Raw genomic sequence first — 43421 nt, forward strand, 5'->3', positions numbered from 1 at the left:
TACCCGGTTTATAGCTTTATAATATTCGGCTTGTGTATCTTCTTTTTGAGCCCAGCGTTTGAGTGTGGGGAACTGTACATGCATATATTTGATATATTGTTCGCTATTACCACCGTTTTTGCTGACATATTTTGCACAAAGGTTTATCATCTCCTCCATTGTTACATCCGAAGTGAACTGTCCATGCTGGAAACAATACTGGCAGTAATCTTCTATACGTGTACCTATACTGTCGGTACCGTACATTTCGGGTTTATATAGAGGCATTCCACAACTTTGGCAAACTTTATTTTTCATATTCCGCATTCTGTTTAATTCGAGGAAGGTGACAAAAAGTATACAAACTTATACAAAAAAGTATACACCGGTGTCACCTTTGTCACCTTTTTTATTTATTGATATTCAGTTATGTATGTCTTCTAAAGTGACAAAAGTGACAACGTTACACCTTTTTTTGTTTTTTGTATTTCCTCATGTGTTTGTTCTTTCTTGTATAGATAAAATACCCCGAAAGAATATGGTAAAAGGTTACAATATTCTTTCGGGGTACGTTTTTTACAAATCTGATTATTGTTGCCAGCGTTGCAATTTAGGAAAATATTGCTTCATCTGGGCAATAGCTTCTTCTTTGGTAAATTTCTGTTCTGAATCTTTATTGAAGTCATCCAGATATTGAACACATTGCTCTATCATCTGATCCATTGTTACGTCTGAAGTAAATTGCCCGTCTTTGTAGCAATAATTACAAAACGTAGTGTTCTGAGTACCATCTGCATTCGTGCTGAAGTGCTCTTCATTTAGCGGCATTCCGCAACTTTGACAAAAATTTTGTTCCATAGTTATTATAGTTTTAGTGATATATGCAAAAGTACATCTTTCCGGTAAAGGGTAGGTTGTCCGATTTTGCGATTTTTAGAAAACGGTACTTCTGCCGGATATTGGTATTTGGTCTCTATAATTAGTTGTTTGGTCTCAAAAGAAAATCAGGCAATGAATATCTCTCTTTATTTGTGGAAGTAAGATAAAAAATAATATTCACATAAAATGATACAGATATGAAAATGACTGGTTTTTTAGTAATCGCAATTGTTTCTTTACTCTTGATGACGTCTTGTTATACCTCCAGGGTAAACGTCGGTAATGCTACAGCCGAAACTTCGCGTATAAAGGTAAGTGAGACGAAAAATAAGTTCTTATTCTGGGGGCTGTTGCCGCTCGATAATGAGCAGAATGCAAAAGCATATGTAGGCGATAAAAAAGATTATATAACGGAAACATCGTGGTCGGTGTCTGATGGGTTGCTTAATTACATAACACTGGGAATATATAGTCCCACGACCACAACGTATTATGTGCCTTACGAAGAGTAAACAGGCAAAAGAGGATATCAAACTATTGATATCCTTTTTTGTCGATATATACTTGTGTCTCTTTTGATAATAAAAATGATTAAAGTTTCAAAATGAAACGAATATATGTATTTGATGTGTCGATTGTTATAAAATATCCGCTTTAGATTGCTTATTGAATTATTCTTTATATATTGCAATACTTAAATTTCAACAACATTTATAAACTAATACCATGTCAGAGAATTCTTCTAAAATTAAATTTCACAGCGGAGAGAATATTCCACTGGAATTGCATAAGGTGCGCGTTGTGCAAAAGCTTCATTTAGTGCCTATTGAACGCCGTCTTGAAGCCTTGTATGAAGCCGGATTTAATACATTCAGATTAGATACCAAAGACGTATTTCTGGATATGCTTACCGATAGTGGTACGAATGCTATGAGTGACAGGCAATTGGGGGCGATGATGATTGCCGACGATGCTTATGCCGGTTCGCAGAGTTTTGTTCGCTACCAGAAAGCTGTAGAAGAAGTTCTTGGTAAAAAATATTTACTACCTGTGCATCAGGGGCGCGCTGCCGAGAATATAATATCTAATGCCTATGTACGTAAAGGTAGTATTGTGCCGATGAATTATCATTTCACTACAGCGATGGCGCATATCACACAATATGGAGGTAAGATAGAAGAATTACTTTATGACGAAGCTTATGTGATTAACAGCAAGCACCCCTTCAAAGGAAATATGAACCTTGAGAAGTTGGAAGAATGTATCAATAAGCATGGTGCTGCCAATATTCCCTATATCCGTATGGAGGCTTCCACCAATCTTATCGGGGGACAGCCTTTCTCGATAGATAACTTAAGGAATGTACGCGCCATAGCTGATAAATATAAAATACGGTTGGTGCTTGATGCCAGTTTACTTGGCGAAAATGCCTGGCTGGTGAAACAGCGTGAAGAGGAATTCAAGAACAGTTCTATGGCGGAGATCATACTCACGATGACGGGGTTGGCCGATCTTGTCTATTTTTCTGCACGAAAGCTGAGTTCGTCCCGCGGCGGTGGTATCTGTACCAATGATTATGCTATAATGAAGGAATTGGAACCGCTTGTTCCGTTATTCGAAGGTTTTCTTACCTACGGTGGTATGTCGGTTCGCGAAATAGAGGCGATAGCTGTAGGGTTATATGAGACATTAGACGAAAGTATGATCTGTCAGAGTCCTCAGTTTATCGCATATCTGGTAAATTCATTAGAGAAAAAAGGTGTTCCGGTGGTAACTCCTCCCGGAGTACTAGGAGCTCATATGAATGCCATGGAGATATGTTCTCATATTTCGCAATTGGAATATCCGGCAGGAGCACTAGCGGCTGCTTTCTTCCTTATTTCAGGTGTGCGTGGAATGGAAAGAGGCTCTATATCTAACCAGCGTGATGAATACGGAAATGAGACGTATGCCGATATGGAACTCCTTCGTTTGGCTGTTCCGCGACGTGTATTCACTTTGTCGCAAATCAAATATGTGGAAGACCGTATGACATGGCTGTACGAGAACCGAAATTTGATAGGAGGGCTTAGGTTTGTATATGAACCTCCGGTGTTACGTTTCTTTATGGGAGGACTTGAGCCCGTTAATGACTGGCCACAGCGTTTGATGGCGAAATTCCGTGAAGATTTTGGCGATAGTCTTTAGTCTTGAAAAAATAAGAAATACGAAAACGGCATAGATTATTTTATCTATGCCGTTTTTATATGTTTCGAAATATTCCTTATAAGGATCTCCCTTTGAAAACAGAAGACTCTTCCGAAGGGTAGAGATAACCCGAGAAAGTTATATTCCGGCTACTGAAGTTTGAATTTACTGTAGCAGAGCATTGATTATTGCCATTATACATAGTAAAAGATACTTCAGCAGAGATACCTGTACCGAAAACGGACATAGAGAATGTTACGTTCCCTTTTTTGTCTATGCTTTTTTTGACATTCGAAATTCTGCCGTCTAATGTAATGCCTCCGATACCGTTCGGTCCCGAGTAAAAAGCACTGTTAAATGCGAGTTGTACGGTTGCCTTGTCGCCTTTTGCTGAAATAAAATTAGTGTTGGCATTCACATAGGTCGATTGTCCGTTTTTGAAAGTAATGCGATCAGCTTCGAGAACGAAGTCGAGGCTGTCGAGGGCTGTGACTGCTTTTTCGTAGGCCAATTGGTTTTCAAGCCTTTGCTGTATTGCTTTTTCCGAATTTTGTTGTGTTTTGCATCCCACACACAAAAATAAGGCTGATAGTAGTATTAGAGCTGTTGTTTTCATAATTATTTGTGTTTTTAATATTTTATAATTAATATATAAACAGTTCGATAAACATAATGTTTAGAGTCTTTTAGAGAAACAAATACTATCGGCATTATCCGCATATTGGCCGTAATTGGGAATGACCGTATATCCCGATTTTTTATAGACACTTATAGCTTCTACCATCTTTAGTCCGGTTTCGAGTATTGCTTGTCTAAATCCTTTTTCTTTAGCCCAAATCTCTATTTCGTGCAACATTTTTCCGGCTAAGCCTTTGCCTCTGTAACCGGGATTCAGAAACATCCGTTTTACTTCGGCTGTTGAGTCGTTGTATTGTTTGAAACAACAGCAACCAACGGCTACCGAACCGGCATAGGCTATAATTACGGTTTCGAGCCAATCTATTTTATTGTATACGTTATAACAAAATTGAGTATCCCCGTTGCGGATACTCAATTCTTTATCTAGTTCGGAAATTAATGACCTGAAATCATTATTTTCGCTATTTGTTCTTACTATTCTATAATCCATATAGGGGACAGATTTTATTTATCCGCTTCTTTTACGTGTAAGTCCAATGCGTTTTTAACCTTGTCTTTGAGCAACGCTATGTCCAGTACTTCTTTGATATCCGAGACATAATGAAATTTGAGCCCTTTAAGATATAATTCTTTAATTTCCTCAATATCTTTCATATTCTCTTTACACAGGATAATTTCTTTGATTCCGGCACGTTTAGCCGCGAGTATTTTTTCGCGGATACCTCCAACCGGAAGGACTTTTCCCCGTAAAGTGATTTCTCCGGTCATGGCTAGGTTCGCTTTAACTTTGCGTTGTGTAAAAGCGGAGGCCAAAGAAGTCACCATTGTTATACCTGCTGACGGACCGTCTTTCGGGATAGCTCCTTCGGGAACGTGTACGTGTACATTCCAGTTATCGATAACATCATCGTCGATTCCTAATATCTGATTATGTGAACGGATATACTCCATTGCAAGCATAGCAGACTCTTTCATTACATCGCCAAGGTTTCCGGTAAGAGTCAGTTTATTGCCTTTGCCCTTGCTTAGTGATGTTTCGATAAACAGGATTTCGCCGCCGACCGAAGTCCATGCCAGTCCTGTAACCACACCGGCATATTCGTTGCCCTGATACTCGTCTTTCGAAAAGCGTTCGGCTCCGAGGTATTCCTGAAGGTCTTTGATTTCGAGAACTTTGTTGTATTCCGATTTGGTTGCAACCTTCAAAGCCACTTTACGCATTATTTGCGCCAAAGTTTTATCTAATCCCCTGACTCCCGATTCGCGTGTGTAACTGTCGATAATCTTTTCGATGGTCTTTTTAGGGATATCTATCGCTTCTTTATCCAGACCATGATTTTCGAGTTGTTTCGGGATAAGGTGGCGGCGTGCTATCTCTACCTTTTCTTCCAGAATATAACCACTGATATCGATCAGCTCCATACGGTCGAGTAGGGGCTGCGATACATTAGATATATTATTGGCGGTAGCGATGAACAACACTTTCGACAGGTCGTAATCGATATTCAGATAGTTGTCGTGAAATGTCGAGTTTTGCTCCGGATCCAGTACTTCAAGTAATGCTGATGCCGGATCGCCACGGAAATCGTTGCCTATCTTATCTATTTCATCCAGAACGAACACAGGGTTAGATGATCCTGCTTTTTGCATGTTCTGGATAATACGTCCGGGCATAGCTCCGATATATGTTCTGCGGTGTCCCCTTATTTCCGATTCATCGTGTAATCCACCGAAAGATACCCTTACATATTTCCGGTTGAGAGCTTCTGCTACAGATTTACCTAAAGATGTTTTACCAACACCCGGAGGGCCATACAAACAAATGATAGGGGATTTGAGGTCACCTTTCAGTTTCAGTACAGCAAGATGCTCGATAATACGCTCTTTGACCTTTTCGAGACCGAAATGATCATGGTCGAGTACTTTTTGAGCATGCTTCAGGTTGAAATTGTCTTTTGTATACACATTCCATGGCAACTCTAAAATCGTTTGCAGATAAGTAATCTGAGTCGAATAGTCGGGTGACTGGGGATGTAGTCTTTCGAGTTTTTTTACCTCTTTATCTACAGCTTCAGCCACTTTGGCATCCCATTTTTTGAGTTTTATTTTTTCTTTAAGCTCATCTATATCGGCTTGTTGGGGATTGCCTCCCAATTCGTCCTGTATAGTACGTATCTGTTGTTGCAGAAAATATTCTTTTTGCTGCTGGTTCAACTCTTCGCGGGTCTTCATCTGGATGTTCATTTTCATCTCCAGCATCTGTGTCTCGCGGTTTAGAAGCATCAACAGGCGGTAAGCACGGTTTTTATCGTCATCGATATTTAATAAGTCCTGCTTTTCATGCCCTTGTACAGGTAGGTTTGTACAGCAATAATTTACCAAAAGAGGCGATTTTGAATTTTCATTCAATTTAGTGATCAACTCTTTGGGCGGATCGCCGTACATCCTTAGCATATGTATTGTAAGGTCTTTGATAGAGTCCAGTAATACTTCATACTCCTTGTCATCCGCTTCGGCAGGTATGTGTTCCTTAACTACATACTTGGCTTTCAGGTACGGATCGGTTTGGGTAATCCGATCCAGCCTGAACCGTTTTTTTCCCTGAAGGATTACTGTTACGTTCGGATCATTCGGTATTTCTATAATACGGATGATTTCGCCCAGAACACCTATATCATACAGGTCGCTCTGGTCGGGATCCTCTGTATTTGCGTCTTTTTGGCATACCAATCCTATGATACCCTTCTTACCCTGAAGGCTTTTCAATGCTTTCAAGGATTTTGTACGGGCTACAGTTATCGGGAGGTTAGTACCGGGAAATATGATTGTATTGCGAAGCGCAAGTACCGGAATTTCTTCTTTCAGATACTTCTCTTCTATATCGAAATCGAGATCCCCCAAGTCGTCTGTTACTATCGAGATTATAGGCTCGGAACTCCCGTCGTTAAATAAGTCTCTTTCTTTTCGGTCAAACATCTTTTTGAATTATATGTAATATATGTAAGGTTGAAATGCCTTCTGATCGTATAAATTGAAACGTCAATCGGCTATTTCCAAACAAGCAAAAATACAATAATATATTGTTACTTTTGCATTCTTTCTAAATACAAATATTATGCCATTCTCTTTCTGTTGATTTTGGCATACAGCAGATTTAAATTGAAAGATTACGATTTATGGCTAATTCATATTTCAGGTTTAAACAGTTTACAGTATATCAGGATAAGTGCGCAATGAAAGTTGGAACCGATGGTGTTCTGCTTGGCGGATGGGCGGATATTAATGATGCGCGTACAATACTCGATGTGGGAACAGGTACGGGGCTGATCGCCATGATGTTGTCCCAGAGAGCCCCTAATCCTGTTTCTGTTGATGCTATAGATATAGACATGGATGCAGTTTGTCAGGCAAAGGAGAATGTGCAACAGTCGGGTTTTTTCAATATAAAGTGTGAACATGCATCTTTGGCAGAATTTGTTGAAGAAACGGGAAAACGATATGATCTGATTGTATCTAATCCACCCTATTTTATATCGTCTCTTCATTCTCCGGATTCGAAAAGGACTGTTGCCCGGCATACAGATTCGTTACCTGTGGCTGATTTTATTCGTTTGTCAGTACAAATATTGTCTGATAATGGGCGTATTTCAATGATATTCCCTTTTTCGGAGAAAGAACTTTTACTGTCTCTGGCTGAAAAAGAGGGATTATCAGTTACCCGTATTACAAATGTAAGGCCTACGCCCGGGGCTTCCTATAAACGAGTGTTGCTGGAGTTGTCGAAATGTCCCGCAGCGAAACAAGAAAACGAATTACTTATTGAGGTTTCCCGGCATCAGTACTCACCGGAGTTTATGAGCCTGCTCAGCGACTTCTATCTGGCATTTTAGTAAATTTTCGTATCTTTATGGCGAATAAACAAACAATTGCATGTACATGAAGAAAGTTAAATTGACCTGTCTCCTGGTTTTAGGTTTATTATCGTTTACAGTTCAGGGACAGCAGAAAAACACTCCGGCAAAGTTAAATGCTTCAAAGATTATCCGGTTGAGCAACAGTGTTATCGATTTGAGCAATGATGCCAATCAGGCTCTTAGTAGTTACACCGACATGGTATCTGCGGCGGATGGCAATGTCAGTACTCTCAAGCGCAATAATGCTCTGAAGCCTACTTATCTGAATTATAAGATATACGAGCCCGATCAAAGAAAAAAAACAGAATATGATCAGGCGTCGAAGGCAGCTCCGGCTTTTGACGAAAAGACCGAACTCCTACAACTTATGTCTTTGGTGGATAGCCACATGGCGGATGTAGTAAGGAACAGCGAAGCTTTGAGTAGCTATTTTTACAAGCAGGAATACCAGTCTGACAACGACTTCTCTAAATACCCTGCTCTAAAAGATAGTACCGAGGCAAGTATAGCCCGTGCTATGGTAATATGGCGAAAAGCTTCGGCTTTGGCTGCTACTACCGGAGATAAAGCAGAATTATTACTATTGAAAGATAGTAAAATAGCGGAGTTTGTTATTCCGATGAAGTCCGATCTGATAACCCTACAGTCTGTATTTACAAAGGTTACAGATCTCGAAACAGATTTCCCGGCGCTTGAAACGGACGTAACGGCACTAAAAGCATCTATTGAAGTAAATAAAGATATTTCGAATAAGGATTTAAAAAAACTGTCGGACTTGTATTACAAAGATGCATATGAGACATTTTACCGTAAATGTGCAGAGGCGGCTGATTATTTGGCAAAACTGACAATATTATTAAAGCAAGGTTCGGATGACGAACAGCGTATGTCCGGTCTTTTCGGTTATGCCCGCGTTTCATACCGTAATGCGATAGAACAATATAATACATTTGTGAGTCAGTAATAATATCGTTCAGCCTAAAGTAATATTTATACATCAGGTTTGTCCGGAAGGGCAAACCTGATTCTTTTGTGAAACTTTTTTAATTCGTTGATGTTTAGTTCTTAAATAGGTGGTATTTTTTTACCTTTATAAGGTTATTGAGAAATTGGATTTTTTAGTATTAATATTATGAATAAGACAATCGTAGGATTAGGTGAAATCTTGTGGGATATATTTCCCGAGAGAAAAGTATTGGGAGGAGCCCCTGCTAATTTTGCATACCATATTTCGCAGTTTGGTTTGGATGGATATGCCGTAAGTGCAATAGGAAAAGACGATCTCGGAGCCGATCTGATCAAAAACCTCGAGTCAAAAGGTCTGGGCTATTTGATCGAAGAAACAGACTTTCCGACGGGAACAGTAGATGTAAAGGTTAACAGATGGGGAATACCCGAATACAAAATTCATCAGAACGTAGCGTGGGATAATATTCCTTTTATCGAGAAGACCAGAGAACTGGCTGCGAAAACGAGCGCGGTTAGTTTTGGTTCTTTAGCTCAGCGCAGTTCCGTATCACGCGATACTATCAGGCAGTTTTTACAGGCAATGCCTCAGGACAGCCTGAAAATATTCGACATAAACCTCCGTCAACAGTTTTATTCAAAAGAGGTGATACATGAGTCACTGGAAATGGCAAATGTGTTGAAAATAAACGATGAGGAAGTTGTCGTTCTTGCCGAAATGTACGGCTGGAAGGGATGGAACGAGCAGGATGTGTGTAAGGATATTCTGGCTCAATATAAATTAGATATAGTGATTCTGACTAAGGGGATTGATGGCAGTTTTGTTTTCACTAGAAAGGAAACATCTTATCAGGCCACGCCTAAGATGCATGTTGCGGATACTGTAGGTGCCGGAGATTCTTTTACGGCAGCTTTTGTTGCATCGTATCTGCATGGAGACCGGATAACCGAAGCGCATCAATTAGCAGTAGAAGTGTCGGCTTATGTTTGTACGCAACATGGGGCTATGCCTGTACTGCCCGATGCTTACCGCGAATTATTTAATCAGTAAATGAAAATCCGGGTTTTGTCAAAAAAACAACAAAGAATAAATCCTTTTTTTCGAATATTTGTTACTTTAGTTGGTTATTAGTGCTGATAAGCATTTAATCGTATGTATCTCGAGGCATAACTAACTAAAATATAGCTAACTGTTATTCTTTTTTACAAAACCAAACGAAAGGTCTGAGGACTAAAACTCTGATTAACGAATAGAATAAAATACATATATGAAAAAGATTGCATTGATAACCGGGGCTACTGCCGGTATAGGAAAGGCCACGGCCGAACGTTTAGCGAAAGAAGGGTTTAACCTGATAATAACCGGTCGCCGCCAGCGCGAACTGGACGAACTGCAAACCTCATTACAGGCGCAATATGGAATAGATATCTGGGCACTGTGTTTTGATGTAAGGAAATACGATGAGGTTGAAAAGAATCTCGGAAGCTTGCCACAACGTTGGAAAGATGTGGATGTGTTGGTCAATAATGCAGGACTGGCAGTCGGGCTTAATCCTATTCATACCGGGGTGGTCGATGATTGGGAAAGAATGATAGATACAAATATCAAAGGGTTGTTGTATGTAACGCGTACTATTGCCCCACGTATGGTTGAACGCAAATCGGGACACATAATCAATCTTGCGTCTATTGCTGGCAAAGAGGTGTATGCCAACGGGAACGTTTACTGTGCGACAAAGCATGCTGTAGATGCATTATCGAAAGGGATGCGTATCGATTTACTGCCTTATGGTATTAAAGTAACCCAGATTTGTCCGGGAGCCGTAGAAACCGAATTCTCGGTAGTTCGTTTCAAAGGTGATAAATCTCGTGCCGATCAGGTATATGCGGGTTTTGCTCCATTGGCTGCGGAGGATATAGCGGAAGCTATTTGCTTTGCAGTGTCAGCTCCGGATCATGTTAATATACAGGATATGCTGATAATGCCTAAAGCACAAGCTTCGGGTACGATTTTTCATAAAGAATAAAACGATATGAAGAAGCCGGTCTTAATCTTTTTGTTTATTATGATTTTATCCAATGCTTTTGGGCAAGATATGCTGCATGGCAGGTGGATAATAAGTGATGTGATCGGAGTCTCGGACAAAATGAAATTTACAGATAAAGAATTGAGTTATAGTATGTATGACGACAGGTTAAATAAAGACCAACAATTTATCGGTAATATTGCTTATTTTAACTCCGGCGACCAGTCTTTCGAAACGTTCCATACATCATTTTGTGGCTTCGGCTATTTTCCATCTTCTTACGGAAAGTATAAAATTATTGATGGTGGGTATGTAGAACTGACATTGGATTCGATCGTAATCCACGGATATAAGAAACCTAAGAAAATAAAGAAATTCAGATCGTTGGGTCTTTATAGAATAACACGTTCGGAAAAAGAAATACACTTATCGAAAGTGCTAAAATAAACAGTAATATCTGGTTTTATGTTGAAAATTCTCAATTCGCAGCAAATAAAGATATTAGATAAATGTACAATAGAACATGATAATATCAAATCGATCGATCTGATGGAAAGAGCCGCTTTGGCTCTTTTCGAGTCTTTATGCGGATATTTATCAGAAGACGACCCTATGATTATCTTTGCAGGAACAGGCAATAATGGAGGGGATGCTTTGGCTCTGGCTCGTATGTTATCCGGCAAGAGTTTTTCGGTAGAAGTGTATTTGATTAATCCCGAAGCAGTTTTATCTCCCGATTGTGCAGCGAATAAAGAATGTTTCGAACGCCTGCTGTATCTTAATGAAATAAAAGAAACAAAAGATATTCCGTTTATCCCTTCCGGAAGTATAGTTGTAGACGGAATATTCGGGTCGGGTCTGAATAGGCCTTTGTCGGGTTTGCACCTTGATGTCGTAAAACGTATTAATGCATCGGCAAGTAAGGTTTATTCGATAGATATGCCGTCCGGTTTGTTTATGGAAGATAATTCGGCGAATAATCCAGATGGAATTATCCAGGCGGATATTGTCTTTACCTTTCAGTTGCCTAAGTTATCGTTGTTATTGCCCGAAAACGGGCGATTCTGCTCAAAGATAAAAATACTGGATATCGGTTTGAACAAGGCCTGTATGGCGGAAGAGAAAACCGATTATTTTTATACGGAATGCTGTGATGCCGCTTCGTTGATAAAAAAGCGGGAAACATTTTCTCACAAGGGTAGTTTTGGGCACGCATTATTGTTTGCCGGATCTTATGGTAAGATGGGAGCTGCTGTATTGGCTGCAAAATCATGCCTTAGAGCTGGAGTCGGGTTATTGACTATGCATATACCCCGTTGTGGGGTTGATATTCTGCAAGTGGCTGTTCCCGAAGCAATGGTCGATGCAGATCAGGAGAAAGAATATATTAGTAGAGCAGGGGAAGTGGCCGATAAAAAGACTATCGGTATAGGTCCCGGAATAGGAATGCATTCCGATACCAGCAAGCTGTTGGCTATTTTATTACAGTATTCGACAAAGCCGGTGGTAATTGATGCTGATGCCCTTAATCTGATAGCTCAGGATGAGCAATTGATGAGTAATATACCTCATGGTAGTATTCTGACTCCCCATCCCGTAGAATTCGAACGGCTTGTTGGTAAGAGGTGTGTAACAGGGTATGAACGTCTTCAGGAGGCTCGCCATTTTGCACAGGAATATTCGGTATACATTGTGTTGAAGGGAGCGTATACAGCTATTGTAACTCCGGAAAGAAAAGTGTATTTTAATTCAACCGGAAATCCGGGTATGTCAACCGGAGGTAGCGGCGATGTATTGACGGGTATACTTACTTCGTTACTGGCTCAGGGATATTCGTCGTTAGATAGTGCTGTTTTGGGCGTATATTTGCATGGTTTAGCCGCCGATTTGGCGGTTCTGCGGTTGTCGCAATATAGTTTGTTGCCTTCCGATATTATCGACTATCTGGGCAAAGCCTACCGCTATCTCGAAAAATGTCGAAAAAGTGAATGAAAATATTCCATTGATAGCTAATTTATTAACTTTGCCGAGCGAAAATATTTCAAAAAAAATGCACGGAATATTTGCGGAAAACAAAATAACACTTACCTTTGCATCCGCAATCAAGAGATACAGCTACTGAAAAAGAGAGCATATCGCAGATGGCCCATTCGTCTATCGGTTAGGACGCAAGATTTTCATTCTTGAAAGAGGGGTTCGACTCCCCTATGGGCTACAAATAATAAAATATAAAAAATATAAAGATTAGTCGTCATTATGGCAAATCATAAATCAGCAATAAAGAGAATCAGACAAGCAGATGCAAAACGCTTGAGAAATAGATATGTAGCTAAAACTACTCGTAATTCGGTTAAAAAGCTTCGTGCTATTACTGATAAAGAGGAAGCTAGAAAGCTATATCCTTCAGTAGCATCTATGTTAGACAGATTAGCTAAAAAGAATGTTATTCATAAGAATAAAGCAGCTAATTTGAAATCTAAGCTTGCTCATCACGTAAATTCTTTGTAAGAATAGACTGTTCAAAATATTATATATAGAGCCGGACTAAAAGTTCGGCTCTTTTCTTTATTTCTATCTGATGGGTAAGACGCTTATAATTTCTTTTCTTTTTGTTGTGGTGTGTCTTATTGGTTTTAATGGGTATGCGGAAGGGGCTTTTCGTCTTTATGCTGAACCGGCAGAGAATAGAATTGTGTTAGGTGATGTTTTATCGGATGTTAAGCAATATGCTGCTGTAGACTCTTCGCGGTTTTATTTGATTCAGGGGGATTCTGAAGGAGCGGTTGATTTAGTTATTGGTCGGTTCTTGAATGATGGAAACGTCTATGCCGTAGATGTCTCTGTACCGGATAGTATAGTTTCTTTTTATCGGTTTGATGCCGGTAATGGCTGGATTCCGGTTGGGAGCGAAAAGATTTTAGCCCCATATTTTATGGAATTAGAAGATATGGATGGTGACGGAGTTCCGGAAGTTTTACTTTCTTCTGCGCCTAATATGAATGGAAACAGATGGATTAATATTTTCCGGTATTCTGTTGAAAGAGAAGTAATGTACTTGGCTGGTCAGATAACTACGGACTATAAGGTGTGCAAAGATAAGAAAACAATAGAAGTGGAGTATGAGGGAAGTAGTTACATGCCTCAGGTAAAATCGTTGTACAGATGGCTTGATGAGAATCTCGTGTTGGAAAATGAAGTTATCGGAAATATATCGGATGAATAACGGATGGTTGTTTTCTAATTCTGTCTATTTGATGTTAATTTAAGTTTTTTGTATAAAAAAGATACTTTTTGGTCTTTCTTTTTAAATGACGGTATAATATATTTTTTTGAAAAACTGATTTTACTAAGTTAAATTTATAGCGTGTTTAATATTTTTGGCTATTTGTAACTTCTTTGATTAATGGGATTTAAACAGGATTAAAGATATTTAATTCAAACGCAGAAATGATTGAAAATTGAAAATCTGCACTACATTTGTCTCGTCATCAAGTGGTGACAAAAAGCTAACTAAATAGATAAATTTAATTTGATTCTCAAATTATGAAAAAAGTAGTTCTTTCTATGTTAATGTGCAGCGCATTATTAGCATCTTCAGCAGCAATGGCTCAAACCAAACCAGCATCTACACCAAAAGCTAAAACAGAAGCTAAAGCTGAGGCAAAACCCGCTAAGTCGGAAAAGAAATCATGTACTACTACTAAATCAGAAGAACCTAAAAAGGCCACTAGTGCATCATCAGCAAAGGCGAAATGATACAATAAGAGACTTTGATTAAAAGTTCGCACTAATTACCATCCGGTAGTTAGTGTTTTTTTTGTTTTATATTCATTGTTACAGTGCGAATTAAAGGCTGATAAAATCGATAAATTCAGGGTAAAGACTATATGCCTTTATGCTTGTATATCTGGGTAATTTTTTGTATATTTGTTGGCTTTTGCGAAGTAATCCGGATGTTTTCGAAGGATGTTTCGCTTGAGTTTATGTTAAATGGTAAAAAATGACTGATAAAGAAAAAAATCTAGCCAGTAATTCGTATTCAGCGGATAATATTCAGGTATTAGAAGGACTCGAAGCTGTAAGAAAAAGACCTGCCATGTATATTGGCGATATAGGCGAAAAAGGTTTACATCATTTGGTTTATGAAGTAGTTGATAACTCTATAGATGAGGCTTTGGCAGGGTTCTGCTCTGATATCAGGGTTTCTATCAATGAAGACAACTCTATTACTGTTTGGGATAATGGGCGGGGGATTCCGGTCGATTTCCACGAAAAAGAACAGAAGTCTGCACTTGAAGTTGTATTGACAGTTTTACATGCCGGAGGTAAATTTGATAAGGGTACTTATAAAGTTTCCGGAGGACTTCACGGGGTAGGGGTGTCTTGTGTGAACGCTTTATCCTCTTATTTGCGTGCCGAGGTTCGCCGTCAGGGTAAGTTGTATATGCAGGAGTTCTCATGCGGTAAACCACTACATGATATCGAAGTGCTTGGCGATGCAACTGATTCGGGTACAACAATCATTTTTAAACCTGATGAAAGTATTTTCATTACAACCGAATATAAATACGATACATTAGCGACCCGTTTGCGTGAGTTGGCGTTTTTGAATGCCGGAGTACGTTTGTCGTTGACAGACCTACGTCATAAGAAAGACGATGGTTCGTTCAGGTCGGAAGTTTTCTATTCGGAAAAAGGGCTTGAAGAGTTTGTTAGATATATCGATTCTTCGAAAGAAGCTTTGATAGATGATGTTATACACATTGTAACCGAAAAACAGGGAATTCCTGTTGAGGTGGCTATGACATATAATACTTCATATAACGAAAATATCTTTTCGTATGTGAATAATATTCATACAATTGAAGGTGGTACACACCTTACAGGTTTCCGTCGTGGATTGTCGCGTACTTTGAAAAAGTATGCTGATGATATGAAGATGCTTGAAAAAGTAAAAATCGAAATTAGCGGCGATGACTTCCGCGAAGGCCTTACTGCTGTAGTTTCGATCAAAGTGGCAGAGCCTCAATTTGAAGGGCAAACTAAGACCAAATTAGGTAATAATGAGGTTATGGGTGCTGTGGATCAGGCTGTAGGGGAGGCTTTGGGATATTATCTTGAAGAACATCCTAAGGAGGCTAAGATTATTGTCGAGAAAGTAATATTAGCAGCAACAGCCCGTTATGCAGCCCGTAAAGCCCGCGAAATGGTGCAACGTAAATCTCCGCTTTCAGGTGGAGGATTACCGGGTAAACTTGCCGACTGTTCGAGCAAAGATGCTGCAATGTGTGAGATATTCCTTGTCGAAGGGGACTCTGCGGGTGGAACTGCTAAACAAGGTCGTGACCGTGGATTTCAGGCTATTCTGCCATTGCGTGGTAAGATATTGAATGTTGAGAAAGCTATGCCTCACAAAGTGTTGGAAAGCGAAGAAATAAAGAATATATATACAGCTTTGGGTGTTTTTATCGGTACTGAAGAAGACAGTAAAGAGTTGAATATAGAAAAGCTTCGTTACCATAAAGTTGTGATCATGACCGATGCCGATGTCGATGGTAGTCACATTGCTACACTTATCCTTACATTCTTCTTCCGCCATATGCGTCCTCTTATCGAACGGGGATATGTATATATAGCCACACCACCTCTTTACTTGTGTAAGAAAGGTAAGTTTGAAGAATATTGCTGGGACGACAGACAACGTCAGGCATTCATTGATAAGTACGGAGAAGGTAACGAAAATGCAATTCATACCCAACGTTACAAAGGTTTGGGAGAGATGAACGCGTCTCAGTTATGGGATACAACAATGAATCCGGAACACCGCACATTACGTCAGGTAACCATAGATAATGCTGCTGAGGCCGATCATATTTTCTCTATGTTGATGGGTGAGGAAGTTGCCCCACGCCGTGAATTTATTGAAGACAATGCAACTTATGCGAAAATTGATGCATAAAAATTTCTAAATTATAGTATATTGCAGGGGATACCAATCGGTATCTCCTGTTTTTTTATGTTGGTTAAGTATATGTGTCCTACATAGCAGAAGCGATACTATTGCTTCTGTGAAAGCGACCTGTTACAATTTACTTAAAGCAAATTATTAAGTTACCGTCTTATCAAATTGCATTGCGATAGTTATGTCGATAGAAATAAAATATTTTGAAAACAGAAAAGATTGGCGAAAATGGCTGATTGATAACTTTGAGACTGCCAATGAAATTTGGTTTGTGTTTCCCATGAAATCTTCGGGCAAAAAAAGCATTACATACAACGATGCTGTTGAAGAAGCCCTTTGTTTCGAGTGGATCGATAGCACGATAAAGTCGCTTGACAAAGAACATGAAATTCAACGTTTCACGCCTAGAAAGACTAAAAGCACATACTCGCAAGCCAACAAAGAAAGGCTTCGGTGGTTGTTGGAGAATAAAATGATACACCCCAAGTGTGAAGATAAAATACAAAATGTTTTATCTGATCCTTTTATTTTTCCAAATGATATAATTGATAGATTGAAAGAAGATAAAATAGTATGGGAAAACTATCAATATTTCTCTGACGCGTATAAACGTATCCGGATTGCATACATTGAAGCAGCAAGGAAACGGCCGGAAGAATTTGAAAAGCGATTAACCAACTTTATCAATAAAACGAAAGAGAATAAAATAATAAGAGGATTTGGTGGAATTGAAAAATACTATTAATTACAATAATGGCCCCGACTTAACTAGTGTTTTGTCTGTAAGTGAGCAGGGAAGAAGGGAAGCCTCTTATAGATAAAACGACAATAGGCGTCACTTGTATCATTTAATACCTGTTACCTCTTATAATTTACAAACCGAATAAAAAAAGCGAATATTTTTATATCGGCTCTTTTTGCTATTTAGTATCTTTGTTTGAACGAATATTTGATTCAAATGAAAGGTTATATTCACCCTCCTTTATTAAAAAAGAACGATAAGGTTATTATAATTTCTCCTTCGGGTAGTGTAGATTCTGCTTTTATAGATGGAGCCCGGATGCTTTTAGAAGATTGGGGTTTAGATGTAATAGTGTCCCGGTGTGCACGTGGTCAATATGGACGTTTTTGTGGCACAATAGAGGAACGTATTTTTGATTTACAGAGTGCAATGGATGATCCCGATATAAAGCTGATATTCTGTTCGCGTGGAGGTTATGGTATCGTTCAATTGCTGGAACATCTTGATTTTGCGGAAATAAAGAAATATCCTAAATGGCTTGTAGGCTACAGTGATATAACAGCCCTTCACCTGGCATTTATGCAAAATGGTATTGCATCGATACATGCGCCGATGGCACGTCATTTAACAGAAGAAGGGAATGATATTGCTACCGGATATTTAAAGGATATCTTGTTTTCGGGGTTTAATGAATATGAAGTTAATGTGCATCCTCTAAATAGATTGGGTGTTACCGAAGGATATTTATGGGGTGGTAACTTGGCTGTGTTTGCAGGATTGACGGGTACTTCTTATACCCGGATCCCGGATAAGGGTATTTTGTTTATCGAAGATATCGGAGAAAGCGCATACAAGATAGACCGGATGATGTGGCAATTGAAATTGTCGGGTATATTATCCGGATTATCCGGATTGATTATCGGTCAATTTGCCGATTGTGATGAAGATCCGTCAATGTACTTACCTATATATGAATCTATCAGAGAAATGGTTGCCGAATATAATTATCCGGTAGTTTTCGATTTTCCTGTAGGGCATGTTAAAGCTAATTATCCTTTGGTATATTCAGAAAAAATAGTGTTGGATGTACAGGATAATAAAGTTGTATTAAAACATAAGAACTGATGACAGAAACATTTTTACTTGTATTATCGATACTATTCTTTATCAGTATATTGGCCGGTAGGATCGGTGGACGTTTGGGGATTCCGGCATTGGTATTGTTTATAGCTGTAGGTATGGCATTCGGCTCGGATGGTATTGGAATTGCATTCAATAACTTATATCTGGCAGAAGCTATTGGTACGGTTTCTTTATGTGTTATCCTGTTCTCAGGGGGATTAAATACAAAGTTTGCAGAGATTAAACCGGTTATAGGCCAGAGTATGTTACTAGCTACTATGGGGGTTATTCTTACAGCTGCTTTTACCGGTTTTTTTGCATGGTGGTTGTGCGGAGAACTTGTACCTGCTTTAGGATTTTCACTTATCAGTGCTTTTTTGCTTGCATCGGTAATGTCTTCGACAGACTCGGCTGCTGTGTTCGCTATATTAGGCTCCAAGAATGTAAAACTGAAGCACAATCTCCGTTCTACACTTGAGTGTGAGAGCGGTAGCAATGATCCTATGGCTTATATGCTTACAATCACGTTGATAAGCCTTATAAAAGCAGGAGGAGAACCTAATGTGCTGATGATTGTATTTTCAATAGTTTCTCAGATAATAATAGGTGCTCTGGCAGGATACTTTATTGCGAAGTTTGCGGTGAAAATGCTGAACAGGATTAAGATTGAGAACGATGTATATTACCCGATTATTGTACTGACGTTTTGTATCTTTATATTTTCTTTTACCCACTTCATAAAAGGAAACGGATTTCTTGCCATATATATAGGTGGATTGGTGATTGGAAACTCGCGCTTCGTAACCAAGCGCACTACATTTAAGCTGTTCGATGCAATATCGTGGTTAAGTCAGATTGCTATGTTCTTGATGTTAGGGCTGTTGGTCGAACCTCACGAGTTGTTTCCGGTTGCTGTTCCGGCTTTAGTTATAGGATTGTTTATGATTTTCGTAGCCCGTCCGTTGAGTGTGTTTATTAGTTTAACACCGTTTAGTAAAGTAACTTTTAAAGATAAGATATTTATTTCGTGGGTTGGGCTACGCGGTGCAGTACCTATTATTTTTGCTATCTATCCTTTGACTGCAGGTATTCCTCATGCCCGTTTTATATTTAATATTGTATTCTTTATAACTTTGATATCCATATTGTTACAAGGTACCTTCTTGACTAAGGTGGCTAAGTGGCTCGATTTGTTAGCCCCATCGAGGGCACGTCGCCGTTTAGATGATTTCGATGTCGATCTGGCCGAAGATATTGGCTCAATTTCGACAGAGATAGTCGTAACAGATTATGCTCTAAGAAATGGTAATGCTTTAATGAATATGCCTTTACCGGATGATGCGTTAGTCGTTTTAGTAAAACGGGATGATAAATATTTTATACCGAAAGGTAAGACTGAATTAAATGTCGGTGACAAGCTTTTGGTAATGATGAACAATGAAGATACTTTGACCGAAACTTACGAAAATATGGGATTGGCAGGAATTAACCCCAATAATAAGCCCTTAAAATAAAGAGAATAGAATTTCATTGCATATATTTGCATTTAGTAATAATAATAGAGTTTTTATAGAAATAAGAAAGGATGACTATTAAAAATATTTCGTTGCTTGCTTGTGTCTTTGGGCTGATTGCTTGCTCATGCGGGCAGAAAACAACAACTAACACAGCCGTTACAGAGCAAAGATATGAAAAGGTTTCACCCGATTTTAATGCCGACAGTGCCTATCATTTTGTAGATACGCAGGTTGCTTTTGGACCCCGTGTTCCTAATACGAGCCAGCACGTCGCTTGCGGCGATTATCTTGTCTCCGAATTGAAGCGTTTTGGTGCTGCTGTAATAGAGCAACGTGCCGATCTGAAAGCGTTTGATGGTACTGTTTTACGTTCACGAAACATTATAGGTACATTCAATGCCGAAAACCCAAACCGCATTTTGTTATTTGCACACTGGGATTCACGCCCGTTTTCGGATAATGATCCGGATGTAGGTAAACATAGCCAACCTGTACTTGGAGCCAATGATGGCGCTAGCGGAGTAGGGGTATTATTAGAAATAGCCCGTACTATTCAGATTAAGTCTCCGGATTTAGGAGTTGATATTATATTTTTTGACGCGGAAGATTACGGTGAGCACGAATCTTCTCAAGGATGGTGTCTCGGATCAGAATATTGGTCTAGAAATCCTCATGTTCCCGGATATAAAGCCCGCTTTGGTATTTTGTTGGATATGGTAGGTGCACCTGATGCTACTTTCTATAAGGAAGCTATATCGCGGCAGTATGCAAGAAATGTAGTTGAAAAGGTTTGGAGCACAGCCCGTAATCTGGGATATGGAAAATATTTTGTAGACAGAGACGGTGGTGGTATAACTGACGATCATGTACCTGTAAATCAGATTCTGCGTATTCCGAGTATAGATATTATTCATAATGATATGAATACCGAATCGGGATTCGGATGGTATTGGCATACCACAAAAGATGATATGAACAGTATTAGTAAAGAAACACTGAAAGCTGTAGGGCAAACAGTGTTGGAAGTTGTGTATAAAGAAAAATAAGTAATGGAAAAACAGTTGAATTTGCCAAGCGTCAATGATATACAAGATGAAATAATTGAAGAATTTTCGGTCTTTGACGATTGGATGGATAAATATGCTCTTCTCATAGAGTTGGGAAACTCATTGGAACCGTTAGATGAAAAATATAGAATAGAGTCGAATCTGATTCAAGGATGCCAGAGCCGTGTATGGGTTCAAGCAGACTATGTAGATGGGCGCATCTATTTTAAGGCAGAGAGTGATGCGGTTATAGTAAAAGGAATCATAGCATTGCTGATAAAAGTGCTGTCGAACCGTACTCCTGACGAAATAATAGATGCAGACCTTTATTTTGTGGAACGTATCGGTCTGAATGAACATTTGTCTCCGACCCGTTCCAATGGTTTGGTATCTATGATTAAGCAAATACGTTTTTATGCTATGGCTTATAAAGCAAAAAATGGCTGAACCTGAGAAAATAATAGTTTTAATATGATATAAATTAGCAGGGATTTTAGATAGGAGTCTTCTGCTAATTCTTTTTTCAGAAATGTAATAAACGGTATAATTCGATAATTATGGCAAAGCTAAAAGTAATCCTTATTGTCTGTTTTCTGATGACAGTATCATTAGTAACGGCACAGACAACTCTAAGACAGATATATTCTACCGGTCGAAGCTATGATGTCCAGAATCCTGTGATGCTAGACTCAATAAATATTAAGGGTAAAAAGTTTGAGAATAAAGACCTTTTGGAGACTTTTATATCTTCTCATGATCAGGCTGCTTATACCGAATTATTGAAGGCTGACCTTTCGGGCTATATAACATTGTCGAAAGCTCAGCGAGGAGCACGGTTTCATCTTTTATCATTTCAACTGAATGTCGATAAATATGCAAAGACAGTTGTGCGGATATCGGCTCCCAGCATGTTCGAAGCTTATATCAATGGGGTTAAAGAAGCATCTAAAACTACTATCGAAGATACACTGACATCTTCTAAGACTACAAAGCTAACATTCCCTACCCAGCCCGGTTCGTATCTGATTGAGGTTAAATATATGAGCCTTGCGACAAATAAAAGTCCTGAAGGAATAAAGATCACTGTAGAAGCAGAAGAGAAAAATGCGTTGGTGAACTATTCGTTTGGCACAAGTAATAAGCGTAATGTTACCATAAAAGACATATTGGAGGGAACACGTATAACAGCAACATCTGTTTCTCCTAATGGACAGTATGTTTTACTCGAATATTCTACGGTAAAGAATGATGGTAAGTCATTCGTTTCCAAAGAGTTGCTTTCTTTTAAAAATGGAAGGAAAATAGCTCTGGATAGCAGTAAGAAATATCAGTGGTTACCCCTTTCTAATAAGCTGTATTATACTGCTTCTGTAACTGGTTCTACTGATTTGTATACACTAGAACCGGAGTCGTTGGTAGAACAATTATTGGCTAAAGATATCCCGTCCGGGGATTTCCGTTTTTCGTATGACGAAAAGTTTTTGCTGTTTACAGACAGTGAGGCTCCTGATGCTAAGAAGGGTGATCTGATACTACTTACTACTCCGGAGGACAGACAACCAAATTCTGATACTAAATACTTTATATCCCGGTATGACTTAGCTTCGGGGATTAAGCAACGTTTGACTTTCGGTAAAAATTCTGCCCGGATTAACGATGTGAGCAGGGATTCCCGTTATTTATTATTCTCTACATCTAATTATACACCAACAGTCCGTCCGTTTTTTTCTAATTCATTATATAGGATGGATTTACAGACAATGGTAGTAGATACAATCTGGTCGGACCGGTATTTTGTAAGTTCAGCTACATTTTCTCCTGATGGAAGAAGTCTCCTGATCGAAGGTTCAGGCGAGGCTTTTGATAATATAGGGAAAGAAGTAAAAGATGGTCAGATACCTAATAGTTATAACGGCTTGGCATTTATTATGGATCTTGCTACCAAAAGTGTTGAACCTATAACCAAAGCATTTAGCCCTAGCGTAGATTATACTGTATGGAACCATGTGGATGGGATGATTTATATGGGTGTGACGGAAAAAGACTATCAGTCGGTGTATCGGTATAATACCAAAGATAAGCAGTTTAAGAAATTACCTTTGATCGAAGATGTGATAAAATCGATTTCCTTTTCGGACGGAAGTACTTCTGCTGTTTATTTCGGTCTGAGTGCGTCTAATTCAACGCGTGCATACAGCCTTGATTTGAAATCAGATAAAGCTTCTTTAATCTCTGATCCATTTGAAGAAAGGTTGAGCCGCCTGAATCTGGCTAAAGTTGAAGATTGGAGCTTTATGGCTTCTGACGGAACGAATATAGATGGACGGTATTATTTGCCACCTAACTTTGATCCGGCAAAAAAATATCCTTTGATAGTTTACTATTATGGGGGAACAATGCCTACCCCAAGAACATTTGATGCACCTTATCCTTCGCATGTATATGCAGCGATGGGATATGTGGTGTATGTGCTTCAACCCAGTGGAACAACCGGTTATGGACAGGAATTTGCTGCCCGCCATGTAAACGCATGGGGAACCCGTACCGCAGATGATATTATAGAAGGAACTAAAAAGTTTGTGCAGGAACATTCGTTTATTAATGATAAAAAGATAGGATGTATCGGAGCGTCTTATGGCGGTTTTATGACTATGTATCTTCAAACCCGTACCGATATTTTTGCAGCAGCAGTATCTCATGCCGGAATCAGTGCATTATCCAGTTATTGGGGCGAAGGTTATTGGGGATACACATATAGTTCGGGTGCCAGTGCCGGAAGTTATCCGTGGAATAACAGGGATATGTATATAAATCAAAGCCCTTTATTCAGTGCCGACAAAATGAATACTCCATTATTGTTGCTTCATGGTATGGAGGACACAAATGTACCTATTGGAGAAAGTATCCAGATGTTCACAGCTTTGAAGATATTGGGAAAACCTGTCGAATTTATTCAGGTAAAAGGTGAAAACCATGGAATACGTGATTATAAAAGGCGTATTGAATGGAATTATTCGATTTATGCATGGTTTGCAAAGTGGTTACAGGACGATCCTGTCTGGTGGAACAGCTTGTATCCCGAAAGTGCAGCGGAATAAATAATAGATGGAAGAATATACCTCCTGATGTGATTTTATTGGGTAATTGTTGACTAATTTAAAAAATTATAGTAAAACTTTACATATGAAGAAAATCTTTAGTGTTTTAGGACTGTTGTTCATCTCGGGTGCTGTAGCTGTAGCTCAGCATATCGATTACGATGAATACACATTGGATAATGGTTTGCATGTTATCCTCCAGCAAGATAATTCGGCTCCGGTGGTTACTACTGCGGTAATGTATCATGTGGGTGCCAAAGATGAGAATCCCGAGAGAACTGGATTCGCCCATTTTTTCGAACATCTTTTATTCGAAGGAACCGAGAATATTGCCCGTGGGCAATGGGATAAGATAATGGCAGCAAACGGAGGTACTGGTAACGCCAATACTACAGATGACCGTACATATTATTATGAAACATTTCCTTCTAACAATCTAGAGCTGGCTTTGTGGATGGAATCAGAGCGGATGTTTCACCCTGTTATTAATCAGATAGGTGTTGATACTCAGCGTGAAGTTGTGAAAGAAGAAAAACGTGCACGTATGGACAATGCTCCTTACGGTCGTTTGTGGGAGGTTATAAAGAGTAACCTTTTTACCAAGCATCCATATCGTTGGGCTCCTATAGGTTCGATGGAACATTTGAACGCTGCTACATTGGATGAATTCAAAGAGTTTTTCAAAAACTTTTATATGCCCAGTAATGCGGTATTGGTTATAGCCGGTGATTTTGATAAGGAGCAGACCAAAAAGTGGGTGAATGAGTATTTTGGAAGTATCCCCAGTATTTCCAGACCGGAAAAGACTAAATATGTAGAAGATCCGATTACTACACAAATAAACGCTACGGCGGAAGATCCTAATATTCAGTTGCCGATGTTATTGAATGCTTACCGTACACCTTCGATGAAAGAACGTGATGCGAGAGTATTGGATATGATTTCGTCCATACTTAGCGATGGAAAAAGTTCACGGCTTTATAAGCGGTTAGTCGATAAAGATAAGCTGGCTCTGGAAGCTGCTTCATTTAATTTGAGCGAAGAAGATTATAGTGCATATATAATCTATGCAATCCCGATGACAGGTAAAACTTTGGCGGAAGTACAAACTGTTATAGATGAAGAGATAGCAAAAGTATGTACCGAACTTATATCGGAAAGAGAATTTCAAAAGATACAAAATCAATATGAAAATTCCGCAGTGAGTCAGAATGCAACGTCAGAGGGTATTGCTCATAACTTAGCATCGTATTACTTGTTGTATGGAGATACTAAGCTGATAAATACCGAAATAGATATTTATCGGTCTATTACGAGAGAAGAAATAAGATCCGTGGCTCAAAAATACCTGCAGCCTAATCAAAGGGTGGTTATAGATTATGTTCCTCAAAAATAAATGAAATAAATATGAAAAGAATAATATATATAGCTTTAGCCTTTGTATTAACAAGTTCGTTACAGGCTCAAGTAGACAGATCAGTACAGCCTAAACCGGGACCGGCACCTGTTGTAAATATTGGTAAACCGCAAGAATTCGAACTTCCTAACGGACTGAAAGTCCTGGTGGTCGAAAATCATAAACTGCCTCGTGTTACATTTACTCTGGCATTGGATAATAAGCCTAATGTCGAAGGTGATATAAAAGGTGTAGATGACCTGACTAGTTCTATGATGGGAAATGGAACTTCGGCGATCAGTAAAGACGATTTCAATGAGCAATTGGACTTCTATGGATCTTCGGTACGCTTCAGTGTCAATAATATAGGAGGAAGCAGTTTGTCTAAATATTTCCCTCAGACATTATCATTGGCAGCAAAGGGAGCTCTTGATCCTTTATTTACTCAGGAAGAGTTAGATAGCGAGAGGGCTAAACTTTTAGATGCGTTGAAAGCCGATGAAAAAAGTACAAAAGCGATAGCTAACAGGGTTCGCAGTGTTCTTATTTATGGTAAAAATCATCCCAGTGGAGAATACTTGTCTGAAGAATCTATCAATAAAGTAACACTGGATAATATTAAAAGCTATTATAAAACCTATTTTGTACCCGAAAAAGCTTATTTGGTAATCGTAGGAGATATTACTTTTGCTGATGCGAAAAAGCTGGTGACAGAAAGTTTTTCGTCATGGGCTAAGGCTCCGTCTCCGGTATCGCAATATACCGAGCCCGTGAATCTGGTGAAAACAGAAATTGATTTTGTTGATGTGCCGAATGCTGTGCAATCCGAAATATCGGTTAATAATGTAGTTAACCTGAAAATGACCGATCCTGACTATTTTGCTGCTATGCTTGCTAATTATATATTGGGAGGAAGTAGTGATAGTTATTTGTTTATGAATCTTCGTGAAGGGCATGGATGGACTTACGGTTCATATTCTAATCTGTCCGGAGGAAAATATACTTCTGATTTCAGGGCATACGCAGCTGTCCGTAATGCAGTGACAGATAGCGCTGTTGTTGAGATGCTTAATGAAGTGAAACGTATCAGAACAGAAGTTCCTACAGAAGATGCATTGAGGTTAGCTAAAGCTAAATTCATAGGGTCTTTTGTAATGAATGCCGAGAAACCTCAAACTATAGCGAGCTTTGCTTTAAGAGAAAAAACTCAATCTCTTCCTGCTGATTTCTATGAAAACTATATAAAAAATATAGAGGCTGTAACTCTGGAACAGGTTCAGGCAGCTGCTCGCAAGCATGTGACAAATGAGGCGGCCAGAATTGTTATTGCAGGGAAGGCTTCGGACGTATTACCCGGTTTAGAAAAGATAGGTCTGCCTATAAACTATTTCGATAAATACGGAAATCCTGTAGAAAAACCTCAGGCTAAAGAAGTTTCGGCAGATGTTTCAGTTAAAAGTATTTTAGAAAAATACATTAAGGCTATCGGTGGAGAAGTAGTTCTGAAAGAGATAAAATCGTTGATGGTCACATCTAAAGCTCAGATACAAGGTCAGGAACTGACATTAGTGAAAAAAGAAACGGCAGACGGAAAGTCATCTCAAAATATAACAATGATGGGCATGACTGTTTTGAAATCGGTATATGATGGTAAGACCGGGTATGCAGAAATCCAAGGACAGCGCAAAGATATGACAGAAGACGATCTGGCGGAATTAAAATACTCAGCGGTTTTTCCTGAACTATTAATGACTAATTCGAATTCTATACAATTGGCCGGTATAGAATCTATCAATAATTCGGATGCATATAAACTGGTTGACGGAGATATCTCGTTCTACTATGATGTGAATACAGGACTGAAAGTTGCTGAAGCTGTAAAAAAAGAAGTGTCTGAAGGGCAGTCGATCGACCAGATTGGATATTACAGTGACTACCGTGAAATATCGGGAGTGAAGATTCCTTACAAATCTACATTAAATGTAGGAGTAGAAGTAGAACTGAATGTTGTCGATATTAAGATTAACGAAGGTGTATCTGATGCAGATTTTCAGTAAAACCCTTTGAATATCGAATTACATATAAGATAAAATTAAGGTAAAAAAGATTTGTGCTATATTTATAGCACAAATCTTTTTTACTTTTACACTCAAATAACACTAAATAGTAAAGAGAAAAAACATCACTAATATGATTCGTATTGCTTTTATAACACTAATGGTTGTTTGTACTTCTTTGAATAACAGTTTGTTTTCTCAAACAAGTGTTAATGTTGACAATCAGAGATTTAAATATTATATCCGGAGTTTGCCTACACAAATAATGGACAGCCGTTCATTCTATTATTCGGTAAACTTTGCTGTGCCATTAGATGTTAGACGGTTTTTGGATGAAAGATTATTGGCCGAGAATGTAATTATTGAAGGTCAAAGATTTACCGATAGCCCTCAAAGGGGAGATGCTGCAGTCAGTATAATTATGTCTCCGGTTAATTTTGAGACAGCTACAGTAAAGGAGCGTTATGTGGAAGAAAAAGACAGTAGAGGAAAAGTAACAGGACGTACCTTTTATTATTGGCAGGAAGTAGTATATACATTCGAATCAAGTACGACTATAAGTCAGAATAATAAAGAATATTTGAGATATTCTGCAATATCCCGTAGCAAGAAGTATACATTCAAGAGTCCCGAGTTTAGCAGGCAAAGAGAAGCTTCCCGGTTTTATATCGACAATAGGCAAATGCTTTTAGCGGAACTGACCCGTGAAAGAGCAGAAGAAACTGTCGACCTTGTCTCTAAAAAACTGACTAATACATTCGGATTTCCCGTTACAGCCGAATACGGACTCATAAAGACAATCAATGAGAAGAAGCACCCGGAGCATTATCAGCTAAGAGAGATGAGCCTGTCTATAGAAAAAAAGATGAGAGCCCTCGATGGTACATATCCTTTAACAGAAGCTGATATGGAAAAAGAAATAGAATATTTTAAAAGCCTTCCTGTTAAATATGCTGATCAGACACCGAAGTTGGATGCCCGTTTGAGATATGTAGCCTATTATAATCTCGCACGTATCTATATGTATATTGACCAACCTGAAAATACTAAAGAGTGGGCTGATTTATTGACCGAAAATGGTGTTGATAAAAAAGATGGTGAAACATTAATAAAGGATGCCAGGACAATATCCGATAGATTTATTCAATCGGATATTTATACACGCGAATTTGATCCGGATACACTTTTTTCTGAATAGTTTTCACCGGTAATTAATAAAAGATAAAAGAGGCTTCGAATCGGAATTAGGTTCGGGGCTTTTTTATAACTTTGTTTTGTATAATAAAACCAGAGTTTTGATTCCAACAATAGATACAACAAATACAGAGTTCAGGAATGCGCTTGATTTAATAGTCCGCACGCGTCAATCGGTTTTTCTAACAGGGAAAGCCGGTACGGGGAAGTCTACATTCTTGAAACACCTTTGTGAAGTTGTAAAGAAGAAATATGTTGTATTGGCTCCTACAGGAATTGCAGCGATCAATGCAAACGGTTCGACTATCCACTCTTTTTTTAAATTGCCGTTTCGTCCGATGTTGCCCGATGATCCGGACTTAAGTTTAGTTAATGGGCGGATATTTGAATTTTTTAAATATAAAAAAGACCATAAGAAACTGATACAGGAAGTAGAGCTAATCATCATAGACGAGATATCGATGGTAAGGGCTGATATGGTCGATTGTATAGACCGGATATTGAGGGTTTATTCCAATAATATGAGAACTCCTTTCGGAGGGAAGCAGTTGGTATTTGTTGGCGATGTTTTTCAATTGGAACCTGTAGTGACCAGTGACTCAAAAGATATATTAAACCGGTTTTATCCGAATCCGTTTTTCTTTTCGGCTAAAGTCTTTTCCGAAGCGCGTTTGGTTCCTATTGAATTTACAAAGATTTACAGGCAGTCGGATCAGGTCTTTATCTCTATTCTTGACAAGATCCGTAACGGATCGGTTGGGGCAGGGGAGTTGCAGGCTTTGAATACCCGTTATAATCCATCATTCGAACCTCCTGAGAGTGAGATGTATATTACTTTGGCTACCCGCAGGGATAATGTCGATTATATAAATGAGCGCAGGATGGCCGAATTGCCAACACCGGAGTTTTTGAGCCCGGGTTCTATCGAAGGGGATTTTCCCGAATCGAGTTTACCCACTGCCAAAGATCTGATGTTGAAGGAACATGCGCAGGTAATGTTTATTCGTAATGATTTACAATGGCCACGCAGATGGGTGAATGGTACTTTAGGTACTGTCTCTCATATTGACGAGTATGACAATGTATATGTATTGCTGGAAGACGGGCGGGAAGTACTTGTTGATCTCGAAACATGGCGTAACTATCGCTATAAATATAATGAGGCAGAGAAGAAAATAGAAGAAGAGATAATCGGAACGTTTACACAGCTACCCTTGAAAGCAGCTTGGGCAATAACTGTACATAAAAGCCAGGGACTTACTTTTAGCCGTGTAATTGTTGATTTTAATGGCGGAGTATTTGCCGGAGGACAGGCTTATGTAGCATTGAGCCGTTGTACATCTTTGGAAGGAATGACCTTGAAGAAGGTTATTAATAGGTCAGATGTTTTTGTCAGACCTGAAATTCTTGAGTTCAGCCGCCAGTTTAATAACCAGCAGTTGATAGAAAAAGCATTGAAAGAATCGGATGCCGATTACCTGTATAGCCAGACTGTAAAGTTATTTGATAAAGGAAATTTTGAGGAGTGCGTTGATACTTTTTTTAAGGCGATCAGAGCCCGTTATGATATAGAAAAACCTTTATCGAAGCGTTTCTTACGAAAAAAACTGAATATCATAAATGAGTTACAGCAACAAAATAAGTTGCTGATTGATAAAATGCTGGAGCAGCGGAAAGCTTTACACAAATATGCAGAGGAGTATTACTTGCTCGGAAATGAGTGTATTGTTTCGTACAAAGACACACGCGCAGGTTTGGCAAACTTCAAAAAAGCTTTAGAGTTAGATCCCGTTTATGTGGATGCATGGGTAAGGATGGGTGTTACTTACTTCGATATGAAAGACTTTTATCAGGCTGATATTTGTTTTAATAAGGCTGTCGAGCTGAGTCCGATGTTGTTTAAGGCGCTTTATAATAGGGGAAAAAATAGGATAGCAATGGAAGAATACGAATTGGCTATAACAGATTTGTCTAGGGCTTCTACTATAAAACCGGAACATGCATTTTGTCATGAATATTTAGCACAGGCTTACAGTAATATTGGAAGTGATGAGATGGCTCAGAAACATCTGATGATAGCTCGTGAGATAAGAGGAATAAAAGACGAAGAAGAATAAATATAATACACATACATGAAGAGAAATCTGAATTTAATATATAAGGAAAGCATTGATGACATTGATTGGAAGGAAGTTCCTCGTTTGTTAGAATTAGTCGGTATGGGATTTACTGATGCCGAAAAACATAGAATATCATTTGAGAATAGCTTTGCCGCAGTATTTGTCTTTGATACAGAAAAAATGATAGGATTAGGGCGGCTTATATCTGACGGGATCAGGCAGTCTGCATTATATGATATTGCTGTTGATCCTGAATATCAGGGATATGGTGTCGGTCGACGGATTGTTGAATTGTTAATAAATAAAACTCCGGGCTGCAATTTTATCTTATATGCATCTCCCGGAAAAGAAGACTTTTACCGGAAATTGAACTTTAGAAAAATGAAGACTGGTATGGCTTTATTCGCTGATCCACACAGAATGTCCGATGGGGGTTTTATAGAAGAATAAATTAGGCAGTATAAGATTTTATATTAACTTTGCAATCTTATAGATGTTAAAATAGATAGCAGACAACAAACAATCTATCACAAAGATTTATAACACATTTTGTACAAAATCAAACATTATCTATTATGACCCGACTTTTTAATTCCGGAGAATCTTTGCGCCCAACGAAAGACGAATATTTGGATAGCATATCTGTTGATTGTGTAGTTTTATCTTTCAACGAAGGGGTTCTTCAAGTCCTTTTGAATAAACTGAAAAAAAGTTCGAAGTGGATGCTTCCGGGAGGATTTGTTCGTATGGATGAGAATGTAGACGCTGCAGCTCAGAGAGTTATTCAGGTAAGAACAGGATTGTCCGATGTCTTCATAAAACAATTTCACCTGTTTGGCGAATGTAACCGGTTCGATCAGGAAGATAATAAGAATATTATCGACAGTTTAGGAATGACTGATGAAATGGCTAAATGGTATTTGCGGCGTTTCGTTACAATGGGATATTACGCATTGGTAGAATATAGTCAGATAGACTTGTTTGTACATTCGGACGAAGAGGAAATTGACTGGTTTCCATTAAATAAATTGCCTTATTTATATGGTGACCATCGGGATATAATAGACATTGCGAACAATTCGATCAGAATGCAGCTGGGTTATTTACCAATTGGTTATCAGATGCTACCCGAAAAATTTACGATGCCAGAGTTGCGTATGCTATATGAAGCTTTTCTTGGAAAAGAATTGGATCGTCGTAATTTTCAACGTAAGATATTATCGGTAGGCTATGTGAAGAAGCTTAAAGAGAAAAGAAAAGTGGGTCCACACAAATCTCCTTTCTTGTATGTTTTTGATAAAACCAAGTATCAGGATATTGAAAAAAATGGAATGTACTTGATTCCTGACACAGCAATTCTTTAAAATGTCGTTTTAACACATAGGGGTGTTTTATTCGTTGACCTTAGAGATATTATTTTGCTTTTTAATTGTTAGCATGCCCAAGATAGTCAAAACTCCATTTAGTATTAAAATTTCATACCCAACTTTATAATTCAGAAAATATTCCAGAGAGACCTCTGTGAAATAGCAGATTATAGGTGCAAGAATGCATACTATAGGGGTGTATTTGTCTTTAACCTGCACTTTGGTGAATAATCCCAATGTAAACATTCCCAGAAGCGGACCGTATGTATAAGATGCAACTTTATAAATTGTATTCAGAATATTCTCTTGTCCGATATAATGTATTAGTAGTATTGTAATAATGAAAACGAAACTTATTCCCAGATGAACTTTCCGCCTTATTTTATTTGAAACTAGTTTATCTTGCTTCTCAGTACCTAAAATATCAATACAGAAAGAAGTGGTTAATGAAGCCAGAGCAGAGTCGGCATTGGCGAATGATGCTCCTATAATACCTATTGAGAAAAATATAAGGCAGCCCATTCCAAGATAGTTACTTACAAGAAAAGGTAATATTTCGTCGGATATGGCAGGTAGGTTAATCCCTTGTTGTGATGCAAAATACAATAATAATATACCTAATGATAGAAAGATGAGGTTGATAGGGATAAACATGAATCCATAAGTTAGCATATTTTTTCTGGCATCACTTAGATTTTTGCAAGTCAGGTTTTTTTGCATGATATCCTGATCCAATCCGGTCATAACGATAACAATGAATATACCGCTTAGAAACTGCTTGAAGAAATTCTGTGAACTAGCCCAGTCGAAGCTAAAAATCCGCGAATGTGGGTTTTGTTTAATTACTTCTACCGTTTGAGAGATATTGAGATGCAATAAAGATGCTACTTGCCAGATAATTAATATTGCAGCAATGACCACACATATGGTTTGGAGTGTATCTGTCCATATAATAGTTTTTATGCCGCTCTTTCTTGTATAAAGCCAGATGAATAAAATGATGGACGATACTGTAACCGGAAAAGGGATATGCCAGTGATCGAATATTAAAGATTGTAAGACTAAAGCAATAAGATATAACTTGGCAGCAGAACCTATAATGCGTGATAGGATAAAGAATGAAGCACCTGTTTTATATGACCAGAAACCAAACCTACGTTCGAGATAAGTATATATCGAGATAAGATTAAGCCTGTAGTAAAGGGGGAGTAAGACATATGCGACGATAAGATATCCGAAAAAGAATCCGAATACCATTTGCATATAGGTCATATCAAACTTTCCGACCATGCCCGGAACGGATATAAAAGTGACTCCTGATATAGATGTACCTATCATACCTATGGCAACAATGTACCACGGAGATTTTTTGTTTCCGGAAAAAAAGGCCTCATTATCGCTACTTTTCTTACTTACAAGGTGAGAGATGAGGTATAATGTGCAAAAATATACCACAAATACAATGAGGATGATAATGCCGGGCATAGTTCAATTCTTTTATTATAGACTCATAAAATAATCAGTCAGCTCTTTCATACTTTCGAATTTATGGGCAAACGAATCTGTTTTACCGAAACCCCAAGCCGCAAAAACAAACGGAACAGATGCGAGATCAGACTGTTTTCGGTCTGAGTCGGTATCACCTATGTATACCGGAGCCTTTAGATTATATCTGTCGATAAGGGTTTTCATATTGATATGCTTAGGCTGGAAGTTAGAACCATATTCGATATAATCACAAAAGTATGTTTTTGTCTCGGTATAGGTCATAAAGTCACGGATACTCCCTTTCTGGCAATTGCTTAGCATGAATAGTTTGTATTTTCGGGCTAGTAGTTCCAGTCCTTCTTGTACGTATGGATATATTTCGCCACCCATCTGAGGGAGCATCTCGTCTGTTTTGATAATTATGTCCTGATATAGTTTTTCGATAGTCGAATCAGGTAAATCGGGAAACATTACGTGATATATCTGCTTGGCTTCCATTCCCATGTATCCTTGTATATCCTTTTTCTCTACTTTTCGGTTTATACCATTGGCTTTAAATACCTGAGTCCAGCAATGAGCATAAGTTTCTACAGCATCCCATAAGGTGCCATCCATATCAAAAATTAAACTATCGGGCTTCATCTATCTTGTTTGAAATTAGTAAGGTCTCAGAGTTTCTTTTATTTAGCTTAGTTTTATATAATGAATTATACTTAATATACTCTGAGATTTATGTCTTTAAATTATTAATATAACCAATAAACTTGCCAAAATTACGAACAAAAACGGACATAACAATCCGAATTTTATAAGATTGGTAACTATTATCAGGAATAATTCTGTAAATTTGAAAAACCCTTTTCAGACTATTTAAGTTATGGCATTTCTTACCGCATCATCTATTCTTTCGGAGAGTATCAGCGACAATTATTTATTGATTCCTGTTATTAATAGGTTCGGGCTTAAGTTGGGGTTAGGAGAAAAGACTGTTGCTACCGTTTGTTTGGAGAATGATCTGAATAAAGATTTCTTTTTAGCCATATTAAATACTTACCTGAATGAAGACTATTTTCCTGAGAAAATTTTACAGGGATTTAATGTCGATCTTGTAAGTGATTACTTGAAACAGACGGATGCTTATTATGTACATGCTCAGATTCCTAATATAGAAAAGCACCTGAATGCATTTATAGCTACTAGCGATCCCAATAATACACAATTGCTGTTGATCCGTAAGTTATTTTTGAGATTTAAGGATGAATTGCTTCACCGTATCAATAACGGGCTTTTGGATGATGATTCTTCATATGCATTATTATTGGACTTAAAGAATATCCTGATTAAGCATATAGCGGGAAGTTTCAATGAAAACCTTTGTTTTGCGGTAGTGTTTTCAGTCGACACTTTATTGAATGACTTGGGTAAACATAATCGTATAAGGGAAAAAATACTGAAACCGATGATCAACGAACTGGCCGAAGCAGGTTTTGATGATTGGCAGGCTTTGTTAAGCCATACGTTTGATAAAGATGGTGAGAAAACCATTTCGCCTCGTGAGTTGGAAGTGTTGAAACTTGTAGCACTCGGACTTTTGAACAAGGAGATAGCTGATCGTTTAAATATAAGTTTGAATACTGTACTCTCGCACCGAAAAAACATTACAGCTAAATTAGGGATTAAGACCGTGTCGGGATTAATATTTTACTGTATCAGCCATGGATATATTTCGGCTGATGAGATAGAACTGTGATTTTCTGAGAACAACACTTTTATGGGTAAAAAACAATCCGGTTGTATTTCTACAGTCTTGCTTTTTGTTTGTCTTATTGTAGGCATGCTTGTTTTAATTATAAATCCTCTTTTCGAATGGGTATCTTATAATTTGTATTACAAATTTATGTATACTTACTTTTCGGGTTCATTGTATTTCCCCTTTTATCTTTATTTTATCAGGTTTCTTTTTCTATCGATTTGTGCTTTGATATTGGTTCCACTTATACTGTATTCTCTTAATCCTTTTAGTCAAGATAATAAGAAAGAAAAGACATTGAGCAGGGTAGGGTATGGTTTTGGTATAATTGTGATTTTCGGATTAGCTTTATTCCTTTTTGTCCAGAATACAAAAGAGTGTATTGGAGACTGGAATCTCGTAAGGCAAAATAAAGTAGAGGTTGCAGAATATCATAAGTATAAGGTATATCGAAGGTTGAGCCGGAAAAAGTCAAGTATTTCTTACAGGCTGGCATGTGAAGAAAAGGATTGTAAGCATCCGGTATTACATCTAAATATTTACCAATACCGCAGGTTGATGAATAGCAATGAGTTTTCTCAATATTCGAGTATACCTAAGGGAGAAACAAAGAAATTCAGTCTTCCCGACAGCCTGATAGCCCGTGTCCGTTATTTACCAAATACTAATCTTATCTTATCTTACGAAATATTAGCACAATAAAAAAGGGTATCTAAATGACTAAGACTTTGAGAGGAGCAATATTGATACTAATTGGGTTAGTATTCTTTATCCTGTTATTTTTGATTTTGCTGATTCGTCCATTTGGGGAATGGCTGATGTATAACTTGTTTTATTATCCTTTGTATAGTTTATTTTCCGAATCTTTATATCTTTCTTTTTATTTGTATGTAATTAAGTGCGCTTTTGTTGTCGCATTAGTGTTATCAATAGTTTTGTTGCTTATGTGGAAACTCAATCTGCTCAGTAAGACGAATAAGAAAGATGATAGGAGGGGAAAGACTCTAGCACTTATATGTTTGATATTGATTACGCTTGTTGGCTCTATCTTTTTCGTAATCGGAGGTAAAGATATATTATCTGATTTATATCTTATAAAAAGAGGCGAGCCGCATACTCTAATATTGGATGAGTATTGGGTTACTCGCACTGTTCGTAAAAGTGCTGTAAGATATGAATTAGATTATAGTGATTTTTCGAATAGCTCTTATAAGAATACTCTAAAAATAGATACATACCAATACCGTAACTTCAAGAATAATCCGGCTTTAAGTCAAATCGAAAAGGAATCGCATAATGCACTTTCAGATAGCCTTAATGCCAGAGATAAAACATTGAAAGTTATTTATCTGCCCAATACTCGGCGGTTAGTCAGTTATCGGATTATCTCGATGGGTAACAAATGATTTTAAGAAAATAGTATTGTTTTATTCTTATAAACCAATACTCTACGATTTATATGGTATTCAATAGCATGTGACAGTACGATCTTTTCCAGATCCTGCCCTTTTCTTACAAGGTCGCTAACACTGTCGCGGTGTGTAATACGGGTGATATCTTGCTCGATAATTGGCCCGGCATCAAGCTCGGTCGTAACATAGTGGCTGGTTGCCCCGATAATCTTTACACCCCGTTCATATGCTGCATGATAAGGTTTGGCTCCTATAAATGCAGGAAGGAAAGAGTGGTGAATATTAATGATTCTGTTGGGATACGATTTAATAAAATCGTCGGTCAGAATCTGCATATATCGGGCAAGTACTATGAAATCGATATTATTTTCTTTTAACAGAGCTTTTTGCTGAGCTTCGATTTCTTCTTTATTATCCTTATTTATTTTTAATACATGATATTCTATCCCGAATTTTTCTGCTACCCAACGCAAATCTTCGTGGTTACTAATGATGAGGGGTAGTTCTACGTTCCATTCTCCGGCTGTATATCTTGCCAGTATATCGAACAGGCAGTGAGACATCTTTGATACAAATACAGCCATCCGGGGTTTGTAATCATTGAAATATAAGCGGAATGTCATATCGTATTTATTAGCGTACATTGTTTGGAAATATTCGCTAATTTTCTCTTTCGGAATAATGAACTTTTCTAAATCCCATTCAACGCGCATAAAGAAAGCATCTTCCTGTTTATCTACATGCTGTTCGAGACGGATAATATTTCCTCCGTTTACATTGATAAAATCTGTTATCGCAGCCACTAATCCGGGTTGATCGGGGCTGTATATAAGTATTATTGCACGCGAATCTTTCATTATTCAGAAATAAGATAAATTTTAACTGGTAATTATTCTTTAGTGTATCTAAAAAGGATTGAAGCCTTAATCTTCTACAGGAATAAGGTTGTCTATAATAAATACCTGACGTTCCGGAGTATTTTTACCCATATAGAAATTAAGCATCTCTTTTACTAAGTCTTCTTTTTTCATTGTTACTTTATCAAGCCTGATATCTTTCCCGATAAAATGCTTGAATTCGTCCGGTGAAATTTCTCCTAACCCTTTAAAGCGAGTGATTTCGGGATTAGCACCAAGTTTTCCTATTGCCGCAATACGTTCTTCTTCTGTGTAACAGTAGATCGTTTCTTTTTTATTGCGGACACGGAAAAGTGGTGTCTGAAGTATGTATACGTGGTTCTTCTTTATCAAATCAGGAAAGAATTGCAGAAAGAATGTCAATAAAAGTAAGCGTATGTGCATACCATCAGTATCGGCATCTGTTGCTATGATTACCTTATTGTATCTTAATCCGTCCAATCCGTCCTCTATATTGAGTGCAGCCTGTAAAAGATTGAACTCTTCGTTTTCGTAGACAATCTTTTTAGTGAGCCCAAAACTGTTAAGCGGTTTTCCCCTCAAACTGAATACAGCTTGTAAATTAGGATCACGGCTTTTAGTAATAGAACCACTGGCTGAATCTCCCTCGGTGATAAATATAGATGTATCGTCGAGATTATTACCTTTAGTATCATTGTAATGAAGGCGGCAATCGCGAAGCTTCTTATTATGCAGGTTTGCTTTTTTAGCACGTTCCCTTGCGAGCTTGGTAACGCCAGCTATAGCCTTTCTTTCTTTTTCCGATTCAAGTATTTTCCTTAATAGGCTGTCGGAAGTTTCGGAATCTTTGTGCAGAAAATTATCTAATTCTTTTTTAATAAAGTCTCCGATAAATTTCTGAACAGAAGGTCCGCCCGGTCCCATGTCTTTTGAACCTAATTTAGTTTTAGTCTGGGATTCGAAAACCGGCTCTTCTACCTTTATACTGATAGCGGCAACTATACCACTGCGGATATCGGCATAGTCGAAATTCTTATTATAATATTCTTTGATGACCCGCCCAACAGTTTCGCGAAACGCCGATTGGTGCGTACCTCCTTGTGTTGTATGCTGACCGTTTACAAATGAATAATATTCTTCTCCATACTGGTTGGTATGAGTTATTACAACTTCAATATCGGTATCCTTCAGGTGGATAATTGGATACAATGGGTCTGAAGTCATATTTTCATTCAGTAAATCGGCAAGCCCGTTTTTCGAATGAAACTTCTTTCCATTATATACTATCGTTAATCCGGTATTCAGATAAGAATAATTCTTTAAGAGGCTTTCAACATATTCGTCCTGATAAAGATATTCGCCGAAAACAGTTTTGTCGGGAATAAATTCTACCGATGTACCATTGCCTTCTTCAGTCGGTATTATTTGAGATTCGCTGGTGACAATAGCTTTGCTGTATTCTACAATAGCTGTTTGTTTGTCGCGGAAGGCTTGTATTTTGAAGTATGACGAAAGTGCATTGACGGCTTTGATACCAACACCATTTAGTCCTACCGATTTTTTGAAGGCTTTAGAATCGTATTTAGCTCCGGTATTCATTCGTGAAGATACATCTTTGACTTTACCAAGGGGGACACCTCTACCGTGGTCTCTGACTGATACTTCGCCATTCTCGATCTTGACTTCGATGGTTTTACCGAATCCCATCATATACTCGTCAATAGAATTATCGAGTACTTCCTTCAGCAATACATATATACCATCATCAGGAGACGAACCGTCACCTAATTTACCTATATACATACCCGGGCGCCGGCGTATATGCTCTTGCCAATCAAGGGTTTTAATGTCGTCGTCTGAATAATCTTCCAGAGGTAAGTTAACTTCTAATTCTTCTTCTTCCATTTTGTATTGCTTCGAATAATCGGGTTTCGAACAAAGATACTATTTTTTGCAAAAAAAATCAAGCAGGCCTTTTACTAAAAACCTGCTTATAAGTACATTTAAAAAGAATTTTTTTCTTTATATTTTTTTTACGTAGGCTCTGCGGGTCTTATGATGTTCTGCATTGAATCCGTCCCATTGATTGGCGACTTTATTATTACTTTCCAATTCAGGGTTGCTTTCGGCAAAACGAAATCCACTCTTGTAAGATGAGGGGATAAAGTCAGCGAAAATCATCGCGTTAACTCCTTTTCCCTGATACTCGGGTGCGATACCTATAAGCAAAAGATCGACTATCGGATTAGATTTGCTTTTCAATCCTTTTAGTAAATGATACCAGCCGAAGGGAAATAGTTTTCCTTTTGATTTTTGTAATGCACGAGAAAGGCTGGGCATACCTATACCAAAGCCAACAACTTCGTCTGTTTCTTCTTTTATAATAATCGTCACAACATCCCAACGCAGTAAAGGAACATACATTTTAACGTAGTAGTCTATCTGCTTTTTAGTTAAAGGTACGAATCCGTAGAGTGGGGTATAAGCTACATTTAAAAGATTAAATAACTTATCAACATATGGGGTAACTTGTTTAATATTCTGAAATTTTAGAATCTTAAGTCCAAATTTATCAGCAACAATTTTAGCAATACGCTGATGACGTTCAGGTACCTCTTGAGGAACCGGTATATAATATTCGTGCCAGTCTACATCCTTTTCAAAACCTAGCCGTTCTATTTGTTCCTTATAATAAGGATGGCTGTATGTAGTAGCCATAGTGCTAAGTCGGTCGTAGCCATAGATAAGAAGCCCTTCATGATCCAGGTCTGTAAAACCCATTGGCCCCTGTATAGCTGTCATGCCTTTGTCTTTAGCCCATTTTTCGGCAGCCGAAAACAATGCATCTACAACCTCGTTGTCGTCTATAAAATCTACAAAACCGAAGCGGGCATTTTTTTGTTCCCATTTTTCATTGGCCCGATGATTGATAATTGCGGCTATACGGCCTACAATTTCGTCACCTCTATAAGCTAAGAAAAGCTGTTGTTCACAGAATTCAAAAGCTGGATTTTTAGCGGGATTCAGAGTCTCCAGCTCGTCTAAAATGAGAGCAGGTACATAGTATGGATTATCTTTGTAGAGTGTAATAGGAAACTTAACAAATTTTTTTTTCGAAGCTTTGTCGTTTACTTCAACTATTTTTATAGACATTCCTTCTTAATACTTATAATGGCTAAAGTTACTCTTTAATTTTCTATCGCAAAGATAAGATTTTTTTCATATTGCAATGCTTATACTCTCCGTATAGATGATAATGAATGTGTATATTCATTACTGTCTGTATTATAGATACCTTTTTTGTCTATTTTGTCGATACGGACTTTACCTGAAGCATGAATTATTTTGTTTTTCCCAAGATAAATTCCTACATGGGTGGTTTTTCCCTTTTTATCGAAGAACAGTAAGTCCCCTGCGTTTGCGTTATCAAGGCTTTCTATATTGATACCTTCTTTAACCTGAGTTCCGGCATCACGGGATATACTATATCCACATAGCGAAAAAACTACTTGAGTGAAGCCGGAGCAATCTATGCCTAAGATATGTTTTCCTCCCCATAGATAAGGCGTATTTATGAATATCATAGCTGTAGGGAGTATATTCTCCGGACTTTGATGAGTGAGATAAGTTAGGGCTGATGAATGTATCTGATATTTTTTATTGGCTATTTCAAAGACATTACTTTCGGGATCATAAAAGGGAATTCTGCTACCAGCCGATATGTGATATACGAGTTTGTCGGTTAAACAAAATGCATCGGCAAGAGGTATACACGTTCTGAATACAGGACTATCCAATACATTCTCGAAATCAGCTTTATTAATAGGCGTAAGCATTTTTGTATCTGCCCAACCTTCATATCCATCGTCTGTATTACGGATTTTAGAGAATGAGCCGGATATCTCTAAGATATCGCATGTCTGACCGAAAAGAAGTTGAGTAACCATCTCGCTAGTCTCGGATGGAAGAGCTCTTACTGGTAATACTGTATTTAGAAAAATAGCAAAATGTTCCATTTATTTTTTATATCTATAATGTCCGGTGATCTTCCAGCTAAACAAACAATCTTCAATAACTTGCCCTTGTCCTATATTATGTACAATAAGCGGACGCTTTCCGTCCCTGCTCTTTTTATCTATAACTATGCCGATGTGTGTCAGGCCATTCCCTAAGTTCCAGCTAACTATATCTCCAGCTAAGTAATCCTGAGAGTTGTTTGTTATTGGTTTGACTGTACCTTTCCGGGAGAAAAATACCTGTTGGTTAGGAACTCTCCGATGGTCGATATTAGTATCAGTAGAGTTTAGACCCCATTTCTTCCGGCTTGGATATTTGTCAAAATTAGCTTTCATATCCAGATGAATTTCTTTCTGCAAGTCTATATTTAGCTTACGATAGGCTCTGATAATAACATCTGTACAAACCCCTTTGTTTGATGGCACATCACCTTTAGGATAGCTTATTTTGAAATATGCAGGATCGTAAATAACTTTGCTATGGGTAAGGCTGATCGCAGCATCCGAAAGCTGTTTGTAAAAATCCGCTTCCTGAGCTTTTACATTATTGAATAGGCTCAGGAAAACTACAAGTACAATCCAATATCTGTATTTGTTGGTTGTTTCGGGCATTTTATGGAATATCTATAAGAGAGAATTTAGTTTTCGAATTTGCGGGTCTCTTTCAGAACACCATTTTCGTAAGTTTCTTCTTTAATTGGTTTACCTCCGATTGTATTGTATACCCATTTACCTGTTTTCTGCCCTTTTATATATTGCCCTTTCACTTTAACGGCTTTTGTTTCTACATAGACTTGTGTATATTCTCCATCCTGTTTTCCTTCGGGCGAATAATTGGAAGTTTCAATGTAATCGGCTATGTTGCTAGTAAAGTGGATCATTTGTTTTCCCACTTGTTTTCCATTTACATAATTCTTATCCGATTTTAGTTTTCCATCCAATGTATATGTTTTACTGGAACCATGTTCTTTACCGTTCTTAAAGTTTCGCTCCATATCAATATTGCCATTGGTGTAGAATGTTGTTCTTTTTTCTACTTTTCCATCATTGTATATTTCGGTTTCTTTAGGGTTACCTTCACTATTGTAAGTAGTCCATGTACCGTGTTTTTTTCCATTCAGGTATTCTCCTTTTTGTTTAATATCGCCTGATACAAGAACTTCTGCCCATTCGCCGTCCAGATATCCTTCTTTGTATGAAGCGTATGATCTCAGGTTGTTGTTTTTATAATATTCCCATTTTCCGATAGCTAAACCTTGATTATTGAATTCGGCATCAATATATTCAGTGGTTACTCCTGTGATAATTCTAACTTTCCCGGTAATAGGAGTTTTAGCTTCATCTTTTCTGTGGGCATATGTTTGTCCATCTCCGAGGTTTACTAGGTTTATATCTGTTATTTGGATCGATTCTTGAGCCTGTATTCCCCAAGTTACCAGTGTCAATAAAATAGCAAAAATAAAGTGTTTCATGATTATTAAAGTAGTAAATCTATAATTATGTTGTTCAGGGTGAGTTCTTATTTTATAATAATCACAAATATAGAAAAAATAAAGCCGGGAAGTATCTTTGAAGTGAACCCTAAAAGTTAGACAAACTTTTAGGGTTTATTTTATGGAAAAGAAGAAGCGTAACAAGTTTAGTATCGAAGATCGGGAGCGAGCC

40 protein-coding genes and 1 tRNA gene (1 of these 41 only partly in view) are annotated in these 43421 nt (G+C 38.0%); 28 read left to right on the forward strand and 13 right to left on the reverse strand.

From position 1 onward, the window contains the following. Positions 1–297 carry the start of a GyrI-like domain-containing protein gene (locus BUC12_RS16180; protein WP_175552641.1) on the reverse strand. The gene continues 804 nt to the left of window position 1, outside the view, so only the first 297 of its 1101 coding nucleotides appear in the window; it begins with the start codon at positions 295–297; its stop codon lies off the left edge, out of view. Between the two features lie 270 nt (positions 298–567). After that, positions 568–837: a zinc ribbon domain-containing protein gene (locus BUC12_RS16185; RefSeq protein WP_062183236.1), complete on the reverse strand. Its 270-nt coding sequence runs from the start codon at positions 835–837 to the stop codon at positions 568–570. Between the two features lie 218 nt (positions 838–1055). Between BUC12_RS16185 and BUC12_RS16190 the strand changes: the two genes are divergently transcribed. Together BUC12_RS16190 and BUC12_RS16195 are read left to right on the forward strand one after the other, a co-directional pair. Next, positions 1056–1370 (forward strand): Bor/Iss family lipoprotein, encoded by a 315-nt coding sequence (locus BUC12_RS16190; RefSeq protein ID WP_062183234.1) that lies wholly within the window; start codon positions 1056–1058, stop codon positions 1368–1370. Between the two features lie 214 nt (positions 1371–1584). Next, entirely contained in the window at positions 1585–3045 is a 1461-nt protein-coding gene (locus BUC12_RS16195; RefSeq protein ID WP_062183231.1) for a tryptophanase, read from the forward strand. A 76-nt stretch (positions 3046–3121) separates the two neighbouring features. Here the strand turns inward: BUC12_RS16195 and BUC12_RS16200 are convergent, their stop codons facing one another. From BUC12_RS16200 to lon, 3 genes are read right to left on the reverse strand one after another with little or no spacing between them, the layout of a single operon-like run. After that, on the reverse strand, positions 3122–3661 hold the full coding sequence (locus tag BUC12_RS16200; RefSeq protein ID WP_062183228.1) for a DUF4251 domain-containing protein: 540 nt from the start codon (positions 3659–3661) through the stop codon (positions 3122–3124). Between the two features lie 60 nt (positions 3662–3721). After that, positions 3722–4174 (reverse strand): GNAT family N-acetyltransferase, encoded by a 453-nt coding sequence (locus BUC12_RS16205; protein ID WP_062183225.1) that lies wholly within the window; start codon positions 4172–4174, stop codon positions 3722–3724. Between the two features lie 14 nt (positions 4175–4188). Then, positions 4189–6660 (reverse strand): endopeptidase La, encoded by a 2472-nt coding sequence (gene lon, locus BUC12_RS16210; RefSeq protein ID WP_062183222.1) that lies wholly within the window; start codon positions 6658–6660, stop codon positions 4189–4191. Between the two features lie 200 nt (positions 6661–6860). On the opposite strand from lon, the gene BUC12_RS16215 reads away from it, so the two are divergent. The 23 genes from BUC12_RS16215 to BUC12_RS16325 all read left to right on the forward strand — a co-directional run bounded on the left by BUC12_RS16215 (position 6861) and on the right by BUC12_RS16325 (position 32209). After that, a complete protein-coding gene (locus tag BUC12_RS16215; RefSeq protein ID WP_062183219.1) occupies positions 6861–7574 on the forward strand; it encodes a tRNA1(Val) (adenine(37)-N6)-methyltransferase in 714 nt (237 codons plus the stop codon). A gap of 46 nt (positions 7575–7620) precedes the next feature. Further along, complete coding sequence (locus BUC12_RS16220) at positions 7621–8562, forward strand: hypothetical protein (protein ID WP_062183215.1); 942 nt, start codon at positions 7621–7623, stop codon at positions 8560–8562. Positions 8563–8730: 168 nt separating this feature from the next. Beyond that, positions 8731–9615, forward strand: a complete 885-nt coding sequence (locus tag BUC12_RS16225; RefSeq protein ID WP_062183212.1) for a carbohydrate kinase family protein — start codon at positions 8731–8733, stop codon at positions 9613–9615. Positions 9616–9832: 217 nt separating this feature from the next. Then, the gene (locus BUC12_RS16230) at positions 9833–10591 is read left to right on the forward strand and encodes an SDR family oxidoreductase (RefSeq protein WP_062183209.1); all 759 of its coding nucleotides are present in this window, start codon (positions 9833–9835) and stop codon (positions 10589–10591) included. A 6-nt stretch (positions 10592–10597) separates the two neighbouring features. Beyond that, entirely contained in the window at positions 10598–11038 is a 441-nt protein-coding gene (locus tag BUC12_RS16235) for a hypothetical protein (protein WP_062183206.1), read from the forward strand. Positions 11039–11056: 18 nt separating this feature from the next. Then, on the forward strand, positions 11057–12583 hold the full coding sequence (locus BUC12_RS16240; protein WP_062183204.1) for a bifunctional ADP-dependent NAD(P)H-hydrate dehydratase/NAD(P)H-hydrate epimerase: 1527 nt from the start codon (positions 11057–11059) through the stop codon (positions 12581–12583). 151 nt (positions 12584–12734) lie between these two features. After that, positions 12735–12806, forward strand: a tRNA-Glu gene (locus tag BUC12_RS16245). Between the two features lie 41 nt (positions 12807–12847). Further along, positions 12848–13099 (forward strand): 30S ribosomal protein S20, encoded by a 252-nt coding sequence (gene rpsT / locus BUC12_RS16250; protein WP_062183200.1) that lies wholly within the window; start codon positions 12848–12850, stop codon positions 13097–13099. Between the two features lie 70 nt (positions 13100–13169). After that, positions 13170–13814, forward strand: a complete 645-nt coding sequence (locus BUC12_RS16255) for a hypothetical protein (RefSeq protein ID WP_062183197.1) — start codon at positions 13170–13172, stop codon at positions 13812–13814. Positions 13815–14134: 320 nt separating this feature from the next. Continuing rightward, on the forward strand, positions 14135–14347 hold the full coding sequence (locus tag BUC12_RS16260) for a hypothetical protein (RefSeq protein WP_062183194.1): 213 nt from the start codon (positions 14135–14137) through the stop codon (positions 14345–14347). A 244-nt stretch (positions 14348–14591) separates the two neighbouring features. After that, the gene (gyrB, locus tag BUC12_RS16265) at positions 14592–16550 is read left to right on the forward strand and encodes a DNA topoisomerase (ATP-hydrolyzing) subunit B (RefSeq protein ID WP_062183192.1); all 1959 of its coding nucleotides are present in this window, start codon (positions 14592–14594) and stop codon (positions 16548–16550) included. Between the two features lie 184 nt (positions 16551–16734). Further along, complete coding sequence (locus BUC12_RS16270) at positions 16735–17298, forward strand: YdeI/OmpD-associated family protein (RefSeq protein ID WP_062183189.1); 564 nt, start codon at positions 16735–16737, stop codon at positions 17296–17298. 213 nt (positions 17299–17511) lie between these two features. Beyond that, positions 17512–18420, forward strand: coding sequence for a S66 peptidase family protein (locus BUC12_RS16275; RefSeq protein WP_062183186.1), 909 nt, complete (start codon positions 17512–17514; stop codon positions 18418–18420). After that, complete coding sequence (locus BUC12_RS16280; RefSeq protein ID WP_062183183.1) at positions 18420–19931, forward strand: potassium/proton antiporter; 1512 nt, start codon at positions 18420–18422, stop codon at positions 19929–19931. The genes BUC12_RS16275 and BUC12_RS16280 overlap by 1 nt, the downstream gene beginning before the upstream one ends. A 71-nt stretch (positions 19932–20002) precedes the next feature. Then, the gene (locus BUC12_RS16285) at positions 20003–20980 is read left to right on the forward strand and encodes a M28 family peptidase (protein ID WP_062183178.1); all 978 of its coding nucleotides are present in this window, start codon (positions 20003–20005) and stop codon (positions 20978–20980) included. A gap of 3 nt (positions 20981–20983) precedes the next feature. Beyond that, the gene (locus BUC12_RS16290; RefSeq protein WP_062183175.1) at positions 20984–21427 is read left to right on the forward strand and encodes a SufE family protein; all 444 of its coding nucleotides are present in this window, start codon (positions 20984–20986) and stop codon (positions 21425–21427) included. A 110-nt stretch (positions 21428–21537) separates the two neighbouring features. Next, complete coding sequence (locus BUC12_RS16295; protein WP_062183172.1) at positions 21538–24078, forward strand: S9 family peptidase; 2541 nt, start codon at positions 21538–21540, stop codon at positions 24076–24078. A gap of 85 nt (positions 24079–24163) precedes the next feature. Continuing rightward, positions 24164–25474, forward strand: coding sequence for a M16 family metallopeptidase (locus tag BUC12_RS16300; protein ID WP_062183169.1), 1311 nt, complete (start codon positions 24164–24166; stop codon positions 25472–25474). 11 nt (positions 25475–25485) lie between these two features. Further along, a complete protein-coding gene (locus BUC12_RS16305) occupies positions 25486–27531 on the forward strand; it encodes a M16 family metallopeptidase (RefSeq protein WP_062183166.1) in 2046 nt (681 codons plus the stop codon). Between the two features lie 133 nt (positions 27532–27664). Then, a complete protein-coding gene (locus BUC12_RS16310; RefSeq protein ID WP_062183164.1) occupies positions 27665–28729 on the forward strand; it encodes a hypothetical protein in 1065 nt (354 codons plus the stop codon). A gap of 97 nt (positions 28730–28826) precedes the next feature. Further along, the gene (locus BUC12_RS16315; protein ID WP_070808621.1) at positions 28827–30842 is read left to right on the forward strand and encodes an AAA family ATPase; all 2016 of its coding nucleotides are present in this window, start codon (positions 28827–28829) and stop codon (positions 30840–30842) included. Between the two features lie 15 nt (positions 30843–30857). After that, complete coding sequence (locus BUC12_RS16320) at positions 30858–31295, forward strand: GNAT family N-acetyltransferase (protein ID WP_201780494.1); 438 nt, start codon at positions 30858–30860, stop codon at positions 31293–31295. A 125-nt stretch (positions 31296–31420) separates the two neighbouring features. Continuing rightward, a complete protein-coding gene (locus BUC12_RS16325) occupies positions 31421–32209 on the forward strand; it encodes an NUDIX hydrolase (RefSeq protein WP_062183161.1) in 789 nt (262 codons plus the stop codon). Between the two features lie 27 nt (positions 32210–32236). Here BUC12_RS16325 and BUC12_RS16330 read toward each other — a convergent pair whose 3' ends face one another. After that, positions 32237–33697, reverse strand: a complete 1461-nt coding sequence (locus BUC12_RS16330; protein WP_062183157.1) for a sodium:solute symporter — start codon at positions 33695–33697, stop codon at positions 32237–32239. A 15-nt stretch (positions 33698–33712) separates the two neighbouring features. Then, entirely contained in the window at positions 33713–34342 is a 630-nt protein-coding gene (locus BUC12_RS16335; protein WP_062183154.1) for an HAD family hydrolase, read from the reverse strand. 235 nt (positions 34343–34577) lie between these two features. Between BUC12_RS16335 and BUC12_RS16340 the strand changes: the two genes are divergently transcribed. Genes BUC12_RS16340 through BUC12_RS16350 form a run of 3 tightly spaced genes read left to right on the forward strand, consistent with a single transcriptional unit; the run spans position 34578 to position 36856 of the window. Next, positions 34578–35450, forward strand: coding sequence for a helix-turn-helix domain-containing protein (locus tag BUC12_RS16340; protein ID WP_062183151.1), 873 nt, complete (start codon positions 34578–34580; stop codon positions 35448–35450). A 21-nt stretch (positions 35451–35471) separates the two neighbouring features. After that, positions 35472–36152, forward strand: coding sequence for a hypothetical protein (locus BUC12_RS16345; RefSeq protein ID WP_062183148.1), 681 nt, complete (start codon positions 35472–35474; stop codon positions 36150–36152). Between the two features lie 14 nt (positions 36153–36166). Then, positions 36167–36856 carry a hypothetical protein gene (locus tag BUC12_RS16350; protein WP_062183145.1) on the forward strand — a complete coding sequence of 230 codons (690 nt, stop codon included), beginning with the start codon at positions 36167–36169 and terminating at the stop codon, positions 36854–36856. Between the two features lie 2 nt (positions 36857–36858). Here the strand turns inward: BUC12_RS16350 and purU are convergent, their stop codons facing one another. From purU to BUC12_RS16380, 6 genes are all read right to left on the reverse strand, one after another. Next, entirely contained in the window at positions 36859–37719 is an 861-nt protein-coding gene (gene purU / locus BUC12_RS16355; protein ID WP_062183143.1) for a formyltetrahydrofolate deformylase, read from the reverse strand. Positions 37720–37785: 66 nt separating this feature from the next. Then, a complete protein-coding gene (locus tag BUC12_RS16360; RefSeq protein WP_062183141.1) occupies positions 37786–39645 on the reverse strand; it encodes a DNA topoisomerase IV subunit B in 1860 nt (619 codons plus the stop codon). Positions 39646–39762: 117 nt separating this feature from the next. After that, on the reverse strand, positions 39763–40893 hold the full coding sequence (locus BUC12_RS16365; protein WP_062183138.1) for a hypothetical protein: 1131 nt from the start codon (positions 40891–40893) through the stop codon (positions 39763–39765). 80 nt (positions 40894–40973) lie between these two features. Further along, on the reverse strand, positions 40974–41756 hold the full coding sequence (locus BUC12_RS16370) for a C40 family peptidase (RefSeq protein WP_062183135.1): 783 nt from the start codon (positions 41754–41756) through the stop codon (positions 40974–40976). After that, a complete protein-coding gene (locus BUC12_RS16375) occupies positions 41757–42368 on the reverse strand; it encodes a DUF1287 domain-containing protein (protein ID WP_082141937.1) in 612 nt (203 codons plus the stop codon). Between the two features lie 26 nt (positions 42369–42394). Further along, positions 42395–43228 carry a toxin-antitoxin system YwqK family antitoxin gene (locus BUC12_RS16380; protein ID WP_062183132.1) on the reverse strand — a complete coding sequence of 278 codons (834 nt, stop codon included), beginning with the start codon at positions 43226–43228 and terminating at the stop codon, positions 42395–42397. Between the last annotated feature and the right edge of the window lie 193 nt (positions 43229–43421).

The sequence above is a fragment of the Indolivaga macrotermitis genome (assembly GCF_900128985.1).
Taxonomy (GTDB): Bacteria; Bacteroidota; Bacteroidia; order Bacteroidales; family Dysgonomonadaceae; genus Dysgonomonas_A; species Dysgonomonas_A macrotermitis.

Excerpts from the sequence above, each read along its gene's own strand:
- BUC12_RS16185 (WP_062183236.1), bottom strand. The coding sequence starts at position 837 with ATGGAACAAAATTTTTGTCAAAGTTGCGGAATGCCGCTAAATGAAGAG.
- BUC12_RS16190 (WP_062183234.1), top strand. The coding sequence starts at position 1,056 with ATGAAAATGACTGGTTTTTTAGTAATCGCAATTGTTTCTTTACTCTTG.
- BUC12_RS16195 (WP_062183231.1), top strand. The coding sequence starts at position 1,585 with ATGTCAGAGAATTCTTCTAAAATTAAATTTCACAGCGGAGAGAATATT.
- BUC12_RS16200 (WP_062183228.1), bottom strand. The coding sequence starts at position 3,661 with ATGAAAACAACAGCTCTAATACTACTATCAGCCTTATTTTTGTGTGTG.
- BUC12_RS16205 (WP_062183225.1), bottom strand. The coding sequence starts at position 4,174 with ATGGATTATAGAATAGTAAGAACAAATAGCGAAAATAATGATTTCAGG.
- lon (WP_062183222.1), bottom strand. The coding sequence starts at position 6,660 with ATGTTTGACCGAAAAGAAAGAGACTTATTTAACGACGGGAGTTCCGAG.
- BUC12_RS16215 (WP_062183219.1), top strand. The coding sequence starts at position 6,861 with ATGGCTAATTCATATTTCAGGTTTAAACAGTTTACAGTATATCAGGAT.
- BUC12_RS16220 (WP_062183215.1), top strand. The coding sequence starts at position 7,621 with ATGAAGAAAGTTAAATTGACCTGTCTCCTGGTTTTAGGTTTATTATCG.
- BUC12_RS16225 (WP_062183212.1), top strand. The coding sequence starts at position 8,731 with ATGAATAAGACAATCGTAGGATTAGGTGAAATCTTGTGGGATATATTT.
- BUC12_RS16230 (WP_062183209.1), top strand. The coding sequence starts at position 9,833 with ATGAAAAAGATTGCATTGATAACCGGGGCTACTGCCGGTATAGGAAAG.
- BUC12_RS16235 (WP_062183206.1), top strand. The coding sequence starts at position 10,598 with ATGAAGAAGCCGGTCTTAATCTTTTTGTTTATTATGATTTTATCCAAT.
- BUC12_RS16240 (WP_062183204.1), top strand. The coding sequence starts at position 11,057 with ATGTTGAAAATTCTCAATTCGCAGCAAATAAAGATATTAGATAAATGT.
- rpsT (WP_062183200.1), top strand. The coding sequence starts at position 12,848 with ATGGCAAATCATAAATCAGCAATAAAGAGAATCAGACAAGCAGATGCA.
- BUC12_RS16255 (WP_062183197.1), top strand. The coding sequence starts at position 13,170 with ATGGGTAAGACGCTTATAATTTCTTTTCTTTTTGTTGTGGTGTGTCTT.
- BUC12_RS16260 (WP_062183194.1), top strand. The coding sequence starts at position 14,135 with ATGAAAAAAGTAGTTCTTTCTATGTTAATGTGCAGCGCATTATTAGCA.
- gyrB (WP_062183192.1), top strand. The coding sequence starts at position 14,592 with ATGACTGATAAAGAAAAAAATCTAGCCAGTAATTCGTATTCAGCGGAT.
- BUC12_RS16270 (WP_062183189.1), top strand. The coding sequence starts at position 16,735 with ATGTCGATAGAAATAAAATATTTTGAAAACAGAAAAGATTGGCGAAAA.
- BUC12_RS16275 (WP_062183186.1), top strand. The coding sequence starts at position 17,512 with ATGAAAGGTTATATTCACCCTCCTTTATTAAAAAAGAACGATAAGGTT.
- BUC12_RS16280 (WP_062183183.1), top strand. The coding sequence starts at position 18,420 with ATGACAGAAACATTTTTACTTGTATTATCGATACTATTCTTTATCAGT.
- BUC12_RS16285 (WP_062183178.1), top strand. The coding sequence starts at position 20,003 with ATGACTATTAAAAATATTTCGTTGCTTGCTTGTGTCTTTGGGCTGATT.
- BUC12_RS16290 (WP_062183175.1), top strand. The coding sequence starts at position 20,984 with ATGGAAAAACAGTTGAATTTGCCAAGCGTCAATGATATACAAGATGAA.
- BUC12_RS16295 (WP_062183172.1), top strand. The coding sequence starts at position 21,538 with ATGGCAAAGCTAAAAGTAATCCTTATTGTCTGTTTTCTGATGACAGTA.
- BUC12_RS16300 (WP_062183169.1), top strand. The coding sequence starts at position 24,164 with ATGAAGAAAATCTTTAGTGTTTTAGGACTGTTGTTCATCTCGGGTGCT.
- BUC12_RS16305 (WP_062183166.1), top strand. The coding sequence starts at position 25,486 with ATGAAAAGAATAATATATATAGCTTTAGCCTTTGTATTAACAAGTTCG.
- BUC12_RS16310 (WP_062183164.1), top strand. The coding sequence starts at position 27,665 with ATGATTCGTATTGCTTTTATAACACTAATGGTTGTTTGTACTTCTTTG.
- BUC12_RS16320 (WP_201780494.1), top strand. The coding sequence starts at position 30,858 with ATGAAGAGAAATCTGAATTTAATATATAAGGAAAGCATTGATGACATT.
- BUC12_RS16325 (WP_062183161.1), top strand. The coding sequence starts at position 31,421 with ATGACCCGACTTTTTAATTCCGGAGAATCTTTGCGCCCAACGAAAGAC.
- BUC12_RS16330 (WP_062183157.1), bottom strand. The coding sequence starts at position 33,697 with ATGCCCGGCATTATCATCCTCATTGTATTTGTGGTATATTTTTGCACA.
- BUC12_RS16335 (WP_062183154.1), bottom strand. The coding sequence starts at position 34,342 with ATGAAGCCCGATAGTTTAATTTTTGATATGGATGGCACCTTATGGGAT.
- BUC12_RS16340 (WP_062183151.1), top strand. The coding sequence starts at position 34,578 with ATGGCATTTCTTACCGCATCATCTATTCTTTCGGAGAGTATCAGCGAC.
- BUC12_RS16345 (WP_062183148.1), top strand. The coding sequence starts at position 35,472 with ATGGGTAAAAAACAATCCGGTTGTATTTCTACAGTCTTGCTTTTTGTT.
- BUC12_RS16350 (WP_062183145.1), top strand. The coding sequence starts at position 36,167 with ATGACTAAGACTTTGAGAGGAGCAATATTGATACTAATTGGGTTAGTA.
- purU (WP_062183143.1), bottom strand. The coding sequence starts at position 37,719 with ATGAAAGATTCGCGTGCAATAATACTTATATACAGCCCCGATCAACCC.
- BUC12_RS16360 (WP_062183141.1), bottom strand. The coding sequence starts at position 39,645 with ATGGAAGAAGAAGAATTAGAAGTTAACTTACCTCTGGAAGATTATTCA.
- BUC12_RS16365 (WP_062183138.1), bottom strand. The coding sequence starts at position 40,893 with ATGTCTATAAAAATAGTTGAAGTAAACGACAAAGCTTCGAAAAAAAAA.
- BUC12_RS16370 (WP_062183135.1), bottom strand. The coding sequence starts at position 41,756 with ATGGAACATTTTGCTATTTTTCTAAATACAGTATTACCAGTAAGAGCT.
- BUC12_RS16375 (WP_082141937.1), bottom strand. The coding sequence starts at position 42,368 with ATGCCCGAAACAACCAACAAATACAGATATTGGATTGTACTTGTAGTT.
- BUC12_RS16380 (WP_062183132.1), bottom strand. The coding sequence starts at position 43,228 with ATGAAACACTTTATTTTTGCTATTTTATTGACACTGGTAACTTGGGGA.